The following is a 44,565-nucleotide window of genomic DNA, read 5'->3' on the forward strand; positions in this document are numbered from 1 at the left end:
GTGAAACAGAAACCTGCAAATGCGAAGGCTGCACCTGCCAAGGCTGCGTGTCGAAAGACAAAGACTCTGACCTGCACGCGGCATTGGTCGACGTGACTGCGTTGACGAAAGCGGCATGTTGCCAATCCGGGAAGTGCGCATTGGTCGGTACCAAATGTGGTTGCGACCAGTGCAAATCCGATTGCAAATGTTGCAGCGAGGAGAAATGTGAATGCAAGACATGCTCCTGTGCGAAATGCAAGGATCCGAGCGTCGGTGCCCACGCGGTTGCATCGGTGAGCTGCGGTTGTGGCTCCTGCGATAAGGGCTGCGGTTGCTGCACCGGCGAGAAGTGTGAGTGCAAAGGCTGCACCTGCAGTGGTTGCGTCGAAGGCAAAAAGACACACACCATTTTGGTGAGCAAAACTGCGAACGCATGCTGCAAAACCGGTGGCGCGTGTGCCCACGACCATCACGCCGAGACCTGCACCTGCGGAGCATCGGCGATCCAACCATTGCCCGAAACTCCTGTCTTGGACAACTAAAGCGTTTGAAAGATTGACGTAGCCGATGTCGCCAAACTTCGGGGAACTGAAGTCTAGCGAACCCAGCCAGAAAGATCTGGCATGTCAACTCTCAACGTGTTCTGCTTCGTTCGCAGTATCGATAACCAACCGTCTCGCGACACAACGCAAGACAACGACCTCAAACGGGGCGAGCATTCTCAAGATGCTCGCCCCGTTTTTTCTATTTACGCTTTCATTTAAGACAAAACCCCAACAGCCACCACGGCAAAAGCCAAAGACACAACCACCATCCCGCCCCCCACAGCACGGATGGCCGCTGGACTTTTCACCCCCACCAATTTGACCAACTTTCGTCCACGCGGATCGGATTGATAGAAGCGTTTTGGGATTCGCAACAACGCCAACCCGATCCAGAACGCAAAAACCGACGCGGGCATCACAAGACACGCCATCCCAACCTGAACCTCGTCCCGCCCCGGGATCTGGTGTAGCCAAGCCACCAGAACGGCAATCACGAGAGTGGCAATTGCCAATGCAAATGCCTGCCACTTGGCCGCCTTCCAGATCGATTCGTCCGACGTGACCGCACGTCCCAGCGAACGGTCGATCTGCGCCCGAACGCCAGCAAGACATTCTTCGAGTGCTCGTTCGACACGCACGCTAACCACACTTCGCCCGAGCACTTTCGTCATGCGGTTCGGGAAAAACGACCTGAAGAGCAAGAACAGCAGGTTTCCTAGCCAAGCCTCCTCGATGCGGTCGACGCCGTGGCGACGACGCACATCGACTGCCTGAATGTCGTCCAAAATCTCAACGCCATTGACCGTACCGTGCAGCGAGAACCCGCATTCTCCCTTGCTCGCGCTCGCACTGAACCGAGTGATCTGCACGTGCAACTGAACGTCTTTGTTCGAAACATCGCGGATCGAGTGGACATACTGCTCGATCGAGTTCCGCACGAGATCTTCTAGGACTTTCTCGTCCGACAGAGCCGTTTTCGCGTTATATCGAACCGAAACAACCGCCATCACATCCCTCCTTCAAACCCAACGTTCTTCTACCCAAAGGCAAACGCCTCGCACCTCCACGCGAAACCGGCACGGCAAAATCAAGTGCGTGATTGGTGGAATCGTGTGATCGGGTGCTGAAATGCTGCCCGGAAATCAGTTGCAAACCGGACCGCCACCTACTTTTTCGAAGTGATTTTGTAGAGGTCGGGACCGGTCATTCGGAAGGCTGCGTCGTGTGGGCAAGCGTAGACGCAACTCGGCGTGCCATCGATGCTCGTGCAGAGGTCGCATGTGGTAGCACGTTGTTGGACGATCGGCTTTCTGCTGCCGTCTCGTTTGGTTTGGTAGACGGTGCGTAGTCGTCCTTTTTCATCAACCTCTTGCTTGGGGAACCCGTGCATGTTGATATTGCCGTAGGGACAATTGTCTGCACACAAACCGCAACCGATGCAATAGTCTTCGATCGCGATTTCGAGAGAATCACCGTTCCGGTGGATGGCGTCGACGGGGCAACCGACGAGGCAGTACGGGTCCATGCATGACCGGCAACTGCTCGCGACGAGGAACTTGTCGAAACGCAACCCGTCCCGAATCAATCGTGTGACGCCACCGTGGGTGTCCGCGCAGGCTTTGGTGCATTCGTCGCATCGGGTGCAGCGTTCGAGGTCGAGCACCAATAAACTTTGGGCGAGATAGAGACCTTGTTCGAGGAAGTCTTCCGCTTGAACCTCCTGCAGTTGTTGCCGGGATTGAGTGTCCCGTTTGAGTAGATCGCCGACCGTTTTGATCATCGTCGCACGTATGCTCGGGAATTGCCGAACGAGGCCACGGAAGTGTTTGCCGCGGATTCGGATGAGTTCGACGTGGTCGAGTGCCGTGCACGTTGCGGTGCGCGTTCCCGGTTGTATGTCATAGTCGAGTTCATCGGCGAAGATCTTTCCGAGATCGCCGAGCAATCCGATTTCACCGAATGCGTTGCCGGGGGCGAGATAGTTGAGGACGCGTTCGTCGCCTTGGAATTCTTGGGTGATTTTGACGAAGCCGAGTCGCGTGATGTAATAGTTGTCCGCGGGATCGCCTTGGCGAAAGATCACCTGTCCGGGATCAACCGATATCAAATCAACACGGTCTCGAAGCGCGTTGGCGACCCGTTCTTTGTCACGGTCTTCGAGAGACTCGAGGATCGGCAGCGACATGAGCTGGTTCTGTAGTGCACGTTTGCGATAAACGTGATCGAGGATCTCGCGGCTGGTCTCGTTGCGTTGCAACATATACAGGATGTTGCGTTTGATCTCGAGCACTTCGGCCGGTTCGACCGCGACAACGGTTGCTGAACGAGGGTAGCGGTTGAGGCAGGTCATCTCGCCCAGGATGACGTCTTCGGCACTCACAAAAATTCGCTGGTTCTCGCCGATCGCCACACCTGAAAGATCCGACAGGTGTGCTTTCCCGCCGACGGATTCCACCACGGTTTTCAGGCCGCCGAGCCACCCCCAAATGCCGTCGGCGCGGCGGTTCCTTACTGCACCACGCGCTGAACTTAGAAAGACTTCGAACTCACCACGTAGGATTACGAATGCGGTCGATCCGTATTCTCCTTCGGTGCACAACCGCTCGCCCGGTTGCAGTGTTCGACGCACGACAGCGGCACCGTTGAACTGAAGAAACTTGTAGGGGATTCCGCTGAAGAGTTCGTATTTGATCAATTCATCCGCGGTGACAATCTCGCCTTGGTTGCCGTCTTCGGCCAATTCATCTTTGACGCGGCGGACTTGGTTTTGGATAAATGCCGGTTGGAATTGCAACGCTCCGGTCGGGCAACTGACTGCACATTCACCGCACGACACGCATGAGCTTTGTCCCATCGGGTCATCGAGGTCGAACGCGATTTTGGTCTCGTAGCCTTTTCCGGATCGACCGATGACATCGTTCAGTTTGATACCGCTGCACCCGCGGCTGCATCGACCACAGAGGATGCACTCGTCGTGGTTGACCGCGATCATTTGGCTGCTGAGGTCTTGCCCACGCGAGGTTTCACGCGGCTGGAAACGCGAAGACTGAACTCCCAAACGATTGGCGACCTCGACGAGTTCGTTATTGGTAGGGGCGGAGTTTTCGGCGGATGCTGTCTTGGGGGCATGGTCTGCCATCAGCAACTCGACAACCGTTGATGCGGCTCGTCGCACCCGCTCGGCGGCGTCAGGGTCTTTGTCGCTGCTGACTGTGTTGACGATCATTCCGTCGGTGACGCGCTGCACGCAGGAGGGGACCAATTTGCTGCGTGTCCCGCGTCGGGTCATCTCGGTGACCTCGACCATGCAAACGCGGCAGACACCTACCGGCGGAAGGTGTTCCCGGTGGCAGAGCGTCGGAATGGGGTGAACCTGTCCGGGCTGATTGACGAAGGCTTCGGAGGTGGCGTCGTAGATCGTGGTCGGCCGCGGGATCGGAGTGCCATCGTTGTCGCGTAGCACTTTGCCTTGCGAGTCGCGTTTGGGAACTGCGAGGGGGACCGTGACGTCAGTGCCATCAATGGTCAGGGTGACCGTTTGGTCGAGTTCGGCCGCGGTAACTTTCTCAACGCGAACCAAGTGCCCGTCGAAATCGCGTGCGAAGAGAGCTTCGTCATCGATCCGCGGTTCCTCCCCGAGAATCGAAGGCAATGCCATCGATAGGTTGAGGTTCGACGAGGAAAACGGGTTCGGTTTAGGCGAATCAGGTGATGTCATGATGGGATGGCTCTATCGGTTGCGGCACGCTTCTTCGGCCAGCTCGGGAAAGTACTTCAGGAACGTGAACAGCGGGTTGCTGGCGACCTGGCCGAGCCCACAGATGCTGGTGGCTTGCATCACCGATGACAGTTCATCGATCACGGGATACATCGTGCCGAGTTCCACAAGATCGATTTCGGCGGACAAGAGTCGTTCCCCCATGTCGGTGATCTTTTTCGAACCGAGACGACATGGCACGCACTTGCCGCACGATTCGTTGCGGTAAAACCTGCTATTGGCAACGGCCTCGGCAAGGACATCGCAACGATCGCCGTAGACCACAATGCCTGCGCCGAGCATGTAACCGAGTGCACGGGACACCTGGATGTCCAACGGTATATCACGCACATCAATATGCGTGACAGTGTCATCGACGATCTTCTCGATGGCGCGGCGGTTAAGATGTTCGATCGGAATACGAGGCGGAAGCAGTCCGCCGGACGGGCCGCTCAATGCGACTGCCGCGATGGCTTGTCCGTCGAGCATGCCGTCGCAGTGTTTGTCGATCAGTTCGCCTAGCGAGATCCCGGTGGGAACTTCGTAGACGCCGGGGTTGTTGACATCACCACTGATTGAGAACAAACGTTTTCCTCTAATTCGATCGGCGACGTCACGCGTCAACGCGGTGTCGCGTTCACCTTGGCGAGCGAACCAATCGCCGGAGTCTTTGAGGATCGCGGGAACCCAGGCAAACGTTTCGACGTTGGAGAGCAACGTTGGTTGGTCGTGAAGCCCGTTGGTCATCAATTCCGGTGGACGGTTGCGAGGCTCGGCGCGTTTGTCTTCCATCGCTTCGATGAGCGCGGTCTGTTCCCCGCAGATGTAGCCGCCTGGGCTGGGGAAGACTTCGAGCGTCATGTTGGACCGCGAGCCAAAGATTCCGTTGCCGAGTGCGCCGATTTCCTCGGCTCGTTTGATCTCTTCGCGGCAGCGTTTGATTTGTTCGGGGTATTCATGCCGAACGTATATCCAGCCGCGATTGGCCCCGACGACGAGGCCTGCGATGATCATTCCCTCGATGACCGTGTGAGGCGCCGCCATGAGAATATCGCGGTCTTTAAACGTTCCCGGTTCACTTTCGTCGGCGTTGCACACCACGTATTTTTGACCGTTGGAAGCTTTCGCCTCACGCACGTCCGACCACTTCAGGTATGCCCGACCGCCGGCGCCTCCCATGCCCAACAATCCGGCGTGCTGCAACGCGGCGATGACGTCGTCGGGCGTCCCCCCCTGAGTGACGAACCTTTGCACCATGTCGTAGTTTCCCTGGCCACCATAGGGATCGATATCCCATTTTCCGATGTGCGGTTTGGCGGTGTCCCAGTCGCTATCTGGGGATGTTGGTCGGTTGTTGATACGAGCGTCAACTGTTTTCTGCAGCCTGCGGTAGTCCACGCAAGCGTGCAGTTCTTCGTCGACGATGGCGGCGGGGGCACGGTCGCACCGGCCCAAGCAGGAAACGCCGCAAACCTCGATTTCATCCCCATACTGCTTTGCCCACGCGGAGAGTTGTTCGGTCATCGGAACCGAACCACGTAGGTGACAGGCCATGTCACGACAAACGTTGACCACCACCGTCGGAGGCGGCGAGGTTCGGAAATGAGGATAGAAAGAAACGACTTCGTTAACCCTGTACAGCGGAACGTTGCACTCCTGCGCGATTTCCTCGAGGTCGGTTCGCGTCAGATAGCCGCGGCGATGTTGTCTCTCGTGCAATGCAGGAATGATCATGGTGTCTATCAGGAAGAGCTGCCAGTTAAGGCGTTACGGGGGACGTATTGAACAAGTCGAGCACCTTGCGCCGAAACAAACCCGCGTCGAACTTGTATGGCGAGCGAGCACGTGATGCGTTGGGCGGGGCGACGTGCGCATCGAAACGCAATAGCTGCAGCAGTTCACGTAGCGTTTGTTCGGATTGGTCGATGTTGACAATCGGATTGGAACGGTTTGACAGGTCTTCGCACGCGGCTTCGAGTTGTAGGTAAGCGATCGCGGCTTCGTGCCAGTCGACTGGTGGTCTGCCTTTGAGCAGGTCGACGATCTCTCCCAAGGCCGCACTGGGTGATGAAGGCTCCGCCGCCGTTCGAGTGGCTAGGTTGGAGAAATGCTCGGCGACCTTGCGCCCGGCGACTAGGAAACGTCGAGGATCGCTGCGGTGCGGTGACAGGTCTTTCAAATAGACAGACGAATCGCGAAAGTCGAGTTGCGAGATTGAATGCCACGCATTCCACACCGGTAGTCCATCACTGATGTGCAGGGGGGATCGAATGAGGTCGCTCGATGGCAACTGGTACGATGCCATCGTCAAGGATTGGTGACAGGCAAAACAGTCATAGTCAGCGAGTTCCGGCCAGGGGACCGATCGCGGTCGTTGAAGATGATCGGCAGCCCGCTCGGAGGACAATGCCGCCGCCGCGGCGAAGGACACGGCACGTCCGACCTTGCGAACCCGTACGGCGGATTCGGCTAACTCCCGTTCTGACCGTTTTTCGCGGTCCCAGTGCTTCGGCAAGTTGCGGTGGTAGACCAACATGTCGAACCGAAGAGCGGGGTGTCCCGCCGCAATCAAATCATGATTGACGTCCCGAATGAGACCGTCATCGGTTCGGGATCCGACGTGGCATCGCACGCAGGTTTGTGCCCGATCGAGAAGCCGAGCGGTCTCTCGAAAGCCTGTTTTCTCGCGGTTTGGACGTGTCGACCAAGACCGAAGATAGTGCTGGTCCACCCAACCGTTCGCTTCGCCGTGGCAGGATGCACATGTCACACCGCGACCAAGAATCTCCGCGGGGATCTGTCCTGACGGTTCGCACTCTTTAGGGGAAACCGTCGCGTGGCAGGAGATGCATCTTTCCCGCAGAACGTTGTGAAAGGCGACTTCGGAATCTTTCGCCGAGGGGGCCAGCCGCGCGACTATCCGGCGAGAGTCACCGTCGAGTAACAACAGCCCAGACGTCGCGTGGGGATCGATCGAGCGGTGTGTCGAAAACGAGTGTGTCCATGCGGGCGCGTTGCGATTTGTTCCGCCATGACATGTCGATGTGGCGCACGATTCGGATCGGTGGAACGCGTCGATCTCCTGCGCGTTCGCCTTTTGTTCGTTGATTTGTCCGTAAAACGCGAACGGATTCGCGAGCAGGGTAACTACCGTCAGAATAAAGAGGAGACGCACTACGGTGTCCCCTTATTGATCGAGGTGATTGATTCGTTCGGGCGGTGAACGTCCATCGGTGAGTGATATCGATGGCATAGGATGCATTCGTCGGATGCCCACGTCGGCATGTTGCCAATCAGTTCGGGAATTGAAATCAAACGGTCGGATTCATCTCCCGATCGTTGCAGCGAACTCGGCGTCGGTGTATCGGCCGCCCGGTGGCATCCTTCGCAGCTCTCAATCCCCGCGATCATCACCTCTTCGTGGGTATCGGTGGGCAATGCGGACTGCGTTAGCGAATCAGAAACCGGATAGGCAGCGGCATGGCAGTAACGGCAGTCGATTTGCCGGTGTACCGCGTGGTCATAGAGTCCTCGTCGTAACCATCGCGTGGGGATGAGCGTCGCTGCGGTGTCGGAAGCTGACGCGAGGATCGCTTGCTCGGATATGGATTCTTCGTCGTGACACGTCATGCATTGGTTTCGTACGCTTTGTTCTGCTGCGGCGATCTCTTCATCGGTCGCTCGCCAATCGATGCCCGAGGCGTCATGGGCAACATTATCGTGACCAGATTCGCGATCACCCGTTTGACCAAGACCGGGAGAAGGTGTCGTTTTCGAGTCGTCGCGTCGGTGCCGCGAATCGCCGGTCGCTCGGTTTCCATCGATCATCGATGCGATCTGGGTTCGCATGGCAGATGAGGGGACGCCGTGCGGAAGACGTAGTGGATCAGCGGTGCTCGGCATCACACCCGGTGAAATCGCATGGCAGGCCTCGCAGTGCTTTTCGAATTGGATGGGTTCCATCGAGCGTCCGAGCAATTCGAGATCAACCGACTTCAACTGAGTGCCGAGTTGGTCGATGACGGACTGTCCGACCGATTCATGGCAACTCGAACAATCCAACTCAACGAGGTCACTGTTGGTTTGTCCCTCGCGTACGTAGCGGGGACGTTCCGAGGGCGACAACCGCGATAGGGTCATGCCGCCTTTCGCGTCGGCGGCAACCTGGCCGGGCATCATATGCAACGCGTGGCTGAAACGGATCTTTCCGGAATCGCCTTGCTGCAGCGACGTGAACTCCCCGTGTGTACTTTTCGTGAAAGCGGCAACGGAGTTTCGTACCGCCGGATTGGAATTGGCGACCGGGGTCAAATCGCGGTGGCAATACAAACACTCTCGCCGTGCGATCTTGGTCAGTTCAAAATCACGACCCTGGTGTGCTCGGTGACAGACAGAACAGTTTTGGTCGCGAGCGGCGAACTGAGCGGTCATTTTGGACCGGTGGTGATGACCGACCTGATGGCATTTCTGACAGGCGTCTTCGAGATGTTTCCTCGAAACGTCTGCGTCCACGCCGATTAGAGGAAACCATTCCGACGGAGCATTGGCGTCCATCGGGGTGAAATCCGTATGGCAAAGCTCGCATTGGTTTTCGAATGATGCGTGCGGTGACGAGAGTGCTCCCGTGTTGAAGTGATGTTCGAGCAGGTTGCGGCCCGGTTCGTTGCTCGCGATAGCGGTTGCCATGCTGCGAGTAGAATTTGGGACAAAGTAAAACAGGTATCCCGCATAGGCCGCCGCGGCGACGAAACCCACTACGATGCAGACAGACCTCCATCGGTCCAGGCCCGTTCGACGTCGGAAGTAGTCGAGCTGGATTCTCTGGGATCGTTGTTTGCCAGTAGGGTTTTGCAACGGATTCAAACGCACTCTCCGCCCGATCGGACAACTACCAATATTTCAGTGCCGTCCAAACATGAACGACCAAGAGTATCGAAACAGAAATGGATAAACCGATGTGGAGCGGAAGCCACGCGTGCAACCACTTGTGAACGACCCGTTGGGTATCGAATTGCCTCCGCTGATCGCAGAGTTGTTCGAGCGAGTCGATGATGTCTTGGCTGGGATCGCCGCAATCTTTGCGAAGCCGGTTAAACCAAATCGTTGCTTCACGCCGGTCGGTCACTGGGCTAGTGATCGAGGAACCGTGAAGCAGGAACTGTTCGATGTTGTCGTATGCTGTCCAAAGTCGGTCGCGATCATCTCGGCTGTCGTGTGCCTGTTTGGTTTGCAGCGTGCGTCCCGAGGTGCGGCCTTTCCCGGCTTGCCGGACGGCGCCGATGACGATCGTTTGCGTCAACGACATGTCCATATCCTCCATGTCGAGTTGAACCTGCTCGATCGCCGTTCGACGTTGGCCGCACGACGCGATCAGCAATCGTTTGGCATCGTCGGTCGCTAACCCGGCGACATGATCGATTTGACTGTAGATCGTCTCGGCCGGAAGGTTTCGCAGCAGCCACTTCGGCAAAACGTTTTGTACGATCCATCCATAAACTCCGCTGAAGATGGTCAGCGAGAAAACGGTCATGAAAGTTGCCGGCAGATATCCACCGAGATGAAATCCCGAGTGAACGACCGCGAGTGGAAAAGATGCCAAACCCAGCCAGAGGTGTGCGGCGAGCCAGTATTTGGTCGGAAATAGCCGTAGCCGACGAAGAGCTTTGCGTGGCCAAAGAAGCATTTCGAACGCAATGATCGCTCCGGCGACAATGCCGCAGACCAGCCCAACGGTACTGCCGCCGCCGAGCCACTGTCCGGCCGCTCTGGAATCGATCACGTACCAGATCACTCCGCCCGCCACCAATGCCAGTGCAATTGCGGCAAAGGGGAGATGGATTCGGATTTGGTTTCGTTGGAGCAGCAAGTGAAAAGGCCAGGCGAATCTTCGATTGAGAAAAGCAGTGAACGGCGTCGCAAAATTGCTCGCAGATTTCCGCCCCTGTAAACATCGTTGTACTTGGGTGGGAGTGCCGTTCCAATACCCTACGCGAGGTAGTTTTCGCGATTGTACCGATTGTCGTCTCTATGCGGTGCTCGATCGTCCGCTTCGCCGGACCTTCGCGGAAGTTCTTCAAGACGGTTTGCCGATCCGTCAATTACTGTGTTCTGGTATGGACCGTGTAATCTTGGGACGATGGCGATGAAATTCAACTTTCTTGCAAACATGCGACGGACCTGGGTTGGGGCATGCGCCGTGTCCTTGCTGTCGTGCGGGTTCGTCGTGGGAGAGCTCTCGGCTCAATCGGTTTCAGTCGCTACCGGTCTGGAAATCGCTCCCGGTATGCAGAGTCGCAATGCTCCGTTGCTGCGTAGCGATTTGAGCGCAAACGGGGCACAGTCCTGTGCGTCAGCAGGGTGTCATGGCGGACCGCGACCCGGCGTTGTTCAGGCACAGGTGGCTCGCAGCAACGAGTATCCGATCTGGCTCGAGAACGACCCGCATTCGCAAAGTTGGCGAACGTTCTGCAGCGACGAGAGCGTCGCGATGATGAGGCGGCTGAACATTCTGAGCGGTAGCGGCGAGGTGATCGATCAGGCCGGTTACGACAATTGCTTGGCATGTCACAACACGACGCGGCGTTTTACACCGCCCGCGCATGCTGCCGGTGGCGATCCTTTTGAGACGTTTCATTCCGCAAAGAAGAAATCGTTCCAACGTGAAGGCGTCGGTTGTGAAGCGTGTCATGGTCCATCTCAACAATGGATTGGTGTCCACTTTCAAACAGGATGGGATGCTGACTACGCATCCGATAACGGATTCGTGAATGCGGACGATCTGCTGACCCGAGCCCGCATGTGTGCCACCTGCCACGTTGGCGATCAAGACCGTGACATGAATCATGATCTGATCGCCGCAGGTCACCCGCCCCTCCGGTATGAGTTCGCGACCTATCATGCTCGTCAACCCAAGCATTGGCGTGATACGGAGGCCGACGCGGCATGGCGATACGAAGCCCAACTCTGGCTCGCCGGTCAGATTGCGGCGATGGATGCGTCGCTCGCGTTGATGATCGAACGATCTCAGAGCGGTCCACATGGCGGCGGTCCAGCGGGGAGCCAGTGGCCGGAGTTGTCCGTCTACGATTGTGCCGCGTGTCACCACAACCTGGGTTTTGAGAACCAACGACGTCCCGATCTGCCGCTGGGGCGTTCTCCTGGTGTCGCATTGGTCTCGTCATGGAACGACATCGGGATGAGGTGGTTTTTGATGTACCGGATGCGTGGCAGCAAGGCGATCGACGTCGACTACCAACTGCTCGACGCGATTGAGGATCTTCGCACGACGTTGCATACCGACGAGATCACGGACGCTGACCTCGTTGCGAGGATGTCGGCGCGGGTTCGCACATTGTTGTCTCAGTGGGTGGATCAGGTTTATGCGGTCGAGCGATTTGAATTCGAGGCCGGTGAACTCGCCCAATTGGTGACTCAGGCGGCGGGCGATCAGGAGACATATCGAACCTGGGAATCGGCCTCGCAGTACTACTTAGCCGCAGTCGCAGCCCGAAACGCATGGCCGCAGGGAGCGTCCGGGCCAGCATTTTTTGTTGCCAATCGGCTCCGACTCGGATTACGCTATGCGGACCGGATGCAGACCCCTCGGTTTGCGGAGGCCAATTCCGATCGCGGTCGCCAGTCTCATCCATTGCTGGCGAGAGAAGAGGCCGCGAAGTTGGCCGTCGAATTGGCCGCGTGGCTCGGGCCGGTCGATCAGCCGGACCTCGGCGAGTGGGCTGAGGACTCCGAAAAAACCGATCGGATGCGAGAGGATTTGCGAGCGGTGATCGATCGAGTCAACGATCAAATCGCGAAACGAAACGCGGAACGCGGCACGAGGGCCGGTATCGAAGGTACTGATAACAAAGGCCCACGCGATGGTGATGTCGAAACGCCCAAACCCAACCAGCCAGAGCAACGTGATGAAAACGCCGCACCGAAACCTCGCGTTAAGACACGAGAAGAATTGCTCGAGGAACTGCGACGGCGACGCGCCAACCAGGCCAACCCGTTTAGTGACGATTGACCACCGTGTGTGGATCCGGAATGGTTTGTATGCGGTCCTAACGATCGTGATCTCCGGCCTGTTGTCGAATCCAAATGCCGATGCACAGCAACCGCCAACGATTGAGGATCGACTCAGCGATCCCGTCTACATGACCTGGGTCAGCGAGCCCGCGGTCGCTGAGTGCATTCGGTGTCACTTTGACGGTCCTGGCGAAGCTGAAATAGCCTCGGGGCAGTCCAGTCAATTGAACGCATTCAGCCGCCGGCAAGAAATGGACGCTTGGGTGCAGCGTGACAAACACACCATCGCCCGGCGTCGCGTGGAACCGTTCACCGAATCGCAATTGGAATCAGAACTGCTCGAACTCTACGACCGGTTGCAAAATCGTATCGACGAGGTGGTGTCCGTCTATCGCAACAAAGGATACCGGCTCGATTACGACAACATTGGTTTGAAAGAGATTCCGAAGGAATGGGTTGGCTCGAGCAATGTATTGAGCCGACGTATCTGCGACAAAATGTGGGGCGAGAACGTCGTCGATACTCCTGAAGGTTATGCCCTGTTTCGCGATGCCTGTTTGACGTGTCACGGTGGTGTGACGGGCGAACAGGTGCGTGGTGAAGGCGTTTTGAGTAAACATTCAATCGGGATCGATTGTCTATTTTGTCACCAAGAAGGCAATCAAATCGCGTGGCAAAAGACGCACTTCGACAATGAAAAATGGCGTTTGAGTTCGCCTGCGCAGAAACGTGCCCTTGGCATGAGCGACATGGTCAACACGGCGAACCAAGCGTCGATGTGTTTGGATTGCCATGTCGGAAACCGCAAACGCAACATGTTTGTCACGCACCAGATGTACGCGGCGGGGCATCCTCCGTTGCCCTCGGTCGAAGTGCAAACGTTCTCAGATCAGATGCCGCAACACTGGCAAACGCCGTCGCAGTTGTATGAGAACCTCGGTCAGGATCCGACCCGTGCGGAGTATTTCACGATCAACTATCCCGGTGTAGTGGGGGCAGATGCTCTGCGTGCTGAGAAAACGTATTGGGACACACGCAAGGTTTTCATCGGAGCAATCACCGCTCGGAAAAAGGCGGTGCAGTTAATGGTAGACACCGGCCCGACGAAGGATTGGGGGGACTATGCGTTGTTTGACTGCGCGGCCTGCCATCATGAATTGCAAACCGAAAGTCTTCGGCAGCAGCGATATCTCACCGCGACGCGGGAGAGCGTTCCCGGACGCCCACGCCCGCACGAATGGCAAAGCGTGCTGCTCGACGTCGCCTATCGACTCGGAGGGAGAAACCGGTACGCCGAGATCGCGAGTTTGGAATCCGAACTCGCGAAGTGTTTCGACGAAAAGCCTTTTGGAAATCCGGAGTCGATTGCGAACGTGGGAACACGACTGCTCGCCAAACTCGACGAGTTAACCGCGACGGTTCAAACACGCCGTGTCGATGAGAGGTTAGCTCGAGTCGCGTTGAAAGCGATTGCCGGAAGCGACGAGGCAAAATTGCTAGCGTACGACTCGGCACGTCAAGCGGTGTGGGCGATCAACGCGATTTCATCTGAACTCAATCGCAGCAACTCACCGCTCGATGCCGAAGTCCGAGCCACCATTGAACAGCTCAACGATAGTGATATCACTGGGCTCGATACCGATCTACCATCAGGACGCAAACAATACATTTTCCCCGGGCACCTTCGGGCTGAACTGGCCCGCCGAGCAACGTTCCGTCCCGACGCGTTGGCGGATCTGTTGCAGACGATTGCCGACGAGTAGGTGCGGATACTGTCGACGAACTGTTGCAATCTCGCAGGCTACTTTGTCGGTTGGATACGGTAGATCGTTTCGTCCATGACATGATCGGTGACGTACCACGGTTGACCGTCGGGACGTAAGTACATGCGACGGGCTTCTTCGCGGGATAAAGGGCGGGCTCCGACGCGGCCGAAGACAGCGATCTGGTTGCCGCTTTCGTCCACCGCACGATCACGATCGATGCCCCGGCTAATCGCCAACGCGTGTCCCTCTTTCGGGAGTTTGTAGGTGGCGACCAAGTACGGGAGCGGTCGTGGACTGAATCCGTCATTGCCCGGAACCTCGGGGCTGGTCAATTGGACGACCCGCAGGCCGTTCTTTCCATCGGCGACGTACGCAAATTGGCTGACATTGGTGATTCCCAACTTCACGTCATGTGCGTCGTTGATGCAGCCGTTCGCGTCGTAGACCTGGTCGATGAACGCTTCGCGAGGTTTCTTGAAATCGATGATTGCCAATCCGTGATGTCCCGCCGCAACGTATGCGTAGGTACGGGCAATGTAGACGCCGTGAGCGTCATCAAGCGGGATTTCGTGAACGACGTGCGGGTGTGATAGGTCGGTTGTGTCGATGACTTTGACACCGTGTTCGTCTGTGACGAGACCATAGCGGAACTGCACGGCGACTTTATGCGGATGATGCAGTTCCTCGTGCCCGATCACATGAGTGACATGAGGGCAGGTGGGGTCATCGAGGTCCACGACAACCAAACCGGCTTTGCAGCAAATATATGCGTACGTGCCGACGATACTGACCGATTCGGCACCGTCGAGGATTCCATCAGGATTGAATGTGAGTGCCCGTTCGAGGAAGTTGTTCAGCGGGTTGCCGTCGAGCAGCGTACCGGCACCGACCAAAATCAATCCTTCCTCTCGGTCACTGATGAAGATGTAGCCATACATCGGATGCACGGCTGACTCTTCGTTTGTCGGATCCTGTTTGCGCGTCGGGTCGGGAGCGATGGTGGCGGGCGAGGCGACGCCCGTTGCGAATTTCGTGCGGACGTAAAGGCGTTGACCGAGCGGCGACACCGGTGCGGTCGTGATTCGCTCGCTGAACGCTTTGTGGTCAATGAAGGCAATGTCAAATACGCGGAGCCCACCTTTGCCGCAGGCGGCGTAGAGATATTCGCCGCGGTGTTGTAGGTCGAGAATTTCGGGTTTGCGGTATCGCAGTGACAACGATTCCAGGATGTCGCGGCCTGGATGCTCGTGAGAGTGTTCGAGTTCGCGGTCGTGCTCTACGTGGTGTTTGTAGTTTTCTGGGTAAGCGACCTGGTGTAGCGAGCTCCCGATGACCGCCTGTGGTTCGGTGTTCTCGGTGACAACAACGGCTTCGAACCCGTGTTCTCCGGCGGCAACGTAGCAATACTTGCCGATGAAATTGGTGAAGCCGGTGCCCTGCATCAGCAGTTGTGACATGATCGCATTGTTATTATCGGTCGCGGAGAGGTGGCAGTCCGTGCAGCTTTTGGTTTCGTAGACGCCACTGGCCGCGTGATTCGATTCGTTCTGCCAACCGGCTCCGCCACGCACCGTGTGCGGCACATTGGTGCTGAAGGCGATGCCTGACATCCCGTCGCCGCTGATTGTTTGTTGCTGAGTGTAGATCGCTTCGCGGTTCGCGTTGTAGCTGGTGACGTGGATCGCGCAGCTACTGCGTGCCGGACCGATACGATTGCCGGTCACGTTGCCGTCGCGAGCGAGCATGAACACGTCGTCGCGGAGCGTTTGGAAGTTGTAGCTCGTCCGGTTGCGGGTGACGTCGCCCGCGCTATGCAGTTCGGGAGATTTAATGTTGGCTTTCTGTGGCAAGTGGCATCCGAAGCAGCTCGGGTTCCACGAACTGTGGCAAGCGATGCACGACATTTTCTTGCCGCTGTGGGCGCATCTTTGAAGGTCCTCTTGCGATGTTCCGCCCCACGTCGGCACACCGTCGTCGCCGAGTCGGACGCTCTTGGCGGCATGCGAGCGAGGGTTGTAGTTGTTGTGGCCGGGGCGAACCGTGTCGGCCGTTTGAGTGACCTCCCACCACAGGTCCGGCTCGACGGTGCTGCGTTGAATCAGTTTCGGTGCAGCGCCGGGTTCTCGAATGATCTCGAAGCGTGGTTCATTGAAGGTGGTCCGCAGAGCGAGCAGGTTACTGCCGCCCTGGGGTGCCGCCGGGCCAGATGTGGGCAATCGCAGTGGCTGACCGGATTTGATTTGCGATTCGACTTTCTCGACCAAGGATTGCTCTGCTGTCCCGTGACAATCGACACATTTGATTTCAATCGCGGCGCGGACTTCGTTGTAAAGCAGCGTGTTGCCGTGGCTATCGTTGTAGTAGTGGCAGTCGGTGCAGTGCATCCCCTTTTCCATGTGGATGTCCATCATGTGGACGGGAGTGTCGGGGCGGCACTTGCCGTATTGCTTCTCTTCCGGAGCGGTCGGCTTGACGGCTTCTTGTAGCTTTGGAGTCGATGTGTCGGTGACGACATCATTTTTCCAATCGAGAAGTTTGCCTTCACGGTTCTTTTTGAACACCGCTCGATAGACCCAACCGTGGCCGTGGAAGTCGGCGAACTGTGTGTGTCGCAAATGCGGGTTGAGGTCGCTGACGTTGGCGAGGAATTCGGGATCGGACCAATGTCCCCGCGCAGCCGCCTCGTTCGGGTTGGATTCGGTGGCTCGGATGTAATCTTCCGCGGTCAGCTTCTTCTGCTCTTCCGGATACATCAGTTCGCCGTCGGTCTCGTTGTCCCACCACATGTAACCGAGATAGCTATTGAGGACGTTGGTGCCCGGGTGGACGTGGCAGACCATGCAGGTGCTCGTGGGCATCCGCAATTCAAATTTGTGCTGGATCGGATGGCCGCTGTGATTTTTATTGATCGTCGGGTCAACGTATTTCACCCATTCATCGCGCGCCGCCGCTGCGGTCCCGCGGTTGCCGTACTTGGCGAGAAAGCCGCTCGCCGTTTCGCTGCGGTCGTTCGCGTAGAGAACGTGGCACGCGCTGCATCCACTGCTGCGATAGTCGCCGGGATGGTCGTTCGTACCAAGAAAGTTCAGCGTCGGATCGAGGAGGCGTGTTTTCGCGAGGCCGACGTAAACCGGATCGGTCCGGTTTTCGGTGCCCAAACCGCGAAGGCTGAGTCGTTCGCGTGGGCGTCCGGGTTCTTCGAGTCGTTCGGGGATGCCGATTTCCGGGCGGAAGCGACCGCCACGTTCAAAAATTCGCAGCACGTTGCCGGGCTGCGAGACTTGGTACTTCACCAACGGTTGCAGACGCGGAAGGATTCCTTTGTCGCGTGTTTGGGCCGACGTCGGTGCCGGGACCGTTTGCATGATCTGCGGGGTGCCGTTCATCGAATAGGATTCACCGAACCGGCTGTATTTTTCGTCGGTGCTGCCATTGTTATAGAGTGCGGCGCCCCACAACATGCATCCGTGGGTCATCATCGATTTGCGAAGCTGCAGAACCTCGTTGGCGTGACACTGACCGCACGCGATGTGCGCGACACGCAAGTCACCTGGGTTGACGAATCGCACGAATTCGGGCGATTCATGATTGAGCAGAGTGTACGATCGGACCGGGTTGGCGCTGTTTTTCCACGCCGGTGCAAAGCGAGGTTGCACATGGGCGTGTTTGATGTCGATGGCGTCTGCGTTGCCGCCGTGGCAGTCGGTGCAGCCAATTTGTACTGAGTTCTCCGGGTGCATGTTGCCGACGTCGGTATGACAGGTGATGCACCCGTGGCTTTTGGCATGGGCAGCAGCGGCGGTTTGCGTCGACAGGTTGTCGAATCGCAGGTCGTCTGGGATCGGATACGATGGGTTGTCAGCAACTCCCAAACGTCGAGCGAGGTCCCAAGGGTCGCCCGACTTTCCCGCCATCCCAGGCTCGTTCGCGCCGTCGACTCGCGGGGTTGGGAAGCCTCCGTGATAAGAATTTCCGCCATGATAAGACGGCGTGCCGTGCGATTGTGGCGTGGCGAGGTGACCGTGGCTCGATGGTGCCGGTGCGGGCAATTCGCCGGAGGTCGGCCGGACCTTATTTTCTTTGGCAGCGGGGTTTTCTTTGGCAGCCGGTTTTCCTTTCGCAGTCGGGTTCTCTTTGACAACCGGGGTTCCTTTCGCTGCGGGCTGCCGCTGAGTTGGCGGCTGATCGCTGAGTGAAAACTCGACGCCGTGGGAATCGTTGTCGGACGCGGGATCGCGATTTTCGGCCGTCTGAGTGGCTTCCGCTTCGGCTTGTCGTTGCAATTCGAACGCTTTGAACAGCGTCGATAAACGGGCGTCGGGCGAGGACGCCGGCGGAGCTTCCTCGGAACGCGATGGAGGCGATGTTGCCGGAGGTTGTGCGGTTAAGATCGCGTTGGAGCAAACGATGCTCAGGCCGATAAGTATGCAAACGCATCCTAGGATTCGGCGTGACGTGTTGATTCCGTTCATCGGCTGGCTGTGCCTTTCGTGGCATTGCTTGTCGACCTTCTAAGGTTCGGCAAACATCCCCGGTGGCCACCGCCGTTTGCGAACTCAGAATTCCAATACAACCTCTAGGAAGCCTGCCACATGCGTATCAAGCGTGCCGTCGACACGCTGGAATAGATCCGCGAATCCGTCCCCGCCAAACAGTGCGGCCAAACCACCCAGACATACGATGTTATTGTTTAGCAGGGGGCGGTATTCAAGGCCAGAGCTAATATCGGTCCCGATGAAGTCACGGACTTCGCCGGTGAAGAGGTACGTTTCCAGAGATGACGTATCGTCGAACCACAGCAGATTGACGTTGTTGATCGTCTTCATCTTGGGCGTCAAATCAGCGTCGAGGCCGAAATTGACGAGGTGCAGGCCAGGGTTGACGAAGTTGCTTTGACCCTGGAATTTGTTGCTTTTCATGCTTGGCGTGAGGCTCAACCGGTTGGTCAACTCGACGCCAAAGAGGCGAATGTCTTGGCGGCCCCAGTAGCTAAATTCGGTGCCGGCGAAGTTCGGATTGGGCAGGATTGCGTCGAACCCGGTTGCCTTCTGGTCGTTGGGGTCTTTGTCGCCACTGCTGTACAAATACGAAGTTCGGAACCGAACCCAATCGCGGTCATACGAAAGTTCGATGGCGGCCATCGAAGCACTGATGTCCACCCCGCGGCCTGCAATCGGGTTCAGATCGTCGCGACCGAACGCGTAGTAAAACGCGGTTGAATAGTTGAACCGCTCGATGTGTCCGTTGGTGGCGGCGCCAAAGTAATACGCACGAACCTCGTGCGGTTGGGCGATACCAGCGGGATCGGGCCGCACGAGAAAGTCGTTCTGGTTGATCTCGAACGAGGGCCCGTCGTGGTTGGCGTGGAAGGAGACGTTGGCGTTCAGGCCTGGGTACAGAAAGTCCTGCCGGTAGTAGTTCGCGATCAATGTGTTTTGATGGCGGTCTTTGCTGAAACGATTCAGCAATGAGTTGGAGTCTTTTTCGGTTTGATCGAACCAGATCACGTTGAATTGATCGCGGTTGGATTTGCGTGTACCGAACAGCCGAACTCCTCGGTTGATGTCGGCGAACAGGAACCCGCGGAAGTCACTGACGAAGGGTTGGCTGCCGACACGCGTGGAAACGAAATCGTAGTAGGGACTCAAGTCAGCGAGTTTGGCTTCGAAGAACCATTCCTCCAACGCAAAGTCATCTCGAAACCGGCTCGTTCCCGCACGGACGTCTGGGTTGACGACACCCAACTCGTCCGCGGTCAGGTTGTTCATGTTGTAAATCGTGTTGAGCCGGATTCGCCAATCGTTCGGTTTGAACGCGGCGTTCCCATGAAAGAGGTCTATCGCGACCGAGTTGTAGGACTGCATCAAGAACGAATCCGGGTCACCGAAAAACGCGGCGGCACCTGGATTTCGCGTAGCCTCAAATGGAGTCGTTGGTGTGGGGAGTTGTCTGCCCTCGAACAGGTTGAAACTCTTTCCGGTGAGCTTCAAAAACGTGTGCTCGCCCAAGATCGGGTAATCGCCTTTCAGCACATTTTGGTTGTACGGATCCCACCAAACCCCCTTCACACCGGGATAATCATCGAGCATCGGATGCCCTTTGCCGTAGCGGTCGCTATCCTGTTGTCCTATCCGCCACAGGTCCGTGACCGGGATGAAGTGGTTGCTGGATTGACATTCGGTCGGCACGATACCGCTGCGACCGGTGAAACCGTATGGATGTCCGCCATCGGTTCGGAACAGTGGCGACGTGTGATCCTCCCCCGGTGCAACCTCTGGCAATCGGTGGGCAGTTTCAAGAGGCGAGCGGAGCACCGGTGGAGCGGTGTCGGCCGGATTCCACGGTTTGGTTTTACGAACGGTGCCAGACTGCGATCGGTTTTCTATCGCGTCGGGATCGTCGCGGAATTCTCGTTCGATCGGATACTCTCGCAGTGCATCCACAAACAGGTCGGTGTCGTTGATGGCGTCCGTTTTGGTTTCTTCCGCGTCACGACTGACCGCCTCATCAACATTTGGGGCAACAACGTTTGGGGCAACAACGTTTGGGGCAACAACGTTTGGGGCGATAATGTTTGGGGCGATAATGTTTTGCCCAACGGCGGCCGTGTTATCGCCGAGGTCGCTCTCACCACTCGGCCGCAGCAATAATTCCAGACCGTCGGCGCGGCTCGCAGGCGTGTTTGCGCAAACGCAGACAAAGATCGCAAATATGACTGCGATTGGTTGTCTGATTGGTGGTTTGCTTGTCTTGAAAGGCATCCTTCCATCCCCCCGAACGGTCCGGTTACTCCTCTCGTATCGGTTGTGCCGATGCGACTCTTGTTACCGAATTGAGGAACTTTGACGATTTTCTTGATCGTTCCGAATTTTGGTGGGCATGGAATCAAATTCTGGCTACCAAGTTCGAAAAGGCTGGATTAGCCTGGGTAGCTACTCTGAGGTAGTTCTGATCCACCGTCTGATTCGCCGCGATGAAACCAAAAACGACTCGCCCATCTCATCGTAAACTCCGTAAACTCCGTAAACTCCGTTGCGAGCCGTTAGAAAAGCGGCAGTTATTGACCGCCTCTTTGGGGGCGGATGTAACGGACGTGACCGCCATGGATGTTAACGAGGACGGGTATGTGACGGCGCGAGATGCGCTCGCGGTGATCAATATTCTCAACGATCAGCACGGCAATCGCATTTCTGGCGAGCCCATCGCTCAGAACCGGGCGGACGTGAATCTGGACGGCGAAGTCACATCGGTTGATGCGCTGCGCATCATCAACCATCTCAATGTGATGGGCAACGCCGAGCCCGCCTTGGAGACGTTGACGCTGGAGCAGTTCAAGGACCTTCCGAAGGATGACGTTACCGAGAGCGGTGTTTTTGAAACTAAGCTCGCGGAGAATGACAGGCTCTCTGACAATTTGCTCACGGCGAAAGATGTCGAAATTCTGCTGAGCCGCGCTTCGATGGCGACCGAGAGTGAGGATGCGATCATCGCGGTTGTCGATCGGTCCGGTCGGATCCTCGGTGTGCGGGTCGAAGACGGTGTGTCCGCAAACTTGAAGGGCGACGATGAAAAGCTCGCGTTCGCGATTGATGGCGCCGTGGCCAAGGCTCGTACGGCGGCGTTCTTCAGCAGCAACGCGGCACCACTGACGAGCCGCACAATTCGTTTCATCAGTCAGTCAACCAACACCCAACGAGAAGTCGAGTCGTCGCCACAGAACACCGATCCGAATTATCAGGGACCCGGCCTCGTCGCTCCGATCGGTGTCGGTGGTCACTTCCCACCGGAGATCCCGTTCACCCCGCAAGTTGACTTGTTCGCGATCGAGCATCAAAGCCGAGACAGCCAAACGCATCCGGGGGAAGATCGCATTCGTGGAACGGCCGACGATTTTGAATTGCAGGCCCGCTTTAACGCGGACCCTGCATTCATCCCTGAAGTCGCCGACGATTTCTTTCGCACGTGGCCAGAAAGTTTCGGGGAACAATCGGGGACCGCTCCCGACGCGGTCCCTCGTGGGATCGCCACGCTGCCTGGTGGAATTCCGCTGTACAAGCAAACGAAAGACAAAGACGGGAAACTCATCACGAGTCCTACTAGCCAGAGCGTGAACCTGGTCGGTGGGATCGGCGTTTTCTTCCCCGGCGAAGATGGCTACGCGACGTTCGAACAAGGGTTTGAACACGGCGTCGGACAGACCGAGAAAGAACGCACTAACGCGGACAAGGTGCTCGAGGCGGAGTTTGCTGCGTTCGTCGCCGCGGCAGGGGGAGAGATCGAGGTCGGAATGTCGGCATTTGATCGCGATCTTACCGAGTTCGAGAATCGATTTGCACCGTTGCCTGAGGGGTGCGAGTTTAACTTCGTCGCGCTCAGTGGACGGATCGACTTGGTGGGTTTGACCCTTGAAATCTACGGCCCCACACCGAGCCCGCAGTTTCCTGTGCCGGGTATCGATCGGTTGTTGCAGTTCGGGCGACAACTCGGAGGCGGAATCGATTCAGGAGATAATGTTCCTGTTGGGCTCTGGGGTGAAGATTTAAATGGGAAACCGGTACCGGAAGGATGGTTGGTCGTGCCTCACGACAGTCCAACATCGAGTGGGCTGACTGCAGAAGATGTCCAGCAAATCATTGAAACGGGAATCGCGGAAGCCGAACGAACTCGAGCTGCCATTCGCCTGGATATCGACGGCGGATTTCGTCCTGGGGAGACGACCAGTATGGTGCTGTCGGTGGCCGATACCAACGGTGAACTCTTGGGGCTGTACCGGATGCCGGACGCGACGATCTTCTCGATTGACGTCGCTGTGGCGAAAGCTCGTAACACGGCCTACTACGCCGACCCGGAGGACATTCAATTCGCTGATCGCGTCGACTTCAACGGGGATGGTATCAAAGTCGATACTTCGACTTCGCTCGACGATCGCACTGGCGACACGTATCCCGAAGGCACTGCCCTGACCAATCGATCGTTCCGGTTTCTCGCGGAACCTCGCTTTCCGACCGGTACCGAACTCGATCCATCTCTCGCGGTGGGTTGTGATCAGTCACCGACGATTTGCACCGAAGTTGGCCCGCACAGCATGCTGCGTCTGCCCGGCATCAATCCTTTGACGGGCGAGAACCTCATCGACGATGCACCGCTGGCATTTGATGTTTATGCGTCTGAATCTCACGACAGCACAAAGGCGTTTGATGCGTTTAACGTGATGACCAACTTCCGCGATCCCGGGGATGACGGTGTGAAAGTGTACGGTCTGCCTGACCTGACGGTTGACACCAAACGAGCAAACCAGAATGGTGTAGTTTTCTTCCCTGGCAGCTCGGCACTTTACGTCAATTCAAACACGCAACTCGCAGGCGGCTTCGGCGTCAGTGGTGACGGTGTCGACCAAGACGACGTGGTGACGTTCGCTGGGCAAAACGGTTTCGAACCGACTTCGGAACTACGCGTGGATGCGTATACCATCGGAGGCGTTCGTGTCCCATATCAGAAGTTCAATCGGAACCCGTTCGGCGCGTAAGACGGGCACCTCGTACACGCAACATTCGTAAGCGACTTTGCCGGTCACGGGAACTGGATCGTTCAGGCGGCCGATCGCGTTCAGGTGACCAAACGCGGTTGGATGTATCGCGATGAAGGCAACGGTTCCAACGGTTCGATTCAATGGAGGTAGTCGAAAACCATCCCTGTTGCCCGGGCGTTTGTTGTTATGCGTGCTTTCACCGGTTTGTTGTTCGTTTTGGTCGTTCCGATAGTCGCGTTGGCGACGGACGCGGAGTGGGTTACCGGAAACGACGTGAGTGAAGCTTCGTTCGTCGACACGCACATGGTCGAGGGCGATCTGACCGAGGTCACGGTGACGGACGCGTGTCCAGGGTGTCATCGGTGTCAAAACGGTACCCAGGCAAACTGCCCCTGCCATGGTGTCGATACCGATCCGGGTTTTCCACGAAAGCCCCGCTGTACCAAACCCGGTGATCGCGATCGAGGCGACTGCCCGCCGCTGCGATACCGGATGGATGATTGCAAGCGATCCGGGGATTCCCAGTGCACCGCCCCGTGGGCAATTTGCGGTCGGCCTCAAACTCGATTCGGTCGATACACGGCGTGGTTTGTCGGTGGCGGGGCAGCGTTTGCGGATGTACCGGGATTGTCAGATCTCGGCTGCAAAGATGACCTGATCGATCGGGGACGCGGTCGGTATGCCAACGGATGCGGCCAAGATGGGGAAGGCACTTGGGGGCTGGACTACGAAGGCTTCGCCGGGCACGCCAAAGTGTGGCTGAAGTACACGCGTGGGCGCAAACAAGGCGGCGAAGGGGCGTATGAAACCGACGGCGAACCCAAAGTGATTGCGAAGCTGAAGGACGTCTTGCTGCACTAGTCGTTATATGTCCGTTTCATTTTTGCCTATCTGAAAACCAAGCTGCGTCGGAATACTCGCCTGAATTGGCGAGCGGTCGAGTTTTGGCTAAGGTGAGGGGAGGCGAGACATCGCAGAGTCCCGATGAAAGTTGCCGGGGTACGCCCTCCATTCACTTTTTTGCCACTCGCGAAGACTTTCTATGATATTGCGTCGAGGCTACGAGTTCACGACCGGCTATCGATTGCAGGAGTACCTCGGCAAAGGTCAATTCGGCGAGGTTTGGCGGGCGTCCGGCCCCGGCGGAGTGTTATTGGCGGTGAAGTTCATCGATCTCGAAGGAGGTCGGGGGCAGAAGGAATACGAGGCGATCAAGCGGATTAAATCGATCCGTCACGCCAACCTGATGCCGATCACGGCGATTTGGAAGTTGGACGTCGAAGGGCAACTGATCCCTGAGCCGCACAACGATGACGAACAAACCATTGACGCGATCGATATGGAATCGCGAGGGCAATCCGGGTTTGTCGTTACGGCCGGTTCCGAGCCCGCGACGTTGGTGGTGGGGATGTCGCTCGGCGACGCGAGTCTCGAACGGTATCTGCCCGAAAAGGACGACCCCAATCCGCAGAGCCGAATTCCCGCGAGCGAACTGTTGAAGTTCATGGAAGGGATCGCGCGCGGGATGGATTACCTGAATTCTCCGGTGCACGACTTTGGTAAAGGTCCGGTGTCGCTGCAGCACTGTGATGTGAAGCCAGCGAACATTGTGCTGATTGGTGATTCGGCTGTGCTGTGCGATTTCGGGCTCGCTAGAATCCTGTCTCGCAACCAAGTCACCGCCACCGATCCGTCGGGAACGCCCGCGTACATGTCGCCCGAGGCGATCGAAGGGAAACCGTCGCGCACGAGCGATCAGTACTCGCTCGCTGTGACCTATTATCACCTTCGCACCGGCACGTTGCCTGTCGACAGCAATAGTGTTCACGGCGTTCTGCAGGCTCATATGTCAGGCCGACTCGACTTCGGTCGATGCGGTGAAGCGGAGCGTGCGGTGCTCCGGCGGGCGACCAATCGCGATTGGCGGCAGCGTTTCGAGAGCAACTCGCATTTCATCAGCACAATCCGGGACGTGATGGTAAAGTCCGGCGAGCTTTCGGCAGGACAACAACGACATCCTTTTGTCGAGCCGAGGGAACACCGCAAAGCAAGTGGACCGTCCGGTCCCGCCGCCCGCGGGATCGAAACATACGATCAAGAAGATTTGACCGACGGCGTCGTCAAGCATAGCAAGGGAGGCAGTCCGATCCTCACCGGTGCGCATGCCGATGATGCGTCGCATGACACCTATGTGGCGCAGTTTCCTGCAAACCAGACTGCGGACCTGCAGCCAAACTTTGACGCCGACGAGGTTCGGGCGGTGATGAATCCCGGCGAGACCGGGGCGAGTCACGCGCTGGCGTCGGATGGTCCACGCGACGCATTCCAGTTCGGTCATGCCGTATCCGACGAACCGGCAACAGCGAGCCCGCATAATTGGAGGAAAATCGCAGGTTCAGGGGGGGCAATTCTTGCGGTTGTGCTCGCCGCGATGTGGTGGATGCGGCCTACGGACGATGCCCCGCCTGTCCCAGTTCCGATTTTGGAGATCGGCGATGATTTGGAGCAAACCAAAAAAATGTTTGCGACCTTTGTGGATCAGCATCCGTCGTTTTTAATCGTCGAACCGAAAACGATCGACGCCCATCGTGACGCGGTTGAATCCATGCTGCCAATAAAAGTTGGTGGCCCCTTTGTAACGACGGGATACGATTCGAAACCGAAACGATGGGGCGTGGTGCCGTCAAAAGCGAACGAAAACGCCAGCAAACCAAACGCGAAGGATGCGAGCGACGCCACGGTTGCTGATCTGTTTCCCTCTGCGGACATAGTCGACGCGGCCATTGACGATCTCGGTGAGACCGTTCTCTACGCGAACGCGGTACGCATGTCCGCCAACGGCGAGTGGTTGTACGTCGGTGCCGGAGAGAGTTTGTTCGCGTGGCGCACGCAAACGTTGATTACCAATCAGGTGGATGAGTTTCCGGTGCCTCCGAGTCGACGTTGGGATTTCGATGCCAACGTGGTCGCGGTCGCGGTTCATCCTAAAAACCCAACGCTCGCCGTGGTGTCGCTCGAGGAGCCCGTTTTGGAGGTGGTCGATGCGAGCAGCGAGTCGGCGACAGATTCGGTCGCCCGCTCAGAGGTCAACGACATCGTAAAGGACCTGTGTTTCGTCGCGTCGGGCGCGGCGATCGTTGTGCAATTCGAATATGGCGAAATGGCAGCACTGAGATGGGACAACTTGATCGGAAACGACGGCACCACCGCGGCAGTACCGACGACGCCGTTCGACGTCCGGGATTGCCGCGTCATGTTTCCGAAACCGGATCCTGCATCAAAGCAAATTTGGATCGGCCACGCGAACGGAATGTTAACCAAGCATCGCATCGAAATGGGTGAACAACTCGAACTCGAGTCGGTGGTGTTGATCGATACGATTGCTCAAAAGGGCATCAGCGCGATCGATGCCGTGTACGACACCGAGGGAAACGACACCGTGATCCTGTCCGGTTCCATCGACGAATCAATTGCGTTGACGACGCCCAATGGCGAGAACGTGGACGCGCCCATGCTGTCGACCGTTGTTCCGCTCAGCAGCGGTCCGGTTCGAAGTGTTGCGTTATCGGCCGATGGCGATTGGTTTGTCGCGGGAGCGGATGGAGCGGTGTGGGTCGGCCACGTCGAACATCCACATGACTACTTGACGCGCCTGGAAGTTGGAAATGTGTCGGCAGAGAGTTTATTGATTGACGAGCAGAACGACGTGCTTATTGTCGGTCGAGGTGACGGAAAGATATCGGTGTTCCATTGGACTCATGTCCGGTTACGTTCTTTGTTGCCCACAAATCGGCCCGATGATCAAATGAAAGAACGAGACAAGCTCCCGTCACCGCCGGCGAGTCGGTTGACGTTTCAAGGAAACGGGGTCTTTCATTCGATTCCGACCAGGACATCGTTCAGCCTGGGAAGATGATTGTGGCGAGTCGTCTTGGTTTGTTCGTCCCATTGCAGCCAACGTCGCAGCAGATCGGATTCAGGACGTTCGGGCCAACCGGATAGCAAGGCGATCACGTGTTCACGCGAACGTTGAGGATCGACACTACTCGCATCGATTCCCCAATCACCCGCGTACAAACCGGACAACATCCAGTGTCCCCGTGCTTGGGTTTCTTCGGGCATCCCCGGTGCGATCATTTGCCGGTAGATTTCGATCGCGGCATCAAAATCTTTTCGCGCGATCAGGCGATAGTCTGCTTCGATTTCCAGTTGCAGAGCGGACGATTTGATTTCTTCTTTTCTTTGATCGGCCAACCGAAGCGCTGACCGGCACTGCTTCATTGCCTCCTTTGCTTGGTCCTGCTCGCCGGCACGAAAGTAGGACGAGGCTTGATTGAACGCGACGTTCGCCAGCAACCAGTTCGCCATCGGATTGGCCGGTTCGATCTGGATCGCTAGCGACGCTGCGGCTTTCGCCTGAGCCAGCATTCGGTCGGATTCGTCGCTTCCGATCGGAAGACCGAGGGCCTGTTCGAGAGCCCCCATCGCGGTTAGCAAATTCTTGACCAACGGCGGGTTCGATGAGACCGACGCGAGCCATTGATTACTGTTCCCCTTCTTTAACACCTGGTTGGCAAATTGAGAAAAGACCGCGTCCGCTCCAGGGGATTTAGCTGCTGCGGAAAGCACAACGTTCGCCAGACCATCGGGCGAGCCGTTGTGGGAGACTCGCACGATCGGACGACCGTCGTTTTTGCGGAAGGCAACTGAGGTGATTGCGGGATTGTCTTGAATCCTTCCCCATACGATGTAGTCGACACGCATGCGGGCGGCCAATCCGCGAAGGGCCTCGGGGCCATTGAGCCCTTCGGCTCGCATTCTACGAACCTGTTTCTCGACATCGAGAACGCTTTTGACGCGAATTCCTGGGATCGTTGAGAACTGCGACGCGAGAGCGGTCGCGACTTGGGTAGCGGGACGGTCGGGGCCGAACGCCATGCTGTCGAAGGGTTCATGCGGCAACACGGCGATCCGAACGACCTGCTGATTCGCCGATGGCTGTTGGTATCCCGATAGATCGGTCTGCGTGATGGGCTCAATCGCGGTGAACTCGGGTTGCGGTTGGCGTGCGACTCCTGCGAGCGCCTCGCGGATGACGGGATAGGACAGGTCGAGCACCATGCCGCCGGTTTGCGAAGCCAACCGGTCCATCACACGCCGTGTTTGGCCGATCGAGGTTTGGTAGGACTCCTTGGTATCGCTCGTGCTCGTGCAAAGGACACAGTGGATCTGTATTCCACGTTGGGATGCGAGTGATATGAGAAGATCGTCGGCGAAACGACGGGATGCTTTGGGGAATGCATCGTCTCGATACGTGATGTCATAGGGTGGTGCGTCACCGAATAGCAGAATCCACTTCGACACCGTCGGGTCTTCGCTCCACGGCAATCGCGTGATCGCCTCATGGAGTCCGAGATCCATCAACTCGTAGAAGAACGGCGCACCGCTTTCGGGACGCAATCGTTCGATCGCGCGGGTGATTGTCGGCTCATCCGAAACGAACTCGGCGAGAGGCGTTTCTACTTCACCGGAAGGCGATCCTGCATCGCGGTAGATCACCAACGCCACTCGCACCTCTTCGCCACGAAGGCGACGCAGGTCCGCGATCATTCGGTGGATGCTCTGCCGGACCCCTGACAATTCGTCGGTCATCGAGTTGGTGCCATCGACAACAATCGCTACCTCCAATTCGGTCTTTTGTTCGGCGACGTCAAGGAAATTGCGTTGCAGCAAACCCATCGTTTTCCGCTTTGGAACGGAAACCGGAGAGAACATCGTTTGCATTGCGGCGGAGACAACCGGTTCGGGTTCATCCGCACGGATCCGAGCCTCCGAAGTCAGCAGCAGTATCGTGGCGAGAGATAGAAAGGACTTTTGCAAACTGGTCATGGCACGAACCGCATCGTGAATGAGGAAGTGGCGTTGCTCCATCCGTTTGGCGGGGAAAACGCTCTCTACATAGGGTATCATAGCAGGCGACTGCAACGTTTCTGTACTGAGGGATTCATGCGAATTTTCATTTGCCGCGTATTGCCTGTCGCTCTGTTGGTGGGCGCAAACGTTCAACCCGCACGCTGTCAGTCGACCAATGTGAACCGGTTTGAAAGGGCAACACTTCCGCACGAAAGTCGACTGCCCTCGGATCCGCGGTCGAAGAACCAAACTGCAATGCCAATAAGCTCAAATTTGCCGAGCGAGTCACTGTTGCCGGCAACCGGTCGAGTTGCACGGCTGACCCAACCGCCGTTTGGAAACCGCGATGAACCGTTAGAGTCGACAAACAGCGGCGAACGTCCGAACCAGCACCTCAACAATACGCCGGTAACGATGCCGCCTGAGTCGAGTTTGCCGGGGCAGTTCGTCGGCGATCTACCCGGCGATGACGCGGCCTCCGGCAATGAGCCCCTTTCCGGCAATGACGATACTGCCGTCCCTCGTGACTCACGGGCGAGAACGGACGTGGGGGACGGGGAGGAACGCGAAACGAATGCCGACGATCGTTTCGATCAGGAAATGATGGGAGAAGATCGGCCTATCTTGCGTCTGAATTACGCCGGTCATACCGGACGAATCCGAACGATTGCGATCAGTGATGACGGAGACCGCTTGGTGACGGGCGGTGATGACAAGGATGCACATGTTTGGCAAAGAGACCCTCGGGACAATCGAAAGTGGATTCATCAACGTGCAATTCGTTGGCAAGTTTGGCGTGGCCCACGCGGGGCGATTTATGACACCGATATCTCGAGCAACCGCGTGGCCTTGGCCGGCTACGGTGCAATGGGAGGAACCGGAGAAGTATGGGTGGCCCGTTTGTCAAACGGCAAATGGATTCGAACGCTGTTCGACTATGAGAACGCACATCGGCAGGCGGTTGATACTGTCGCGTGGGCTGATGATGGGAAGAGACTCGCGTCGGCTGATTTAGCGGGACGCGTTGTTGTTTGGCAACCCGATCAGTCGACCGGCCTGTGGAAATCACTCAACGTCGTCGACGAAGATCGAGGTCGCTTGAGCGAGTCGGATGCAAACCGACTTCGTAGCTTCCGTGGTTTTCATCCATTGGTATGGTCAGGCGATGAGATCGTGTCTGCCCACTTTGTGCGTTTTCATTCCGGGGCGGTCCCATACCCGGTCTGGCAATTGAAGGCCACACGATCGGATGGCGAACGCACGCGAATGGTTTCCTCGGCCGAGATACCCGGGCTGATTACCGACCTCGATGTTTCCGGTGATGGCAACACGGTTGCCGCGGCGTGTTATTCCACTCGCAGCGTACGGGTCTATCAGAAATCTCCCGCGGGTGATTGGTCTGCCATGCGTGAAATATCGGTCCCGGGCCGACCGCTGTGGGTTCGGTTGCAATCCGATGGGACACATTTGATGATTGCGACAGAAGCAGAATCTGGAGCCAAGCCGTTGTCTGCCTCGGTTTCAATTCATGATCTGCGATCCACGACATCGGCCGTGTTATCACAAGTGTCGCTAGCTGAAACACCATCGGCAGGAATTTTTGATCCGATCGAAGGAACGGTCATTCTCGCGGTTGGGGCGCGTTTGCAGATTCATTCGCTATCCGATGAAGGTGCAATGGCCCGGACACCGACTCAGATTATTCAAACACCGACATCGCCGATCACCCGCATCGCGGTGGCGAAAGGATCGGGAACGCCTCGCGTCGGGATTTCCCGATCGAATGAGCAGGGCAAACGGATTGAGGAAGCGTTTGATCTTCGTCAGATGTCGCTCGATACACGCCGGGGCGATGATGAGAGTTTTGATGACGACGACTACCTCACGCCGCAGCGACTTCCGCAAAAATGGTCGCTGCGTTCGTCCGCTGATGCAGTCAATACGTATGATTGGTATGTCGACGATTCGCGAGTCGGCCGATTCGAACTCAATCCCAACCGTCATGGCAGACCGGTCTCGATTAGCACGTTCAATCCGCCCGAGGGCGAGGACGCGTTGTTGATCGTCGGGACCGATGGCAGCAACGGTGTCTACGTATACTCGATTGCAAAGAAGACAAATCAAAAGACGATTTCGACGCCCCGTTTAAAACGTTGGTTCCGTGGGCATTCCGGTGCGGTACGTTCGACCTCTGCGACAGGCACCGGAGACTATTTGTTTTCAGGCGGAGACGATGGGTTGGTCAACGCATGGAACCTGAAGGACGTGTTGACCGCATCGGATGGCGTCAACCGGTGGGGTGGCGAACTCGATGCCGATGCAATCGTCGATGAGATCGACGAAGCCGGTCCGTGGTACTTTCGAGGAGTGCGAGTTGGTGATCGATTGATGCGAATTTCTTGGCCGGGTGAAGATGGGAGCGACCGAGATGCGACCAAGCCCAATGAAATTCTGGACGCGTTGCAGAACGTTCCGTTGGAAACACAGGTTGTGTTTGAGTTCGAGCGTCAGGGGGAACTGATCGGTAGGTTCCAAATGTTTCCCGCGTGGTACCCGTTGGCGACAATAATGATTGATGCCCAGCGTGAGTGGGCGTTGTGGACGCCATCGGGGATCTATAACGCATCGCTGATGGGAAACCGGCGTTTTGGTTGGCAGCTCAACCGCGGGCTTGGCGAGGATGTTGATTTCTACACGGCAGACCAATTCGAGAAATCGTTGGAACGTCCCAACGTCATGCGACGGCTGTTTGATGCCGGTAGTTTGGCCTCCGCGATGCGATTGTCTGTAGGAGGAGGCCCGCCACCGGGAGAGAATGCGATCGTGAATCAAATTCGCACCCGCCCGCAAATCGAAATCGTAACGCCGGAAGATGGACAAATTGTCCTAGGCGATTCGCTCGGTGTGACCGCACGTGTTGTCGAAACGCCCGGTGTGCCTCTGGCGATGGTTCGCGCATTCGTCGACGGAATTCCGGGCGAAGAAATTCGCCGCGATGTTGATGAGTTTGAATGGCGGTTCCGTTTGCCTCGTCAGGGAAGAATGGAACTGAAGGTGATCGCGGTTAGCGAAAGCGGTTCGTCGAGTTCCGAATCGATTTGGTTGTCGCGACCGAGTGAAGACATCGAGACGCCCACTCTGGTGAAGCCACGGATGCATGTTTTTGGGGTTGGCGTTGGCAAATACGCGGACGCCAATATTCAGTCGCTCGATTTCCCGGCGGCCGCCACGACAACGGTCGCCAATACGTTTCGTGACCTTGCGGGAAAGCACTACGAGGTAACGACGCAGCAATTGGTTGACCGCGACGCGACGCGTCCCTTGTTCAACATTTACGCCGAGGCAACCGTGCAACAGTTGCGAGAGAAGGTCGGTCCGGACGATGTTGTCGTTCTTTACTTGTGTGGTCATGGACTGCGGGACCGTCGCACAGGCAGGTGGTATTTCGTGACCGCCGATGCGTCGTATCGCGATCTGATGGACGACCAATATCAGGACTGTCTATCGATGTCTGATTTGTCTCATTTCTCGAGTTTGCCGTGCCGAAAATTGGCCATTTTGGATTCGTGTCATAGTGGTGCGGTGCAAACGAGTCTTCGTGGCGACGATCTCAAGGCGGCGCTTCGTCATTTGCAACAGGACCGCGTCATCACACTGACCGCGAGCGAAGGCGGCGAGGAGGCAGCCGAAGTCGCCGAGACTGGGATGGGGCGATTTACATATCGATTCGTTGAAGCCCTCCGGGGTGCCGCGGACCAGGATGGCAACGGCATCGTTACGCTCGACGAGACGTATCGTTACGTCAGCGAGACCGTTTCCGCGGACGCGCGGGCTGACTCGATGCAACAACACCCCACAGCGAGTCCGGTCGATTTGATTCAGCGGCTCGATCTGCCGTTAACGTCGCTCTGAACCGTCAATGCTTACCAGCCTTCGCTAAAGTTCGGATCCGGAACAGCTTTCGAATAAAGTGGTGGATTGGCAAAGTTGACCGGTTTTCCGGGTTGTTTTGATTGCTCCTCTAAAACGGGGGGTGTCGATATTAACGTCACAACGCTGTTGTATCTCAGCCGCAGCGGCAAGTGTGACGCTTTATCGAGGGTGGACTGTGACTACAAGTAAACCGGTGCGTGGTAAGAAGGGAATGAGGCTTTCTCGCCGTGCGGTCCTTGTCGCCGCGATGGTGGCCGCTCCGTCGTTTCCTTCTGGCGTCGTGGCGGGAGATGCGCACTGGGTTGGCGACTGTCCGCCGCCGGTTGTTGTGTCTTCGCCCGATGGTGTCCCGTGCGTTCCCGGTGATTCGACGCGTCTGAACCCTCATGTTTGGAATGGCGATCCGAATTGCCCTCCACCTCCGTCGTTGGTGCCATCACCGAGACCGATTGAGGGCGTCGCGCCGATTCCATTGATGCCGCCTGAATCTACGCCTGGTCAGACGACCGATGATTATTTTCGTCTGGACACGGATTCTCCATCGTCGCCGGATGCATCGTCGGTTCCACCACAGGAATCGCAGCCACCATCGAGTTCGCCGGAATCGTTTTCTCAGCAGGATGATGCCGCACAACAGACGCCGGACCCTTTTGCCAACGCAGCCCCCGTGGATGCCCCGGCCGCCAACAACACTGATTTCAACAACATCAGTGCATCGGACTTGTCATCCTCGTTTGCGAGCACGCAGAGTTCGTTTAGTTCTGCACCAACGATCATCGGTGACTTCCAAGGTGGCGGACTGGCGCAAATCAACGCAACGATCACGCAAGCCTACTCGTTTCACGCGACAGGGACGCGGGGGGCTCTGCCAACGTTCGACCGGCTCGGAGGTGGCGGCTTCAATCCGGACGTGCTCGCGGCGTCGGGAACAGGGCAATCGATTGGTGGAAGCGCGTTTACCAATCAGTTTAGCATTGTCGAACCGATTCCACCGACGGATGCCGATCTGGCGCCGAGTTCCGGATTCCTCTTTCAAGGAGGAACGGCGACCTACACCGAAACCAACGCAACTCAAACAGCGAGTACCGCCGACTACACCGACTTGGGCAATGGCGACCAGTGGTTCATTGAATATGAATACCAACAGGTTATTGGCGGATCGGAAGGGGCGGTCCGTCCCGCGCCCAGTCCCGGTGTTTCGGTTCGTCGCGTGAAGATATCTGAGAACTTCAGCCCTGAGGTTCGTGATCGAGGGTTCGTCAACTACAGTTTCTTCAACGACACGTATGGTGGACTCGGGGACATTAGTCGTTTTGTCGTTGGTCTCGAGAAAGTGTTGGTCGATGATCTGGTTTCGATCGAGTTACGGTTGCCGATCGCGGCGACGTACGCCAGCTATCAGAACCTCGATCAGCCAGAAGATCGCGACATGGAGATCGGCAATTTTACTTTGATTTCCAAGTTTGCTTTGTTGCGGACGGAACGACTGCTTTGGTCCGGTGGGTTGGGGATTGGCACGCCGACTGCCGACGACACGCGTTTCACCATGCGTGGTCACGATATCATTCAAATTCACAATGAGTCGGTTCAGATCCAACCGTTTACCGGATTGTTGTGTCGTCCCAATTCAGACTGGGCATTTCAGGCCTACATGCAGCTCGACGTCGCAGCCGGTGGTGACCCGGTATACGTGAACACCAATTTGTCGAATCCGAATGCGGGCAATTTGAACTACGCTGGTGATTTTCGTGATTCAACGTTGATGCACCTCGACTTCGCCGCTAGTCGCGGGGTGTACCGGAACCGAGACCAGCAAGCACGCCTCAACTCGATTTTGGCAAACGCCGAGCTTCACTACACCAGCACGCTCGAAGGCAGCGATACTGTCAGTGCCCCGAACTTCACGTACACGAATCTGAAGGATCAGTTTGACATCGTGAACGCCACGTTCGGTTCACACTTTGTGTTCAACAACGGATTGATCGTGACACCCGCCATGTCAGTGCCACTGCGTGATGGGCTCGACGAGCAATTTGACTATGAGGCGATCGTTCAAGTGAACTACATCCGCTAGAACAGTTGGTTCGGTTCGAGCATCAATTCGTCAACGACGTCGGTGTGTCGATCGTCATCGCTGTTTACCATTGCGGAAACAGGTAATGGTTCAGACGCGGACTCCGATTGTTCGCTGAGAATCACGTGATTGATTACCATCAATGCGTCCAGGGCTGTCACTTTTCCGTCGCGATTGACGTCTTTTCTCGATGGCAACTGGACTGTGGTTTGCGATGTTGATGATGAATCGCTTTCGATCGACGTTGCCTGCAACGGTTCTGCCAACCCCGCGTCATTGGCGTTGATCTCGTTGATGATTTGCAACGCGTCGACCAAAGTAACTCGTGAGTCTTGGTTGACATCAAGGTTGTTGACATCCGAGGACGGATTGAAGTCAGCGACTGCGGTGACGTTCGCGTTAACGGTGACGGTCTTTTGATCCAATCCGAGGCGAAGGAATGTGGTAGTTCCTCCGGATTGATCGTTTGACTGTTCGGCAACGACGAGATCGCTCTGAACATAACTGTCAACCGACGCAAATGCGACCGCGGCGGGATTGGTGACCTCGCTGGTCGATTTCGCCAGGAAGAAATTCCCATCTCCATCGTTGAGAAGCAAGTCAATCGTGCCGGCTGCCGGGCCGATGCTACCTGACGAGGACGTGCGAGGTAGATTGCGAACGACAGCCAAATCGATTTGCTCGTCTCCGTTGATATAGCCGGCAGCGATCTTGCTGGTGCCTGCCTCCAATTGGAGCGAACTCCGCTCGGTGATTCCGTCGGCACTGATTGAGTAGGTCGTGACCAAGCCGTTTGTGCCGAGTACAACCAGTTCATCGCCAGAGGAATTGGCGAGATAATCGACGTCCGCCACCGCGGTATTAATTAGCCGTGATGACAACGGAACGTTCATCGGGCTCGAGAAGCTTCCATCGCCCTGATTGAGCCGAACTTGCAGGCTTCCGAAACTGCTTGCCCCAAACCCGTACCCGCCCATGACGATGTCACGGTGGCCGTCGCCGTCGAAGTCTCCCGAGTTGACGAGGAGGGCACCGTCGGCACTCCCGATTGTGCTCACGGTTGAGGATCCGCCGAACTTCAAATGGAAACTGTTGCTGAGGTAGGATGCGACAAGGACGTCTGCAAGGTTGTCGCCGTTGAAGTCGTCGACGATCACATCGATCGGCCCTTCCCCCGCAGTGAATTGATCTTGATTTCCGTTAGTATCGAACGTGTAAACCGCACCCGGATTTGTCTTTAACAAACCGTTGTCCGCGGTGGTCTGGCCGACGCCATAGGCGGCGACTGCGATTGTGCTAATTTTGCTCGACGTACTACTTTGGAAATAACCCCACGCGTGGACCGCTTGAGGCCGATTACCGAGCGGAATCGAAACTAACGGCATGGACAAGTCGAAAGACGACACGATCGTTAGATCTTGACTGTTCTCTGCGACGGTCAAATATTCATCGAGTCCGTCATCGTTGATGTCATAAGCAAACGCATCACGAATCACCTGGCCTAACTCCACGCCGGTTTCGATGTTCGGGAATGTTTCCGGCACGGCTAAACAGGAAGAGTCCGGTACGATCAGGGTCACGGTTTGATTTCCGCTAGGCAGGGTATCAAACGTGTAGTCACCACTGGTGTTGGTAGTGACAAACGTTTCGTTGGAATCATAGAGACCGTTGTTGTTCGCATCGATAAAGACACGTGCACCTACCGCTGCTTCATCTAGGTCTTCCGTCCCATTTCCGTTGGCATCGCAGTAGACGTGTCCGGTGAGCACGACGCCTGCTTGAGTGATCGTCGTTGTGACGGTGTCACTGTTGTTGAATAAATTAGTGTCGGTGGTGCTCGACGACACAGTGGCGGTATTTGTCAGGGAGCCAATGGCACCAGCATTGACCGTGGCCGTGATGACAAACTGAGCAACGCCTGCTGGAACCAGTCCGGTCAGATTGCCCACCACGATTTGGCTGTCTTCGGACAACGGCCCATTCGGTCCAGAACCGCTCACAAAGGTGACGTCCGATGGCAGCACGTCATCAACGGTCACGTCGGTAGCGTTCGATGGGCCGTTGTTCTGAACAAAGATCGTGTACGTCAGCAGTTGTCCGGGGACCGCAGCGACGGCATCGACCGTTTTGCTGACTGCAAGGTCCGCTTGAGGTGTCAACGTAACGGTCGTACTGTCGGTATTGTTGGTGGTATCGATATCCGATCCGCCCGACACCGAAACCGTAGCTGAATTAGTAAGTGTGCCAATGGTCGCTGCAGAGACATCGGCGGTGATCGAGATAGTTCGGATTTGTCCGACCGGGATCGATGAGTAGGTAACAAAAGCCAATCCGGTTGAATCATCGAAATCGGACGTGGTCGCACCGGGCGCGTCTAGTGAAACCAGGCTCATTCCCGCAGGCAACGTATCACTGACGCTGACCAAAGACGCGTCGGTGTTGCTGTCGCTGTCGTGCCCTACAGTGATGGTGTAGACAACGCGATCCGCACCAGGCACAGCGGACGAACGATCTGCTACTTTTTGGAGCGTAAGGTCGAGAACGGACGCTAACACGTCGTTGTCAACGAGGTTGCCGATGGCTTGCACCGTCGATGCGTCGAAGAACGGTGAGGTAGTCGAGGCGGTTACCGAAAAGGTTTCCGTCGGTTCGATGTCACTATCGTCGACGATCGAAATGTCATAACTTTGGCCCAATACGTCTCCGGCAGCAAACGAGAATGATGCCGAGTTTGCGGATAGGTCCCCGGGAATGTTCGCCGGGTTGCTGCCACCGGAAACAAGATTCGCACCGATAGTGACTGGTTCCGGTATGGCACGGTCAGGCTGGACGAACACCGTCAGCTGACCGTCACCTTCGTCAGCCGAAATGTCGAATTGCGACTGCGCGTTCGTTATCGCGATGGAAACAAACTCGTGGGCGCCCACGTCCGCGTTCTGGTCGAGGCTGCTCGAGCGAGAAACGCCTCGGGCGTCGATTATGGTTGAGAAACTGTCGACCCGGTCGTGCACCTGAGGGATTTTCGACGACGTTGAACGCGTTTGAACGGTTCCTCCGTTGTCGGCCAGTGGCAACAGGGGAGTGTCGAACATCAGAATGTCCGTTGGATCGTCGAGTCCTGGAGGAGACGAGTTATTCGTGTTGTATCCAAGCGAGTTGAATGAGAACGTTGGATCGAAAACCCCCACTCCATCGGCAAACAGCGTCGCGAACAGATCGATGGAAGCCCCCGTGGCAGTGATGTTGGACGGGAAAGTTGGGTCGGTGTTGCTAGCGAAAGTCGAGAACGCGATACGGCGAGTCGCGCCTGGATCGGTCGTGTTGTAGAGCAATCCTCCGCCCGTACCGGTGAGAGATTCGTTGTCGCTGATCGTGACGTTGGTGAAGTCCAATCCCGCTTCGATCAACCCCACGCCACCACCGTCCTGGGTCGCGACGTTGTTGTCGATAGTGACTCGGTTTGCTGTCAGCACTGGCGTTCGTTGGACTCCTTGAATACCGATGCCGCCGGCACGCCCACCCACTGGCACGGACGAACCGTTTCCGGTGACGGTGGTGTCTGTTAACGACAGATCAACGTCGGCAACACCAATTCCTCCGGCGTCGCCTACGGCGGTGTTATTTTGAATCGATGAGTTCGTGATCGTGATTGAACCGTTCACTGAGTTGCCGATCGCAGCGATGCCTCCGCCTGCACCCGCCGTCGGGAACGGTACCGCGGTCGAGATCGTGGAGTTATTCTCGATGAGTACGGAATCTAAGGTCAGGTTTGGATTGACCGCTGCCAATCCGCCACCACTCGGTGCCGAGTTTTCTCGAATCGTAACACCCGAAATGCCAATTGCCGGTAAGTTCGCCGGATCAGTGGCGACGGTCACGATCCCACCGCCACCCTCGTTGTTGAGTATGCCTCCAGTAACCGTGTTCAGTTCATAGAGTCCACCTGATATCGAACCAGGGTTGTCGACGATTTCCAATCCGCCACCACCTGAGTTTGCTTGGTTCGATCCAAAGTACGTATCGATGATCGAGAAAACCGGGCTCGTTATCCCGGAACCAAGCAAGTACACACCACCGCCACCACTGTCTGAGCCGAGCGCCTGATTGCCTGACACGGTCGTCGACGTAATCGTAAGTGCGCCTCCATCGACATACACACCTCCGCCGCTCTCACCGGCAACGTTGCTGCTAATGATCGATGACGAAATTGCTAGAGAGCCTCCGTCGGAGTAAATGCCCCCTCCTTCAAAACTCGAAGTGTTTGAAACGATCAAGTCAGAGTCTTGGATCGTAAGGCTCACATCCGAAGCGTAGACACCGCCACCGAGACTTGCGGTGTTGTTGGAGATCTCGACACTGTCGATGATTGCCGACGTGGTCACACCACTCGTTGAGTTTTCGATGTAGATCCCACCGCCGAGGCCGCCTGAGAGGTTCGCTGTATTGTCGTGAATGACCGCTTGGGTGATTGCGATCGATTCGAGTTCACGCAGTTCCAACCCACGGCCTTGTTGATTTGTGTCGATGTCGACCCCATTTATGGTCAAGGAGTCACTTAATCCGTCGCCACCGTCGACGATCAATGACGCTTGGTAGCCGGGGTCAAGAGTTGTGATGTCGATTACATCGTCTCCACTGCCGCTGTTAATTGTCAGTGAACGTGACGGGTTGGTGAATACAACAGATTCTCCTAAGGTCGAATCGATCAGGTTTGCCCCGTCGACGTTCTGGGCATTGGAGAGGCTGATGGTTTCGCTGCCCCCCTGGAAATTGAAGATCCGATCGGATGCGTCGAGATTATCAGCGATGGGTTCTAATCCGGTGTAGCTGACCAACGCACCGTCGATGTCGACCGATCCGTCATTTGGATTTAGGAACGTGTGGGTAATCATGCTCGTTGATCCACCGGTGAGGGACAGCTCATCGCTGTCTCCGATTCCCCCGCCTCCATTGAAGATGAGTCCATTGACCGGAATGGGATCTCCCCCTGACAAGTCAACGGTCAGTCTATCGCTGCCGCCGAGGGCATTGATCGTCAGTTCGTTGATGCTGCCCTGAATATACGACCGCATGAGAACAGAGTTGATAAATACTTCGACTCGAGGTGGCGATTGTAGCGAGTCGAGAGACACAAGAATCGAGTCATCCGAATCGGTTCCCGCGATGATGTTGTCTGCAATCTCTGTTAGTGTCACATCGTTTCCGTCACCCCCGGTGTAACTGATGGAAAACGGGAGACCGCCAACGTCGACCGTGCTTCCTTCAGGCAGGCCTGCGAAGGTTCCCGAGACGGCATCGATACCATCGTTGGAAATGATCTCGATTGTTTGCCCCACGTTGGTCGCCAATGAAGCGGAAGTGACTAGCGTTGCTCCATTGAGCGTCACTGTCCCCGTTACGGCGATTTGATCAAAATCGATTCCCGGAGTGGTGTCAAAGATATCGACGTTGAATGAGGAGGTGTCAGAGAACGTCAGGTTCGCATCGATTGCCAACGTGCCCGGTGTGTCATCTCCTCCAACGGACAGTTCGCCATCGATGGCGAGCGTCTGGGCGGTGAAGCTCGCTGAGCCGATGTCTCCGGTTCCTGGCGTCGTGATCTGCCCCGCAGGTGAATTGAGCGAGATAGTGCCGCCGTTGGCATCGATCGAGATGTCAGCGATGAGTATCCCACTATTTGCGGTGGGCGTCAGGCCAGCATTGAAGGTGACATCAAAACTGCCAATAGGCGACGAGATCGAACCGGATGACAGTATCAAACTGTTGTCGGCATTAAACTGAAGAAACAGGCCGGCGTCATTCGCGACGTCGATATCCCCTGAGTACGAGATGTTCCCGCTATCGGTAGATCCGAGTTCCTCTGTTTCCACGATCACGTTGAATCCGGAACTAAGATCCGATTCCAAATCGAATGTGGAAATCTCCGCGAATCCAGGACCACTCGTTCCGGCGATGTTGGGACTGTACGTGACCGTGTTGGACGGAAAATCTTCGGCCCTGGTATAGCTAAATGCATTCCCAATCGAGCCGACAATGACATCACTGGCGAGTAACCGACGTGACTCCAACGATTCCAAACGCAATCGCCTCGATGATTTCCTGCTTCGTGCAGATCTCGGGCGAGATGGAAGGCGTTTTTGACGACTCATATTAGATTCCAGAAAAGCGACCAAAAAGGCCGAGTAAAATGCAATGGCGGGGGGGCCCGTTGAGGGTTTTTGCGTCCCCCAGTAAAGTTGGGATGAGAGTTGGCCGCAACCAGGTATTTCGCGCAGTTTGGTAAATTCAGCGGGGCGTAAACGTTCCTGAATCTCGAAGAGGCAATCTGATACCGGACGCTAGAAACGGTAGGCAGGGACGTCCGCCTCCACGCATGGGCAAACGGAACGGCCAATACATTCAGCCGCTGATTGCTGCGTTCTCTCTCAGTGGACACTGGATTCCAGGTTGGAGCACGAAAGAAGCGGCTTCGGACGCCTGGAGTCCGCTCATTTTCATTTCTCGGACATCCACCTTTGAACCATTTTCGATTCGCTGTATTCCGTGATGGGAGAGAAGTATTTGCAGGGAAACTTCCGCTGCCTGTGGAATTGGGGCGGCAGCGAGAAGATGACACGAGCGTGTATGCCGTCCAGGACCTGGGAGGTCGGTATCGCGTTGCGATCACGCCGTCGGATGTCCTGTCGGTCCCTCGTGAAGCGTTGCTGGTCGAATCCGAGCCGGGAGGCATCCGCATTCGGAATATCCATCGCAACCTCACCTTTGAAATTGGCACGCCGCCGCGGCCGTTTGTGCCCGGCGAAAAATTCGCCTGCATGCAATCGGTGATGCTCGAGCTGCCGAGCGGGTTCACGCTGTCTTTTGATGTCCCGACATCTGTGATCGCGGCGATGCCGGATCCTGATGACAACGATGATACGTTGCGCACCATGCAGTGTTCGTTTGATGAGTCGGAGGCTGCAGAAGAGCCGGCGAGCTTGAACGCGTTTTTGCAAGACGAACAGAGCGTTGATCGTGGCAAAATGATTGTGGGGTTGGTCAACAAGGCACTCGAGGTCGTTCAGAAGTCAGCGGGGTCGGATGAGTTCCTGGAGACGGCGGCAAAGAGTGCTGCGCAAATGATCTTGCTCGACAACGCGTATGTGATCCTGCGAGATGAATCGACATGGCGCGTGGTTTCCTCCTATTCGCGGCAGCAAGACTCTTCATGGATGCAGGAAGACCAAGAAGACCTTGCGATGGATCTGCCCGTGGGGAGTACCCAAATTTTGGCGCGGCTGTTGCGTGATCGACAGACGGTGGTGTTTGAGCCAAAAAGCTATCTGCACACAGCTGGCTCGTCGCTGTTGTTGCTAGACCGGGCGGTTGCTTCGCCATTGTTGGACGCGGAACGAAACATCATCGGGGTCCTTTATGGCGACCGGAAATTAGCGAGTGATTCGAACGATGTACCCATCGGTGATTTGGAAGCGGCACTCTTGGAAGTGATGGCCGGAGCGGTTTCGGCGGGGATCCTCCGCGAACGTGAAGAACAAGGTCGACGCCGTGAACAGGAACTGCGATCGTCGATGAACCAGTTCTTCTCGCCGGAAGTGCTCAGTCGACTTCAGAAAAATGAAAACCTGCTCGAAGGACGTGACGCCGAAGTTACCGTGCTGTTTTGCGATATCCGCGGTTTCAGCTTAATCAGCGAACGAATAGGGCCACGCAAAACAATCCAGTGGATCAATGATGTGTTCACGACGCTTTCCCAATGCGTGCTCGATACCGATGGGGTCCTCGTCGATTACATCGGTGATGAGCTGATGGCAATGTGGGGGGCGCCCGACGTGCAATCTGATCATGCGGCGAGGGCTTGTTGTGCCGCGCTCGCGATGGTCAGTCAGATCGAAACGATTCGCGAACGATGGAAACAGGTTACCCCGGAACGCTTCGGAATCGGGATCGGAATCAATACCGGAATGGCTCAGGTTGGCAACACGGGCTCATCCATCAAATTTAAGTACGGACCGCTCGGCAATACCGTCAACATTGCCAGCCGGATTCAAGGCATGACCAAACAGTTCGGTGTGACGACTCTCGTGAGCGGATCGACGCAGGAGTCTGTGATGGGAAACCCACTGAGGACCGCAGGGAACGTTTATACCAATCTGCAGTTCCGGCGAATCGCCGAAGTACAGCCGGTCGGGGTAACGTCTCATCTCCTCATTCACCAACTCTCCAGCGACCCCAATATTGGCTGGGTCGAAATGCGTGACCGATACGAACAAGCTCTCAACGCGTACTGCCAGGGACGCAGCACCCAGGCAGCGGCGGAATTGATCGACCTCGTTGCCGCTTTCCCCGAGGACGAGCCGAGCCTGCTGCTGCTGCAAAGAGTTGTGGATTCCATTGCCGCCAAAGAATCCAAAATCGACACCGTCATCCGATTGCAACGCAAGTAGAGTCAGTGGAGGAACGTCGCTTCTCGAACACTCTTCGTGAACCGCAACGCAGCAAAGTTGCTGCGAAAGCTGGTGTTGCAGGAAGCTCCGTCGACCTCCGCGATCGTTGCTTTTTACAATCGTCGGCCTGGGATCCAGGTAAGGCCTAGGTGGGCTCGGTCGCTTCGTTCGGCTGCGTCGATGTCTTCGATTCCGAAACCGTAATCGAATCGCGCGATTAATCGATCGCTCATCTGATACCGCAGACCAACGCCGGTCGACAAGGCAAACGTGTAGGCGTCTTCGCCCGGTTGAGGTTGGTCGACGTAACCATTGCCCATGTCGACAAAGCCGTAAGCTCGCAGTGTTTGGGGCTCTTGAAGGGTGCCGCACCGATAGGTTTTGGGACCGAATTCGAAATTGGCGATCCAGCCGTGGTCCGCATTGTAGGCTCGGCTGTCGGTGCCACGTATGGTGTCGAATCCACCCAAACCGAGCGTCTCGCTGAACAGCAATCTCTCTGAAGAAACTTGGCCATTAAACCGCGAGGTCAACATCCAATCGTCTCGTATGATATCGGCTCGTTCGTATCTCATTCGGCTGTAAACGAAATCT

General features: G+C 56.6%; 21 protein-coding genes. 10 read left to right on the top strand and 11 right to left on the bottom strand.

Translation table 11 applies throughout. The annotated features are described in order from the left end of the window. Nucleotides 1-524, top strand: a 524-nt coding sequence (locus RSSM_RS34710) for a hypothetical protein (protein ID WP_044302402.1), incomplete at its 5' end; no start/stop codon positions are given. Between the two features lie 81 nt (nucleotides 525-605). Beyond that, nucleotides 606-746: a hypothetical protein gene (locus RSSM_RS33705; RefSeq protein WP_008678767.1), complete on the top strand. Its 141-nt coding sequence runs from the start codon at nucleotides 606-608 to the stop codon at nucleotides 744-746. Here RSSM_RS33705 and RSSM_RS12225 read toward each other — a convergent pair. The 6 genes from RSSM_RS12225 to RSSM_RS12250 form a co-directional block, all read right to left on the bottom strand. Further along, the gene (locus tag RSSM_RS12225) at nucleotides 743-1,534 is read right to left on the bottom strand and encodes a hypothetical protein (RefSeq protein ID WP_008678769.1); all 792 of its coding nucleotides are present in this window, start codon (nucleotides 1,532-1,534) and stop codon (nucleotides 743-745) included. The genes RSSM_RS33705 and RSSM_RS12225 overlap by 4 nt on opposite strands. Nucleotides 1,535-1,692: 158 nt before the next feature. After that, nucleotides 1,693-4,245 (bottom strand): cyclic nucleotide-binding domain-containing protein, encoded by a 2,553-nt coding sequence (locus RSSM_RS12230; RefSeq protein ID WP_008678772.1) that lies wholly within the window; start codon nucleotides 4,243-4,245, stop codon nucleotides 1,693-1,695. A gap of 12 nt (nucleotides 4,246-4,257) precedes the next feature. Beyond that, on the bottom strand, nucleotides 4,258-6,018 hold the full coding sequence (locus RSSM_RS12235) for an NAD(P)H-dependent oxidoreductase subunit E (RefSeq protein WP_008678775.1): 1,761 nt from the start codon (nucleotides 6,016-6,018) through the stop codon (nucleotides 4,258-4,260). Nucleotides 6,019-6,043: 25 nt separating this feature from the next. Continuing rightward, on the bottom strand, nucleotides 6,044-7,459 hold the full coding sequence (locus RSSM_RS12240) for a multiheme c-type cytochrome (protein WP_008678777.1): 1,416 nt from the start codon (nucleotides 7,457-7,459) through the stop codon (nucleotides 6,044-6,046). Further along, entirely contained in the window at nucleotides 7,459-8,970 is a 1,512-nt protein-coding gene (locus tag RSSM_RS12245; protein ID WP_236621106.1) for a cytochrome c3 family protein, read from the bottom strand. The genes RSSM_RS12240 and RSSM_RS12245 overlap by 1 nt, the downstream gene beginning before the upstream one ends. Before the next feature lie 202 nt (nucleotides 8,971-9,172). Further along, entirely contained in the window at nucleotides 9,173-10,150 is a 978-nt protein-coding gene (locus RSSM_RS12250; RefSeq protein WP_044302403.1) for a hypothetical protein, read from the bottom strand. Nucleotides 10,151-10,426: 276 nt separating this feature from the next. Between RSSM_RS12250 and RSSM_RS12255 the strand changes: the two genes are divergently transcribed. Together RSSM_RS12255 and RSSM_RS12260 are read left to right on the top strand one after the other, a co-directional pair. Then, nucleotides 10,427-12,310, top strand: a complete 1,884-nt coding sequence (locus RSSM_RS12255; protein ID WP_236621107.1) for a multiheme c-type cytochrome — start codon at nucleotides 10,427-10,429, stop codon at nucleotides 12,308-12,310. Between the two features lie 7 nt (nucleotides 12,311-12,317). Beyond that, a complete protein-coding gene (locus tag RSSM_RS12260; protein WP_008678785.1) occupies nucleotides 12,318-14,075 on the top strand; it encodes a multiheme c-type cytochrome in 1,758 nt (585 codons plus the stop codon). A 38-nt stretch (nucleotides 14,076-14,113) separates the two neighbouring features. Here RSSM_RS12260 and RSSM_RS12265 read toward each other — a convergent pair whose 3' ends face one another. Then, a complete protein-coding gene (locus tag RSSM_RS12265; protein WP_008678788.1) occupies nucleotides 14,114-18,550 on the bottom strand; it encodes an LVIVD repeat-containing protein in 4,437 nt (1,478 codons plus the stop codon). 84 nt (nucleotides 18,551-18,634) lie between these two features. Next, complete coding sequence (locus RSSM_RS12270; protein WP_236621108.1) at nucleotides 18,635-20,839, bottom strand: hypothetical protein; 2,205 nt, start codon at nucleotides 20,837-20,839, stop codon at nucleotides 18,635-18,637. Nucleotides 20,840-21,180: 341 nt separating this feature from the next. On the opposite strand from RSSM_RS12270, the gene RSSM_RS12275 reads away from it, so the two are divergent. From RSSM_RS12275 to RSSM_RS12285, 3 genes are all read left to right on the top strand, one after another. Further along, nucleotides 21,181-23,604, top strand: a complete 2,424-nt coding sequence (locus RSSM_RS12275; protein ID WP_236621109.1) for a dockerin type I domain-containing protein — start codon at nucleotides 21,181-21,183, stop codon at nucleotides 23,602-23,604. Nucleotides 23,605-23,793: 189 nt separating this feature from the next. Further along, nucleotides 23,794-24,468, top strand: a complete 675-nt coding sequence (locus RSSM_RS12280) for a secreted protein (protein ID WP_008678794.1) — start codon at nucleotides 23,794-23,796, stop codon at nucleotides 24,466-24,468. Nucleotides 24,469-24,649: 181 nt separating this feature from the next. Then, on the top strand, nucleotides 24,650-27,523 hold the full coding sequence (locus tag RSSM_RS12285) for a serine/threonine-protein kinase (RefSeq protein ID WP_008678797.1): 2,874 nt from the start codon (nucleotides 24,650-24,652) through the stop codon (nucleotides 27,521-27,523). On the opposite strand, the gene RSSM_RS12290 is transcribed toward RSSM_RS12285, so the two are convergent. After that, nucleotides 27,481-29,577 carry a VWA domain-containing protein gene (locus RSSM_RS12290; RefSeq protein ID WP_008678799.1) on the bottom strand — a complete coding sequence of 699 codons (2,097 nt, stop codon included), beginning with the start codon at nucleotides 29,575-29,577 and terminating at the stop codon, nucleotides 27,481-27,483. The two genes, RSSM_RS12285 and RSSM_RS12290, sit on opposite strands and share 43 nt — an antisense overlap. A 198-nt stretch (nucleotides 29,578-29,775) precedes the next feature. Here RSSM_RS12290 and RSSM_RS12295 point away from each other — a divergent pair, with 198 nt between their 5' ends. Further along, complete coding sequence (locus RSSM_RS12295) at nucleotides 29,776-33,432, top strand: caspase family protein (RefSeq protein WP_085979998.1); 3,657 nt, start codon at nucleotides 29,776-29,778, stop codon at nucleotides 33,430-33,432. A gap of 196 nt (nucleotides 33,433-33,628) precedes the next feature. Then, nucleotides 33,629-35,527 (top strand): hypothetical protein, encoded by a 1,899-nt coding sequence (locus tag RSSM_RS12300; RefSeq protein ID WP_201767197.1) that lies wholly within the window; start codon nucleotides 33,629-33,631, stop codon nucleotides 35,525-35,527. Here RSSM_RS12300 and RSSM_RS12305 read toward each other — a convergent pair. Next, nucleotides 35,524-41,610, bottom strand: a complete 6,087-nt coding sequence (locus RSSM_RS12305) for a dockerin type I domain-containing protein (RefSeq protein WP_008678808.1) — start codon at nucleotides 41,608-41,610, stop codon at nucleotides 35,524-35,526. The two genes, RSSM_RS12300 and RSSM_RS12305, sit on opposite strands and share 4 nt — an antisense overlap. A gap of 432 nt (nucleotides 41,611-42,042) precedes the next feature. Between RSSM_RS12305 and RSSM_RS12310 the strand changes: the two genes are divergently transcribed. After that, complete coding sequence (locus RSSM_RS12310; protein WP_063709058.1) at nucleotides 42,043-43,971, top strand: adenylate/guanylate cyclase domain-containing protein; 1,929 nt, start codon at nucleotides 42,043-42,045, stop codon at nucleotides 43,969-43,971. 113 nt (nucleotides 43,972-44,084) lie between these two features. Here the strand turns inward: RSSM_RS12310 and RSSM_RS12315 are convergent. Further along, a partial coding sequence (locus RSSM_RS12315; protein WP_236621110.1) for a ShlB/FhaC/HecB family hemolysin secretion/activation protein occupies nucleotides 44,085-44,565 on the bottom strand: 481 nt, incomplete at its 5' end.

Source organism: Aporhodopirellula sallentina SM41, from assembly GCF_000346505.1.
Lineage (GTDB): Bacteria > Planctomycetota > Planctomycetia > Pirellulales > Pirellulaceae > Rhodopirellula > Rhodopirellula sallentina.

Excerpts from the sequence above, each read along its gene's own strand:
- RSSM_RS12265 (WP_008678788.1), bottom strand. The coding sequence starts at position 18,550 with ATGAACGGAATCAACACGTCACGCCGAATCCTAGGATGCGTTTGCATA.
- RSSM_RS12280 (WP_008678794.1), top strand. The coding sequence starts at position 23,794 with ATGCGTGCTTTCACCGGTTTGTTGTTCGTTTTGGTCGTTCCGATAGTC.
- RSSM_RS12235 (WP_008678775.1), bottom strand. The coding sequence starts at position 6,018 with ATGATCATTCCTGCATTGCACGAGAGACAACATCGCCGCGGCTATCTG.
- RSSM_RS33705 (WP_008678767.1), top strand. The coding sequence starts at position 606 with ATGTCAACTCTCAACGTGTTCTGCTTCGTTCGCAGTATCGATAACCAA.
- RSSM_RS12245 (WP_236621106.1), bottom strand. The coding sequence starts at position 8,970 with ATGGCAACCGCTATCGCGAGCAACGAACCGGGCCGCAACCTGCTCGAA.
- RSSM_RS12275 (WP_236621109.1), top strand. The coding sequence starts at position 21,181 with ATGGATGTTAACGAGGACGGGTATGTGACGGCGCGAGATGCGCTCGCG.
- RSSM_RS12255 (WP_236621107.1), top strand. The coding sequence starts at position 10,427 with ATGAAATTCAACTTTCTTGCAAACATGCGACGGACCTGGGTTGGGGCA.
- RSSM_RS12270 (WP_236621108.1), bottom strand. The coding sequence starts at position 20,839 with ATGCCTTTCAAGACAAGCAAACCACCAATCAGACAACCAATCGCAGTC.
- RSSM_RS12290 (WP_008678799.1), bottom strand. The coding sequence starts at position 29,577 with ATGATACCCTATGTAGAGAGCGTTTTCCCCGCCAAACGGATGGAGCAA.
- RSSM_RS12285 (WP_008678797.1), top strand. The coding sequence starts at position 24,650 with ATGATATTGCGTCGAGGCTACGAGTTCACGACCGGCTATCGATTGCAG.
- RSSM_RS12230 (WP_008678772.1), bottom strand. The coding sequence starts at position 4,245 with ATGACATCACCTGATTCGCCTAAACCGAACCCGTTTTCCTCGTCGAAC.
- RSSM_RS12295 (WP_085979998.1), top strand. The coding sequence starts at position 29,776 with ATGCCAATAAGCTCAAATTTGCCGAGCGAGTCACTGTTGCCGGCAACC.
- RSSM_RS12225 (WP_008678769.1), bottom strand. The coding sequence starts at position 1,534 with ATGGCGGTTGTTTCGGTTCGATATAACGCGAAAACGGCTCTGTCGGAC.